We start from the raw sequence: 56,844 nt of genomic DNA on the forward strand, positions 1-56,844 counted from the left end.
AAGGCGGCCGCCACACCCCCTTCTTCAACAACTACCGCCCCCAGTTCTACTTCCGTACCACCGACGTGACTGGCGCCATCGAACTGCCCGAAGGCAAAGAAATGGTGATGCCTGGTGACAACGTGTCAATCACGGTCAAGCTGATCAACCCCATCGCTATGGAAGAAGGTCTGCGCTTCGCTATCCGCGAAGGCGGTCGTACCGTCGGCGCTGGCGTGGTTGCCAAGATCCTCGCCTAATTTTCAGCTAAAAGGGGTATAGCTCAATTGGCAGAGCGTCGGTCTCCAAAACCGAAGGTTGTAGGTTCGATTCCTACTGCCCCTGCCATCTAATCATGGCAAAAGTTAAGCCCGCCAGTCTCTGGCGGGCTTCGCCGTCTGCAATGGCGTGGCGATACAGGAAAGCAGAGAATGACTACTTCGCAGGTTGAGACAGTAAATACTGGTGCAGACAAGGCAAAATTGGCTGCTGTGGCTGTGCTGGTGATTGCTGCCGTGGCTGCTTTTTATGCCTTCGGCAAACAAGGCCCAATAGTGCAGTGGGCGGCTTTGTTGGTTGGGTTGGTTGCTGCAGTGGCCGTTTTTCTCATTTCTGAACCTGGACGTCAATTTACTGCATTCGGTCGAGATGCCTGGCGCGAAGCTAAGAAGGTGGTCTGGCCCTCCCGTAAAGAGGCCGTGCAGATGACCCTCTATGTTTTTGGTTTTGTAGTGGTCATGGCACTGTTTCTTTGGATCACGGATAAAACATTGGAATGGGTGTTTTATGACCTTATTCTTGGTTGGAGAAAATAAATGACAGCTACCGTTGAAGTGGATGCCTCTGCGTCGGCTGCCAACTCAGCCCAGAATCCTGATCTGCGCTGGTACATCGTCCATGCTTACTCAGGCATGGAAAAGGCGGTGGAGCGCAATATTGCAGAGCGTGTAGTGCGTTCTGGTATGACCGCCAAATTCGGTCGTGTGTTGGTGCCGACCGAAGAAGTGGTCGAGATGAAAAACGGCCAGCGCAAAACCACTGAGCGCCGTTTATTTCCAGGTTACGTCTTTGTCGAGATGGTCATGGACGACGAGACTTGGCATTTGGTCAAGCACACCAGCAAAGTGACTGGCTTTGTGGGTGGCGCCAAAAATCGTCCAGCGCCTATCTCTGAAGACGAGGTGCAAAAGATCGTTAGCCAGATGCAAGAAGGCACCGATAAGCCTCGCCATAAGGTGGAGTTCATGGTGGGCGAGATGGTGCGCGTCAAAGAAGGCCCGTTCACCGATTTCAATGGCTCGGTGGAAGATGTCAATTACGAGAAAAATCGTGTCCGCGTTTCGGTCATGATTTTTGGCCGCTCCACACCTGTGGAGCTTGAATTTAGCCAAGTAGAAAAGACCTGATCTTTTTTTCTGGCATGGTTGATGGCACTTCCCGACTCAGTGCCTGGTTGATAAATCGAGTCGTTAACCCCGGGGAGCCTGTGCTGTGTCGCAGGCGTTGACCCGCAAGGAGTAAGTCATGGCGAAGAAAATCGTCGGCTTCATCAAGCTGCAAGTGCCAGCTGGTAAGGCCAACCCCTCACCACCCATTGGTCCCGCGCTGGGTCAACGTGGTCTCAACATCATGGAATTCTGCAAGGCATTTAATGCCCAGACCCAAGGTGTTGAACCCGGTCTGCCATTGCCTGTGGTGATTACCGCATTTGCAGACAAGAGCTTCACATTCGTCATCAAGACGCCTCCAGCCACTGTGCTGATCAAGAAAGCCATCAAGCTCGACAAAGGTTCTTCGAACCCCCTGAGCTCGAAGGTGGGCAAGATCACCCGCGAACAGCTGGAAGAAATTGCCAAGACCAAGATGAAAGACATGAACGCTGCCAGCTTGGATGCTGCTGTGCGTACGATCGCTGGTTCTGCCCGTTCCATGGGTGTGGCTGTGGAGGGTGTGTAAATGGCCAAGCTGACCAAGAAACAAAAAGCCCTGCAAGGCAAGGTCGAAACCACCAAGCTGTATCCTATCGCTGAGGCGCTGGTAATCGTTAAAGAGGCAGCTACTGCCAAGTTTGACGAGTCCATCGACGTGGCGGTGCAGTTGGGCGTAGATGCCAAGAAGTCGGATCAAGTGGTGCGTGGCGCTGTGGTGCTGCCCAATGGTACTGGCAAGACCACCCGTGTTGCTGTGTTTGCACAAGGTGCCAAAGCTGAGGAAGCTAAGGCAGCCGGTGCTGACATTGTGGGCATGGACGACTTGGCCGCTATGGTCAAGGCTGGCGATATGCCCTTTGACGTGGTGATCGCTGCGCCTGACGCTATGCGTGTGGTGGGTACTTTGGGTCAAATCTTGGGCCCCCGTGGTCTGATGCCTAACCCTAAAGTGGGCACTGTGACGCCTGATGTGGCTACGGCAGTGAAGAACGCCAAGGCTGGTCAGGTGCAGTTCCGTGTGGACAAGGCCGGTATCATCCACAGCACCATCGGTCGTCGTTCATTTGGCGATGATAAGTTGCAAGGCAACTTGGCTGCACTGATTGACGCCCTGAACAAGGCCAAGCCTGCTACCAGCAAGGGCTTGTATCTGCGTAAGGTGGCGGTTTCTTCCACCATGGGCCTGGGCGTCCGTGTGGATACGCAATCCATCGCAGCGTAATTGCAAAAAATCTTCGGGCTATCTGAAACGGTGGCCTGATGTGGTGGGCTGTAGTTCGTCAAAAAGCTACAGGCTATCCAAGACCGTTGGTGTGCCCGTCAAAAGGCACTTAAATACCTAAGCCAACGCAGATGGCGATCCCGCTGCAGATGGAATCTTTCCAAAACAGTTGGTCGCTGCAACAAGAGCGTGGGTTAGGGCTGCTGCCTGCACCCCACAATTTAAGGAGTAGACCTTGAGTCTTAATCGCAGTGAGAAAGAAGCGGTCATCAATGAAGTGACCAGCCTCGCCGCTAAAGCTCAAACGCTGGTGATTGCGGAATACCGTGGCATCACGGTGGCTGACATGACCAAACTGCGTGTCGATGCCCGCAGCAAGGGTGTGACCCTGAGTGTTCTGAAAAACACTTTGGCACGCCGTGCTGTGGCCGGTACCGGTTTTGACGTGGTGGCTGACCAGATGACTGGCCCGCTGATCTATGGCTTCTCTGAAGACGCAGTGGCTGCCGCTAAGGTGGTGGCCGACTTCGCGAAAACCAATGACAAGTTGGTGATTCGCGGTGGCGCGTTTGCAGGCAAGGCCTTGGATGTCGACGGTGTAAAGCAGTTGGCCAACATCCCTTCCAAGGAAGTGTTGCTGGCTCAGTTGCTGGGCTTGATGCAATCCCCCATCTCCCGTACGGCCCGCGTGTTGGCCGCACTGGCAGAGCAACGTGGCGCTGGCGCAGCAGAAGCTGCACCCGCAGAGGCTGTGGCAGCGTAATTGCGGCCCACCTGTAGTAACCAATATTGTTAGGAAATTCAAATGGCATTCGATAAAGACGCATTTTTGGCCGCGCTGGACAGCATGACGGTTCTGGAACTCAATGACCTGGTCAAGGCCATTGAAGAGAAGTTTGGCGTGAGCGCCGCCGCTATGGCTGCTCCTGCTGCCGCTGGTGCCGGTGCCGGCGCTGCTGCTGCTGAAGAGCAAACCGAGTTCAACGTCATCCTGACCGATGCCGGCGCCAACAAGGTGTCCGTGATCAAGGCTGTGCGTGAAATCACTGGCCTGGGCCTGAAGGAAGCCAAGGACGTCGTGGACGGCGCTCCTAAGGCTGTGAAGGAAGGCCTGTCCAAGGCTGACGCTGAAGCCGCTAAGAAGAAGCTGGAAGATGCTGGCGCCAAGGTCGAACTGAAGTAATCAGTTTTTCGATTAGGCTGGGGTCTCGGAAAAGAGACCCCAGCCTTTGGCGCTTATGGAGCTTTCTTCAGAGTGCACCAGAAAGCAGCAAAAATTGTTGTTTCCTAGTGTCTTCTGACCACCCGACAGCAGAAGATGCCTTGGTTCGGGCGATGTGCAAGGCATCGCCGTCCGCCATGGTTGGTAGTGGCCAACCGCCAAGCCCGCAGGGTGTGTTGCCCACGGGTCCGTCGTCGCAGACCCTGGACTCAAGTCTTTTCCCGGAGATCTCATGGCCTATTCCTACACCGAACGCAAGCGAATTCGCAAAAGTTTCGGCAGCCGCGACAGCGTGCTGGAGGTTCCTTATCTGCTGCAGATGCAGAAAGATGCATACACTGCCTTCCTGCAAGCGGACGTACCGCCTAAGAAGCGTACCAATGAAGGATTGCAGGCAGCGTTTAATGCCGCTTTCCCGATTGTGTCGCACAACGGTTTTGTCGAGATGAAGTTTCTCGAATACAACTTGGCCAAGCCTGCTTTTGATGTGCGCGAATGCCAGACCCGTGGTTTGACTTTTGCTTCGGCGGTGCGCGCCAAGGTGCAGCTCATCATTTATGACCGCGAGTCTTCCACATCACAATCCAAAGTGGTCAAGGAAGTGAAAGAGCAAGAAGTGTACATGGGCGAAGTACCGCTCATGACCACTAAAGGCTCGTTCATCATCAATGGTACTGAGCGCGTGATTGTGTCGCAGTTGCACCGTTCCCCAGGCGTGTTCTTTGAACACGACAAGGGCAAGACGCACAGCTCGGGCAAGTTGTTGTTTTCGGCTCGTATCATTCCTTACCGTGGTTCGTGGCTCGATTTCGAGTTTGATCCCAAGGATGTTTTGTATTTCCGTGTCGACCGTCGTCGCAAGATGCCGGTCACGATTTTGCTCAAGGCGATTGGTCTGAATCCCGAATCGATCTTGGCCAACTTCTTTGTCAATGACAATTTCCGTCTGATGGACAACGGTGCCCAGATGGAATACGTGGCCGAACGTCTGCGCGGTGAAGTGGCCCGTTTTGATATCACGGACAAGTCTGGCAAAGTCGTGGTGGCCAAAGACAAGCGCGTGACGGCTCGCCACACGCGCGATTTGGAGCAATCCGGCACGACCCACATCACGGTGCCCGAGGATTTCTTGTTGGGCCGTGTGGTGGCTCGTGCGGTGGTCGATCCCGATACGGGCGAAATTTTGGCCAAGGCCAACGAAGAGCTGACCGAAGCGTTGTTGAAGAAGCTGCGTTCGGCGGGCGTGCGTGATTTGCAGTGCATCTATACCAATGAGCTCGATCAAGGCGCTTATATCAGCCAGACCTTGCGCATTGACGAAACCACCGACGAATTCCAAGCCCGTGTTGCCATCTACCGCATGATGCGCCCCGGCGAGCCGCCCACTGAGGATGCTGTGCAGGCGTTGTTCCAGCGGCTGTTCTACAACCCCGATACCTACGATCTGTCGCGCGTGGGCCGGATGAAGTTCAATGCCAAGGTGGGTACAGATGGGGCTACTGGCCCGATGGTGCTGACCAATGAAGACATCTTGGCTGTGGTCAAGATCTTGGTGGACTTGCGCAACGGTAAGGGCGAAGTGGACGACATTGACCACTTGGGCAACCGTCGTGTGCGCTGCGTGGGCGAATTGGCCGAAAACCAGTACCGTACCGGTTTGGCTCGGATTGAAAAGGCGGTGAAAGAGCGTTTGGGTCAGGCTGAGCAAGACCCGCTGATGCCGCACGATCTGATCAACTCCAAGCCGATTTCTGCTGCACTGAAAGGGTTCTTTGGTGCTTCGCAGTTGTCGCAGTTTATGGATCAAACCAACCCGCTGGCCGAAATTACGCACAAGCGTCGCGTTTCGGCCCTGGGCCCTGGTGGTTTGACGCGTGAGCGTGCTGGCTTTGAAGTGCGTGACGTGCACGTAACCCACTATGGTCGGGTGTGCCCTATCGAAACGCCTGAAGGCCCGAACATTGGTCTGATCAATTCGCTGGCTCTGTATGCGCGCCTGAATGAGTACGGTTTCATCGAAACCCCTTATCGCCGCGTGGCCGACGGCAAGGTCACGAACGAGATTGATTATTTGTCCGCCATTGAGGAAGGCAAATACATCATCGCGCAGGCCAATGCGGTGCTGGACGCTGAAGGCCGCCTGACGGGTGATTTGGTTTCGGCCCGTGAGAAGGGTGAGTCGGTGCTGGTGAGTGCTGAACGTATCCAGTACATGGATGTGTCGCCTGCACAGATCGTGTCGGTGGCCGCATCGCTGGTGCCGTTCTTGGAGCACGATGACGCCAACCGCGCGCTGATGGGCGCCAACATGTCACGTCAGGCTGTGCCTGTGCTGCGTCCAGAAAAACCGATGGTCGGTACTGGTATTGAGCGTGTGGCCGCTGTCGACTCGGGCACCGTGGTGACGGCCAGCCGGGGCGGTGTGGTGGATTATGTGGATGCCACCCGCATCGTGATCCGCGTCAATGATGCGGAGGCCGTGGCTGGTGAAGTGGGTGTAGACATCTACAACCTCATCAAATACCAACGCTCCAACCAGAACACCAACATCCACCAGCGTCCTATCGTCAAGCGTGGCGATAAGCTGGCCAAGGGCGATGTGATTGCCGACGGTGCTTCTACCGATTTGGGCGAAATCGCCATCGGTCAGAATATGCTGATCGCCTTCATGCCTTGGAATGGCTACAACTTCGAGGACTCGATTTTGATCTCGGAGCGTGTGGTGGCTGAAGACCGCTACACCTCGATCCATATCGAAGAACTGGTGGTCATGGCCCGCGATACCAAGTTGGGCGCAGAAGAAATCACCCGCGATATTCCCAACCTGTCGGAGCAGCAACTCAACCGTCTGGATGAGTCTGGCATCATCTACGTGGGTGCCGAAGTGCAGCCCGGTGATACGCTGGTCGGTAAGGTGACGCCCAAGGGCGAAACCACGCTCACGCCCGAAGAAAAGCTGTTGCGCGCCATTTTTGGCGAGAAGGCTTCGGACGTGAAGGATACCTCGCTGCGCGTTTCGCAAGGTTCGCAAGGCGTGGTGATCGATGTGCAGGTCTTTACCCGCGAAGGCATTCAGCGCGATAAGCGCGCCCAGCAGATCATCGATGATGAACCCAAACGCTATCGCCTGGATTTGAACGACCAGTTGCGCATTGTGGAGGCCGATGCCTTTGATCGTATCGAGAAGCTGCTCGATGGCAAGGTAGCCAACGGTGGCCCACAAAAGTTGCTCAAGGGTACGAAGATCGACAAGGCCTATCTGAACTCGGTGGAGAAATTCCACTGGTTTGATATTCGGCCTGCGGATGAGGTGGTGGCTGCACAACTCGAAAGCATCAAAAATGCTTTGGAGCAAACGCGCCACAGCTTTGACTTGTCGTTTGAAGAAAAGCGCAAAAAGCTCACCCAAGGCGATGAGCTGCCCGCTGGTGTGCTCAAGATGGTCAAGGTCTATCTGGCTGTGAAGCGCCGCTTGCAGCCCGGTGACAAGATGGCCGGTCGCCACGGTAACAAGGGTGTGGTCTCGAAGATCGTGCCCGTGGAAGATATGCCCCACATGGCCGATGGCACGCCTGCCGATATCGTGCTCAACCCGCTGGGTGTGCCCTCGCGGATGAACATTGGGCAGGTGCTGGAAGTGCATTTGGGCTGGGCTGGTAAGGGCATTGGTCAGCGCATTGACGAAATGCTGCGCCAAGAAGTCAAGGTGGCCGAGCTGCGCAAATTCTTGGAAGAGGTGTACAACTCGCGTGGCCGCCAAGAAGACCTGTCGCAACTGAGCGATGCAGATATCTTGGCGATGGCGCAGAACCTGACCAGCGGCGTGCCTTATGCCACGCCGGTGTTTGATGGTGCTTCGGAACAAGAAATCAAGGATATGCTCAAGTTGGCCTATCCAGACGATATTGCTGCCAAGAAGGGTTTGACCCCCACCCGCACCCAAGCCTATTTGTACGATGGCCGCACAGGTGAGCGTTTTGAGTGTCCCACCACCATCGGCTATATGCATTACCTCAAGCTGCACCACTTGGTTGATGACAAGATGCACGCCCGCTCTACCGGCCCATACTCGCTGGTTACACAGCAGCCGCTGGGTGGTAAGGCACAGTTTGGTGGTCAGCGTTTCGGTGAAATGGAAGTGTGGGCGCTGGAAGCCTATGGTGCTTCTTACGTGCTGCAAGAAATGCTCACCGTCAAATCCGATGACGTGGTGGGCCGCACCAAGGTGTACGAAAGCATCGTCAAGGGCGAACACGCCATCGAAGCTGGTATGCCCGAATCGTTCAATGTGCTGGTCAAGGAAATTCGCTCCTTGGGCTTGGACATCGAACTGGAACGCTCCTAATTTGAAAGGGAAAGAGTCTTATGAAATCGTTACTCGACCTGTTCAAGCAATTTACGCCCGATGAGCATTTCGATGCCATTCGCATCGGCATGGCCTCGCCTGAGAAGATCCGTTCTTGGTCTTTTGGCGAGGTGAAAAAGCCCGAAACCATCAACTACCGCACTTTCAAGCCCGAGCGTGATGGTTTGTTTTGCGCCAAAATTTTTGGCCCCATCAAAGACTACGAATGCCTGTGCGGCAAGTACAAACGCCTGAAGCACCGTGGCGTGATCTGCGAAAAGTGCGGCGTAGAAGTGACGCAGACCAAGGTGCGCCGCGAGCGCATGGGCCATATCGACTTGGCCGCGCCTTGCGCCCATATCTGGTTCCTCAAGTCCTTGCCTTCGCGTTTGGGCATGGTGCTGGACATGACCCTGCGCGACATTGAGCGTGTGCTGTACTTTGAAGCTTATGTCATCACCGACCCCGGCATGACGCCGCTGAAGAAGTTCAGCATCATGTCGGAAGACGACTACGATGCCAAGGTGAAAGAGTATGGCGATGAGTTTGTTGCCAAGATGGGTGCCGAAGGCATCAAGGATCTGCTCGAAAGCATTGACATTGAGAGCGAAATTGAGCGCCTGCGTGGTGACTTGACCGGCTCTGAAGTCAAGGTCAAAAAGAATGCCAAGCGCCTGAAGGTGCTCGAAGCGTTCAAGAAGTCGGGCATCAAGCCCGAATGGATGGTGCTGGAAGTGCTGCCTGTGTTGCCACCGGATTTGCGTCCGCTGGTGCCACTGGACGGTGGCCGTTTTGCTACCTCCGACCTGAACGATCTGTACCGCCGGGTTATCAACCGTAACAGCCGTCTGCGCCGTTTGCTGGAACTGAAGGCTCCAGAAATCATTGCCCGCAACGAAAAGCGGATGCTGCAAGAAGCCGTGGACAGCCTGCTGGACAATGGCCGCCGTGGCAAGGCCATGACGGGCGCCAACAAGCGCGCCCTCAAGTCCTTGGCCGACATGATCAAGGGTAAGAGCGGCCGTTTCCGCCAGAACTTGCTGGGTAAGCGCGTCGACTACTCGGGCCGTTCCGTCATTACCGTGGGCCCAACCCTCAAGTTGCACCAGTGCGGCCTGCCCAAGCTGATGGCGCTGGAACTGTTCAAGCCCTTCATTTTTGCCCAGTTGGAACAGCGTGGCATTGCCACCACCATCAAAGCGGCCAAAAAAGAAGTGGAATCTGGCACCCCGGTGGTGTGGGACATTTTGGAAGAGGTGATCAAAGAGCATCCCGTGATGCTCAACCGTGCGCCTACGCTGCACCGTTTGGGTATCCAAGCGTTTGAGCCGATTCTGATCGAAGGCAAGGCGATTCAACTGCACCCACTGGTTTGCGCGGCCTTTAACGCCGACTTTGACGGTGACCAGATGGCTGTGCACGTTCCGCTGTCGGTGGAAGCACAAATGGAAGCCCGCACTTTGATGCTGGCCTCCAACAATGTGCTGTTCCCAGCCTCGGGCGAGCCCTCGATTGTGCCCTCGCAAGACGTGGTGCTGGGCCTGTACCACGCTACCCGTGACAAGATCAATGGCAAGGGTGAAGGTCTGGTGTTTGCTGACACCGGCGAGGTGCAACGTGCGCTCGATGGTGGTGAGGTGGAACTCAACGCCAAAATCACCGTGCGCCTGACCCAGTGGACTAAGGACAAGGTCACGGGCGAGTTTGTGCCTTCTACCGCGCTGGTGCCAACCACTGCAGGCCGTGCTCTGTTGTCGGAAATCCTGCCCAAGGGGCTGCCGTTTGAGAATATCAACAAGGCGCTGAAGAAGAAGGAAATTTCCAAACTCATCAACGTCTCGTTCCGCAAGTGCGGTTTGAAGGAAACCGTAGTCTTTGCCGACAAGCTGCTGCAAAACGGCTTCCGTTTGGCGACACGTGCTGGTATCTCCATTGCGGTGGACGATATGCTGGTGCCCAAGGAAAAGCAGGGCATCTTGGAGCGTGCCGAGAAGGAAGTCAAAGAGATCGAGCAGCAATATGTCTCGGGTCTGGTGACTTCTGGTGAACGCTACAACAAGGTGGTGGATATCTGGGGCAAGGCCGGTGACGAGGTCTCTAAGGTCATGATGGCCCAATTGGCCAAGCAAAAGACTACCGACCGCCACGGCAAGGAAGTGGAGCAAGAGTCGTTTAACGCCATCTACATGATGGCCGACTCGGGTGCTCGGGGTTCTGCCGCTCAGATTCGTCAGTTGGCTGGTATGCGTGGCCTGATGGCCAAGCCCGATGGCTCCATCATCGAGACCCCTATCACGGCCAACTTCCGTGAAGGTCTGAACGTGTTGCAGTACTTTATCTCCACCCACGGTGCCCGTAAGGGTCTGGCGGATACGGCGCTGAAGACGGCCAACTCGGGTTACCTGACCCGCCGTTTGGTCGATGTGACGCAGGATTTGGTCGTGACCGAAGAGGATTGCGGCACAGCCAATGGCGCTTTGATGCGTGCCATCGTTGAAGGCGGTGAAGTGATCGAATCGCTGCGCGAGCGTATTTTGGGTCGTACTGCTGCTGAAGAAGTGCTGCACCCAGAAACACGGGCTGTGCTGGTGCAACCGGGTCAGATGCTGGAAGAAGACCTGATCGAAGAACTGGAACAGGCCGGTGTGGATGAAGTGCGCGTGCGTACCGCCCTGACCTGCGAAACCCGCTTTGGTTTGTGTGCTCGCTGCTATGGCCGCGATTTGGGCCGTGGTGGTTTGATCAACCTGGGCGAAGCTGTGGGTGTGATTGCGGCCCAGTCCATCGGTGAGCCCGGCACACAGCTGACCATGCGTACCTTCCACATTGGTGGTGCGGCATCGCGTGCGGCTATTGCCTCCAGCGTGGAAGCCAAGTCCAACGGTATCATTGGCTTCAATGCCACGATGCGTTATGTGACCAACACCAAGGGTGAGCTGGTGGTGATTTCCCGCTCTGGTGAAATCGTCATTCAGGACGAGCATGGTCGCGAGCGTGAGCGTCACAAGGTGCCTTATGGCGCTATCTTGACCATCAAACCCGACCAAACCATCAAGGCGGGCACGATTTTGGCCAACTGGGACCCGCTGACCCGCCCCATCATTACCGAATTTGCCGGTCAGGCCAAGTTCGAGAACGTGGAAGAAGGTTTGACGGTAGCCAAGCAGGTCGATGAAGTGACCGGCTTGTCAACGCTGGTGGTCATCGATCCCAAGCGCCGTGGCTCCACCAAGGTGGTCAAGCCACAAGTCAAGCTGATCGATGCCAACGGCAACGAAGTCAAGATTCCGGGTACCGACCATTCGGTGACGATTGGCTTCCAAGTGGGTGCGCTGATTCAGGTGCGCGATGGTCAGGATGTCGGCCCCGGCGAAGTGCTGGCCCGTATCCCAATCGAAGGTCAAAAGACCCGCGACATTACCGGCGGTTTGCCCCGTGTGGCCGAACTGTTTGAAGCCCGTACTCCCAAGGACAAGGGCACATTGGCTGAAGCCACGGGTACTATTTCCTTCGGCAAAGAGACCAAAGGCAAGGTGCGTTTGCAAATCACCGACCCCGATGGCAAGGTGTGGGAAGAACTGATCCCCAAGGAAAAGAACATCTTGGTGCACGAAGGCCAGGTGGTCAACAAGGGCGAACTGATTGTGGACGGCCCGGCCGATCCGCAAGATATTTTGCGTCTGTTGGGTATGGAAGAACTCTCGCGCTACATCGTGGATGAAGTGCAGGATGTGTACCGCTTGCAGGGCGTGAAGATCAATGACAAGCACATTGAAGTGATCGTGCGCCAGATGCTGCGCCGCGTGGTGGTGGAGAACCCAGGCGATTCCACCTACATTGCTGGTGAGCAGGTCGAACGTTCTGAAATTCTCAACACTAATGATGCTTTGCAGGGCGAGGACAAGATCCCAGCTACCTACAGCAACTTGTTGTTGGGTATTACCAAGGCGTCGTTGTCTACCGATTCGTTCATCTCGGCTGCTTCGTTCCAAGAAACGACCCGTGTGCTGACCGAAGCAGCCATCATGGGCAAGAAGGACGAGCTGCGTGGTCTGAAAGAAAACGTGATCGTTGGCCGCTTGATTCCTGCGGGCACTGGTATGGCCTACCATCAGGCCCGCAAAGCCAAAGAGGCGATGGACGATGCCGAGCGTCGCGCCATTGCCGAGGCTGAAGCGGCTGAAATGGCCAGTATCGATCTGTCTGACACAGAGGCAGACACACACGACGCCGCTGCTGATTGATCACCGGCTGTAGCGTGTAACTGCTGGCTCCCGGTCTGTTGCGGAAGCAACAGGCCGGGAGTTTTTTCTGGTGCCAACCGTTCGGTGGGCCATGCCTGCACCGCATGGGGCATGGGAAAAGAAAGTGTATGTTGTCTTCGTCTGTTTTTTGGGGTGTTCTTGCCATCATGGTGTTTTGGGCGGTGGGGGCTTACCACCGCATCGTGCGCTTGCGTTCAGCAGCATTGCAGGCTTTTGGTGGTCTAGATGCCCATTGGGTACGCATGTTGGCGATGTTGGGCGAATGTGATGCCGCACAGGTGACGGCAGGGCGGGTGATTGTGTCGGGGCGGCCAGAATGGCTGGCCGCCATGAATCGCTTTGCTGCTTGCCTAGCGGTAGCCCGTGCGCGGCCTTTGCAGTCGGAGGTGGCTGCGGAGTTGGTGGCAGCCCGTCAGGCGTTGGATGGGGCTTGGGCTGCATTGCTGGCTGGCCCCGATGTTTCTGCTGAAATATGGGCCCCTTGGGCGCAGCGTTGGGAGCAACATCAACTGCAAAATACATTGGCTATAGAGCAGTTCAACCATGCTGTAGTGCAGTACAACGAGGCAATTGCCCAGTTTCCTGCGTTGGTGTTGGCCCGTTTTTTTGGTTTTAAGGCAGCAATTCCTCTATGAAAAGACCCGCCTCTCGCTCCATTTCGGGTATGCAGTCCGCAGTCTCAGTGGTTGCTGATGCTGCAGTGCCGGCCCAAGGCGTGGCATTGTCCCGGCAGTTGCGTGCAGTAGCGCAGGCGTTGCACGCTGTTCGCCAAGGCCGCTCAGGGACTGCGGTGTTGGAATCTGTGGCACCTGCCTTGCGGCCGGGGGTGCAGGCATTGTTGTTCCAGGTGTTGCGCCATCTGGGGTGTGCCCAGGCTTTGGGTCGGGTGTTGGCCCCACGCAAGCCCGCACCCGCTGTGGATGCGCTGCTGTGTGTGGCACTGGCCCTGTGCTGTGATCAGGAACAGGCGCTGTATGAGCCTTTCACATTGGTCAATCAGACGGTGGAGGCTGCTAAGCAGGAGGCAGGCACCCGCGCGCAGGCAGGATTTTTGAATGCTTGCTTACGCCGTTTTTTGCGTGAATCTGCCAGCCTGTTGCAAGCGGTGAGCAATGATGTCCAGGCCCAATGGAACCATCCAGATTGGTGGGTGCAGCGACTGCGCCAAGACCATCCGCAGCATTGGCAACAGGTATTGCAGGCCAACCGTCGGCAAGCACCGATGGTGCTGCGTGTGAATTTGCAGAAAAATACGTTACTTCAGTACCACCAGGCGCTAGAGGTTGCAGGGATTGGCGCTGTAGCGGTGGGGGAGGCTGGTCTGATATTGCAACAGGCGGTGCCTGTGCAAACGCTACCGGGCTTTGCCCAAGGTTGGGTCTCGGTGCAGGATGCCGCAGCACAGCAGGCAGCACCGTTGCTGCTCGCGGGCATGGATTTGTCGCAACCCCTGCGGGTGTTGGATGCCTGTGCTGCTCCGGGCGGTAAAACCGCCCATTTGCTGGAGTATGCGGGTGTTGGGGCTCCACTACAGGTGACGGCGTTGGAAATTGACTCCCAACGTGCCCAGCGTATTCATGAGACGTTAGAGCGTTTGGGGCTGCATGCCCAGGTCTTGGTGGCTGATGCCAGCCGACCGCAAGATTGGTGGCAGCAGCAGTGTGGTGGTGCCTTGTTTGATGCCATTTTGTTGGATGCGCCTTGCACGGCATCGGGTATTGTGCGCCGCCATCCCGATGTGCCTTGGCTGCGCCGTGAAAGCGATATTGCCCAACTGGCCTTCATCCAGGCCCGTTTACTCGACACCCTCTGGCCGTTGCTACAACCGGGTGGCCGCTTGTTGTATTGCACTTGTTCTGTTTTCCGGGCAGAGGGATCTGCGCAGGTACAGGCGTTTCTTGCACGCAACACTACGGCACGCCATTTGTCATCGCCTGGACATTTGTTGCCTGGCGTAGATGTTGCAGGGCGCATCGTCCCGGACAATCCAGAGGGTGAACACGACGGATTTTTCTACGCCCTGCTGCAAAAAGACCTTGCCTGAACGCACACTACGGCGGCGCTGGGGTATTTGGTGGCTATGGGGATGGCTGTGTTGTGGTTTGGTGTTGTGGTCGCCCTTGTTGGGTGCGCAGCCCACAACAGATGCACTGGAGTTGCGTGTATATAGCAGCCCTGAGGGCTTGCATTTGAGCACGGAGCTTCCTGTAGAGTTGCCCAAAGCGATTGAGGATGCCTTACAGCAGGGCATCCCCTTGTTTTTTGTGGCAGAGGCGCAGGTGCTGCGTCAACGGTGGTACTGGTCTGCGCAAACCGTGGCCCAGACGGTACGCTATATGCGTTTGAGCTATCAGCCTTTGACGCGCCGTTGGCGTTTGGTGGTGTCTCCGTCTCCAATTGACCGCAGCGGTTTGGGCGTAGTGCCCGGAAACAACCACGATAGTTTGGCGGAGGCTTTGGCTGCCATGAAGCGGATTGCCCGTTGGAAGATTGCCGATGCACCCGCCTTGGAGGCTGGGGGGCAGTACGTTGTGCAATTGCGTTTTCGCCTCGATACGTCCCAACTACCCCGAACCTTGCAGGTGGGCATGTTGGGGCGCTCCAGTTGGAATTTGGTTTTGCAGGGCAGTCAGCCGGTGCTGTGGGAGCTTGCGCCATGACCGTACCCTTTCCTATCGACTTGAATACCAAGTCCCGTGCTGTGCGTTGGGTGTTGGGTATAGGCACCACGGTGATGGTGGTAATTGGTTTGCTGTTGCTGTTTCTGTTGCTGCTGGCCACCAATAATCGGATGCTGTACGAGCACAACTACGCTTGGCTGTTTGCTACCAACGTGGCTGTGGCCTTGTTCCTATTGGGTTTGTTGGTGTGGGTGGTGTGGCGTTTGGTGGCTCGACTGCGGCGGGGACGTTTTGGCAGCCGTTTGTTGGTGAAGCTGGCCGCTATTTTTGCTTTGGTGGGGCTGGCACCGGGGGCGTTGATTTATGTGGTGTCGTACCAGTTTGTCTCACGTTCGATTGAGAGTTGGTTCGATGTCAAGGTGGAAGGTGCGTTGGTCGCTGGCGTGAGCTTGGCTAGGGCTACATTGGACACCCAGGTGAGTGAAGCTGCAGCCAGGGTGCGCAATGCCAGCACTCAGGTGGCTCAGGTCTCTCCAGCGGCGGCTGGGCTGGCGCTGGAGCGGATTCGGGATGAGCTGGGGGCTACGGATGTGCTGCTGTGGAGCGGTTCGGGGCAGTTGTTAGCCAGTGCCGGGCCGACGAGCTTTCAGCTCCATCCAGAGCGGCTATCGGCACAGCAATTGCGTACTGTGCGTGAGCAGCGGGCAGTGGCACAGATTGAGGGGCTGGACGATTTGCCCAATCTGGCCTCCCGACGTGAAGTGCGTATCAAGGCCATCGCGTTGGTGAATAGCTCCAGCGTGGGGCTGTTGGCTGAACAGCGTTTTTTGCAGGTCACTGTGCCACTGGCACCGGTGCTGCTGGCCAACGCCTTGGCCGTGCAAGAGGCCAACCGTGAATACCAGGAGCGGGCACTGGCCCGGGAGGGGCTGCGCCGCATGTACATCGGCACCCTGACCCTGAGTCTGTTTTTGGCAGTCTTCACAGCCTTGTTGCTGGCAATTTTGTTAGGCAATCAATTGGCACGACCGCTGCTTGTGCTGGCCGAAGGGGTGAGAGAAGTGGCTGCAGGCAATCTGCGCCCCAAGGTGGTGCTGCAAGGCCATGATGAGCTCGATGGCTTGACCCGCTCATTTGCTTTGATGACGCAGCAACTGGCCGACGCCCGCGAGACCGCCGAGCGCAGTATGGGGGCGCTGGATACGGCCCGTGCGCGGTTGCAGACGATTTTGGACAACCTGACAGCGGGGGTGGTGGTGTTGGATGCACAGGGCTGCATTCGTTCTTCTAACCCCAGTGCAACCCGCATTTTGCGTGCTCCATTGGCTGCCTACTGGGAGCGGCCTTTGGCCCAAGTGCCGGGACTGGAAGGTTTTGCCGTGGAGGTGCAACAGCAATTTGCTGCTTTTGTGGAGCACCGCGATGAGCACGGCCCTGACCATTGGGAACATGCCTTTGAATTACACGCTTCCCCCAGTGGAGCGGGTCACCATGCCACCAGCTTGGTAGCCCGTGGTGCCGAATTGCCTGATGCAGCCCGTCTGCTGGTGTTTGACGATATTTCTGAGATTGTGTCGGCCCAACGCGTACAGGCGTGGGGTGACGTGGCCCGGCGTCTGGCCCACGAGATTAAGAACCCGCTGACACCTATCCAACTGTCGGCTGAACGGTTGGAGATGAAGCTCTCGGGCAAATTGCCCGCTACTGAGCAAGCATTGCTCACCAAGTCGGTGCGCACTATCGTGCAGCAGGTCGATGCCATGTTGCGGCTGGTCAATGAGTTTCGTGACTACGCCCGCCTGCCTGCGGCTGAATTGCAGCCTTTGCAGCTCAATGCACTGGTCACAGATGTGTTGCATCTGTACGAATCCGACCATGCCAGGGTGCCAGTGCAGGTGCAACTCGATCCACAATGTCCACCGATTGCAGGTGATGCCCAGCAGTTGCGCCAAGTGATCCACAATCTACTCCAGAATGCGCAGGATGCCACGGAGCAGGCACGCACCGACCCACAGCTGCCTTTGCCAGCGGTGTGCATCAGCACCCATTGGAGCCGCACAGCCAGACGAGTACGGTTGCTGGTCAGTGACCGTGGTGGTGGGTTTCCGACGCATATTTTGCAGCGTGCTTTTGAGCCTTATGTCACGACCAAAGCCAGGGGGACTGGCTTGGGGTTGGCGGTGGTGAAGAAGATTGCCGATGAACACGGCGCCCGTATTGAGCTGGCCAACCGTCTGGAAGATGGCATCGTGTTGGGGGCGCAAGTATCGCTATCATTCGTCCCTGAGCATGCGGTCGCCTCGTGAGGGCGCTGCGTGTACTGCAGTTGGAAGGCACTTCACATACATGGCAAACATTTTGGTGGTCGATGATGAGCACGGCATCCGTGATCTGCTGTCAGAAATCCTCAACGACGAGGGACACAGCGTGGATCTGGCCGAGAATGCCACCCAGGCCCGTGCGGCACGGGCTGCGGCACCATACGATCTAGTCCTGCTGGATATCTGGATGCCAGACACCGATGGCGTGACTCTGCTGAAAGAGTGGGCCGCTGGCGGTTTGTTGAACATGCCCGTCATCATGATGAGTGGTCATGCCACTATCGACACGGCAGTAGAAGCTACCCGCATCGGTGCATTTTCGTTTTTGGAAAAGCCAATTACCTTACAAAAGCTGCTCAAAGCAGTAGAGGCCGGGTTGGCGCGCAGCCAAGCGCGTGTGGCGCCTTTGGCGGCTGCGGCATTGGCTGCCTCGGTGCCAGGACAGGCTCCGGTTGTCACCGCTGCCTACTCTGGTTCTGGGGGGGCAGAGGTGGTCTCTGTATCGCTGTCGCCGTACCAAGATTTTGATTTGGATCGCCCGTTACGGGAGGCCCGCGACGGTTTTGAAAAAGCCTATTTTGAGTTCCATTTGGCCCGTGAGGGCGGCTCCATGACCAGAGTGGCGGAGAAGACCGGGTTGGAGCGCACCCATCTCTACCGCAAGCTGCGTCAGTTGGGGGTGGATCTGGGGCGTGGTAAGCGCAATGGATAAATTGCACTGAATTTGCACAAGGCTTGTTTTTTCCACTATAATTCAAGGCTTAGGCCCGGTAGCTCAGTCGGTAGAGCAGAGGATTGAAAATCCTTGTGTCGGCGGTTCGATTCCGTCCCAGGCCACCAATCAAAACAACAACTTAGCCACTTCTTACCAAAGTGGCTTTTTTGTTTCTAAAGCCCATGTAGCCACCAGTACATGGTTTTGGTACTTTGGGGCCACCAGCACATGGGCAGACTAGACGATGGCGCGGCCTACGCCATTGTCGTAACGGGTGTCGGAAATCGGGATAGCCCAAAACTGGGCCATCTATCGATAGCTTGGCGATAACGAAACTTTTGTAATTGGTCGGGGTGTAAACCATCGCAGTGGAATGGTTTGCCTACGATGGTGGTTCTACAAAAGTTTTGTAGGAGTGTCGCTAGTGTCAATGCACGAAGCCATCTTTGGTAGGGGTAGAACAGTAGTCGTGTCACCAACCGCCATCGGGTTTGAAGGTGGCCGCAGCACCAATGAGCGTGCTTACGTTTTCAGGTGGTGTGTCACAAAACAGGTGTTTTCCGTCTATCGCCACGTAAGGCCTCAAACGCCTCAGAAAACAGGGTCAAAACAGTACGTCAAACCGTGTCGGATTGCTCCGATAGACTGAAACTCAGTCCAAACCCTTTTCCGACATCGAAATGGCGGCTGGTGAAACGACTGTTGGTTCTCCCCCTTGCTGCACGCTTCCTAATTGCAAGGCTCCCAATGCCACGACATAGGCACGGTTCTGTAACAGTGGATCATCTATTGAATCCAGAGTACGCCCAAGCTCTACCGCTATTGGTGAAAGACGCTCAATGCAGGTAGCTGCTGGATCGAAGTCTGGACGCAGCAAATCCCAAGGAGCCACACCAAAGGTTGCTGCGAGCTTATCGAGCTTATCGAGCCCGATGCTGGTTTCATCGGATCGAAGCCGGGCCACCGTGCCCAGACCAACACCTGACTCCCTAGATAGGCGGTTGAGGTTCACGCCCCCATAGTGGCGCTGCATCAGCAGTTCTAGTGAGCGCCAAAGGTTCTGCTTGGTGTTCTGGGGTGTATTCATTTTTGAAATATTACATTCTGTCTTCAAGGGGTGGGGTTGCCAGAGTCAATGCGCGATGCCACCTTTGGTGCGAACGCTCACCAACCAAAGTACGCACCTTCAAAAGCGCCAAAACCATGCGTACCGGGTGCGTACCGCCATCTTGCGTACCAGTCGGCAACGGTCTATTTCATGGATACCAGCGTGGATACCGGCCTTGAATACCGCTGCTCCAAATGCAGTTTTCCGTGGAAACTTGGCTGGAAACCGCTATCTTGGAAACGCCGTCCTTGCTGGTAACCACCGTGGTAACCAGTGCCTTGGTAACCAAACAGCCAATTGCGTGGTTACACCGTGGTTACACCATCCTTGGAAACACCGTCTTGCGCCGCACGCACAGCTTGGCGGATTACCTTCAATCCGGCCTCAATCTCAGCCAGCATGGGCGTTATCAGCGTCTCGAATGCTGTCTCTACAACTTCGGTGGCCGTGCCGTGCATCAATGATGCCAGCGCCCGATCTTCTGTTGGGGTCAACGTGATGACATCGTCTCCGATGTCGTACTTCACATAGCGATTGGGAAGAATGGTTTTGCTGATGATGCGTGGGGCCGGGTACACCTCCACCAGCTCGTACACACCACGGATCAGGCGCTTGAGGCGGCCATTGTCCACCAGTGCACCAAGGCGGTCATCCACGATGGATAGCTTGAGGCCAGTCAGGGCGGCCACAGTCTCACGGGTTGCGATCTGATCGGCTGCACGTAGCTCTTGGACAGCTTGGTACACACGCTCAGTGCTGGGGATATGGGTGTTCGTGGCATTGGTCATAGCCTGATTCTTTGGTAGCCCACCTCAATGCCGAAACCCTAAACAGGGGTGGTTTTAGGGGAGTGCTAGCAAAAAGCAAAACCCGGTGCATTACCATGCCGTCACGGGTTTAAGCCAATACAGGGGCCAAACAGGAGAACGAAAATGCTGGGAATGCAGTACACGGGGCTGGCACTTCGCCACTGGCAGGAGTGGCTACCCAAAATGACCCAAGAGCTACGCGATCAGGGGCAACTGAACCACGCGGCGCAGATGGCCAGCAAACGGGCAGCCGAGCAGGTCGCCAAGCTGATGGAGCAGGGGATGCAACAGCACGAAGCGGAGGAGATGGTGCTGCCACAGGAGATTCTGTTCAAGCCGGAGGAATCGGACGAGGACGAACAGGAGTAAGTAATAAAGGGTGCAGCAAAAAGCAAAACCCGGCGCATAGCCGGGCTGTCTGGTTAAAGGGGGCGGTGTTTTGCTCCCATTGCATGATGGTGGAGTCGCTATCTGCTGCCCCGTGCGTTGAAACCGTGAGTTTCAGAACGGCATCTCGCCATCCATCGGGTCGTGGTGCTGTGGTGCTGCAAATCCGCGTGCAGCATCATCATCCCGTGGGCGGCGCTGCTGCTGGCCTTCCCCTTGAGTGGCGTTGCGCTTATGGCGCACTTGGTACACGGTCATTACCTGCTGGGCCACCACATCCAAGGCTGGGCGGTGATTGCCATCCTTGTCCTGCCATGTCCCCACCTTGAGCGGGCCGGTCACTGCCACGCTATCGCCCTCCTTCAGTCCCAGTAAGGCGGCCACCGGGCCATCATCAAAGGCAATCACGCTCACAAACTGCACTTCGCCGTCCGTACTGGTGGCGCGCAGCTTGGCTAGGGCAAAGGGTTTGCTGTTCTTGCCGGTGCGTTGGGTGGGTGTGCCATGTACCTTGCCTGCAATCAGTGCGTCAATCATTGGGTAGTCCTTTCTTTAGCTTTTTGGATGGCAGCCGCCGCATGGATGGATGCCCAAATAGCCGGGCGGTTTGCCTCTATGTAGGCGGTTTGGGCTGCATCTTCCTCCGTGGTCTGGTGACAGTCACAACAGAACTTAGCCTCTATACGTTCCCATTGGCCGGTAGCAATATTCCGGAAGGAAGTTGCGTCCCAACAGATAGGGCCGCCATCAGTGTCGCCGTGAGGATCAAAAGAAGCGCAGTTGCCACAGGTGCGGGCGCTGGGCGTGGGTGTCATGTGGATTCTTTCTGGCTTTGGGCCTGTTCATAGAGGTTGTAGAGGTGCTGGCCCGTGGAGCAGCGGTCAGAGTGGCCATTGCTTCGGGCATGGGCCTTGCAGGTGTCACAGCCCCAATGGTGTGCCAGATATGCCTTGTCTGCCTCATGCCACGGCTGGGCACTGTGGAACTGGGGTAGCGGTTTGGCGGGGTCAGGCTGGACACCAATGAACCGCTCACGGGTGGCCACCTCGATATAGGTGTCATGTAGTTGCTGGCCGGTCGTGCAGCGGGTGCCCATTCCGGTCTTCACCACGGCCAAGCACTGAGGGCAGTCCCAGTAATGTGCTTGGTCAGACTTATCGGCATCGCGCCATGTGGTGGGGGCTGGCGCTGGTGGTATCGCCTTGGATGGCATGGCCGGGGCCACGGGTGCCCGCTTCGCCAGTTGTCCCCAAAGGTAGGCGGCCAGTCCATCATAGTCGCCGTGCGGGGTGGATTGAATGTCACTGTGCCAGTCTGCGCGTGCCTTTGGGCTTGCACCCGTGTGGTCACAGTAGGCCATTGCCAGCGCCAGCAGTTGGGATAGACCGGGGGTAAGTGGCGCCTTTTGCACTTGGTCTATGGGCTGTTGGGACAGCAGTTGCAGCAGTTCGACACGGTGCTGGCGCAGGACTGGCAGCAGGGCCACGATGCCTTCTTTGTTGCCCGATGCCTTCACCTCATTACCCAAAAGGTACAGATTGACCCCAACATCTTGGGCGCGTTCTAGGATGGTTGCGGCACTCATACTGTGATCTCCATCCATTCATCACCCCCAGAATTTGCCGAAGGGAGCGCCGAAGAGTGCGAAGGGAGCGTATTTCTAAATGTGCGCTCTTCGCTCCCTTCGTGCTCCCTTTGGGGGTGGCTTGGCAATCTCCACAGCCACCCACCACCCATACCCTCCTTCGTTTTTTCTATACCCAATTTGAGGGATGCCCGTTTAATTTGGTCGCGGGAGTAGCCAGCACCGTCCGCATCTTTGTAGATGGCTTTGGCCGATAACGGGCCATCGGACAGCAAACCACGCAAGAATCCAGCAACGTTCATCGCCTCGTTTGCGGTTTGGTCTTCGGGGTCGGTCAGTAGCTCACGGGCGCTGCCCTCTACCGCCTTGCCCCATGCGATGCGCGAGGCTTGGATGCCGGGTATCGGCTCGGCCTGCTCTAGGTGGTATTCAAAGCCACCATCATCCGGGCCGATGTTGCTTTTGCCACGGGCCAAGATGCGCGCGTCTTCCCCGTCCTTGCCCTTCACCTTCGCTGCCACCAGCACGACACGGGCCACAGCAGTAAAGGCCACGCTGCCCACTACCCGCTGTGCAGGGTCAGTCCCTTGTCCGCCTTTGGCAAAGTGGGTAATGCCCAACACAGCACAGCCACAGGCGGCCCCCATATCTACCAAGGGTTGCAAGGCGCGGCGCACTTCGGTGTTCTTGTGGCTATCGCCCGTCACAGCACTGACAACGGGGTCAACAATCAGCAGCTTGATACCGCCGATTTGTTCAATCGCCGCTTGCAATTGGGGCAAGTCACGCGCCGGGTCAAAGGGCACTACGTCACCATCGCGCCGGGTAGCCTCGATAAAGTAGCAGCGGCTTTTGTCAGCGCCAGCGGCCAACAGGCGCGGCAGCAGGGTATCGGCGGGATCGTCTTCACCACTCCAAATGAGCACGTTGCCAGCTTCGCAGCGGCTGCCATCGGGCCACTTACCCCCAATGGTGACAGTTGCGGCAGCGGCCATTGCAATCGTGGTCTTGCCTTGTCCGGGGGCACCAGCCAAGATGTGTAGTTTGCCGATAGCAAGCCAGTATTTCCATAGCCAGACAACCGGAACAGACTCCATATCAGCACCACAGCGCAACACCACACCATCGTTAGCGTTGCGTTGCACAGCGGGTGTCGTGGGCGTGGCCTGTGGGGTTGGCACGGCCTCCCATTCGCTAGGCTCCAGCGGCGCGAAGGTTTGCGCGTACTCTGGCACCTCGGGTGCAGCAGGCAACTGGGCTGGGGGCTTGGGCATGTGGCGTGGCAAAACATGCTGGTCTGCCAAAGCGCCCAACGCTTGAATGCGTTCGATGTCGTGTGTCATTGGAAAAAGTCCTGCATCATTTGGATACGGCCAGCGGCTTGCTGCATGCGGCAGCGGTCTTCGTCACTCAGTTGCACCCCGTAGGCGATGTTTCCGGCGGCGATGGCGACAAGGTGGGCTTCAAAGGCCAGCAGCTCTAAGGCGGCGCGTGCTGGTAGTGGTGCTGCACGCACATGGCCGGGCGGGGTGGTGCCATCGTCCACCCATGCTCCCAAGTCTTTGCACGCTTGCACAAAGCCGGTGCCGGTAGATGCCATGTGGTAGCCGATAACGTCTCCACCCCTAGCGCCGCAACCGGCCATGCAAACGAAAGCGCCGGTCTCGGTGTTGATTCGCATGGAGTCGCTGCCGTCGTGGAATTCGCAACGAGCAGTCTTCCATTTGGCGCGGCGTGGGCCTGTGAGGTGCAAGCCTTGGGTCTCGTAGTAGCTGGCCGGGTCTGGCAGACGGGATTTATCCAGCGGCATGGGGAGCCTTCATCCACAGGCCGGGCACACCGGCGGCGCAGCTTGATGCTGCATTCAGCGAGATAGGCATGGTTTACCCCTTGGCTGTGTGGGTGCTGGATGTCAGCGGTTGCAGGGCTTGTAGTGCTTGACGCAACTTGCGTCGGGCTTGAGCCACGTTGTCGCGGCGCAGATAGAACCCGGCCAGACTGATGCTGGTGATGGCTTCGCTATGCAAGGCTACCGGGTCAAAGAGGTGGGAATGCTTGCCCGTGCTGGGCGCAATACGGCCCTTGGGCATGAGGGTGTTAGCCATGAATGGCTCCTTTGTGAACAGGTTTGAAACCTGCCGCCCCAGCGGCCAAGCAAGGGTGGCAGGCCGTGCAGGGTTGGCCGACCGGCACAAAGGAACCGGCACACCCTCGCGGGTGTCCCCACACGGCCCACCAAAACGGGATAGCTGTGCGTGCCATGCGCAGCACATGGACGTAAAAAGAGCCGCTGTCCAATGTGGGCGCGGCTGCTGCACCTTTGTGTGATACCGGGCGGCCAAGCCCGTGATGCTTTTGGGCATCGGTGGTAACTGTAGCACGGCCAGCCACAGCCACAGCCAAGCAAGTGCAAGCCAGCCCAGCACATTGACAGCTTGCGTCTTGCTGGGCAGTGGTGGGCAGAATCCCGCTTGATGTTGCTACGCTTTCCATTGCCTTCGGGTGGTGGGGGGCGTTTTGCTTTGTGGGCATCTTTACACCCCAAGAAGTGCGCGAATATCTGCCGTCTTCCACGCCAAACGGCCATTGATGCGAATCGGACGCAGTGGGCCTTGCTCGGTGCAGGCCCATGAGCGCATTGTCTGCGGGCGGCGTGCCAAGTAGTACGCGGCCTGCTCTGTCGGTACAGTAGGGCGGGTTTCCAGCTCCAGCGGTGGGAAGTTGGGGACAGTGGCTACGCGGCGGATAGCGGCGTTGTGATGGATGTCGTTTTGCAAAGTTCACCTTTCAAACACGTTGATTTGTGTTCTGGAATGAACTGTGCCCAGCCAAAAGGGGAAGAAATAGCCCTCCTCCCAATTGATTCCGACCTATTTTTCTCGTTGGGCTGGCTGGGGGTGGGCACCAAGCATCTTCAACCCCTCCTCAATAGCCAGATTGAAAGCGGCTTCCTCTTTCTTTACCAAAGCCTTGGAGGTATCAAACAATTTCCGCATGGCCGAATCGGTTAGACCTTTAGTTTTCTTCGCCCATGCCGGGCTACGTTGAACCTTGCGCAGCACCTCGGAAAAACGAAGTTCTTGATGCTCGTGGACAAGGTATTCAACATGAAAAAAGAGAGACCTTCTTTCTTCCGTAGTCCATTTGGTAGGCCGTCCTGCTCGATCGGATAGCTGGAGTCCCGGCACATACGTATGCGCAAGCAGGCGTGCCAGTTGTTCATGGTGGCCTGCCTTTATTTCCAAGTGCTCGAATGCGGGTAGATGCCGTCTTGCAAGAGTGTTTGCCATCTGTGGCCAGTCCCCTTCCTCAATCTTGAGAAACTGAAAGAGTAGTTGCATCTTTCTGTCAATTTTTCGCGCGCAGTCATTGCGCACCCGCTCATCGTCCGATTCTTTCGGGCGTGCTATTGGGTGACTAAGTTCTTTTGGGTATCCCATTGTCATCATCCTGCAACCCGCAATAGGAGCCACCAGCAAACCAGCGGGTCTGGCGGTTCGGTTGGATTGCAGTCCTTCCTAGCTGGCAGCAGAAAAGATCAGGTGTAGGCCAGTGCTTTGCGTACAGTATCAGAGGGCACCTTGGGCAGGGGCACTTCAGTGGCTAGAACCATGCTGATCTGGATAACCGTATTCATCATGCACTAGCAGCCTTGGTAGGGTGATAACGCTCCAGCACACTGCCATCCAATGGTGCGCCTTCCAAGAAAACCTGTTTAACTGCCTCTGTAATGGCCTCCCAAATACCAGATCGGGTCAGTACAGGAATTTCCTTGGCCAGCACACCACTCAACACCCCATTGGTTTGCTCAATGGAACGCAATATCCGGTCTGCTTGGTGATCCGGCATTTCAACAATTTCTTTAATAGCTTGGCGAGCACGCAGGTGGCTGCGCAGGTAACGTGACTCATGGCGCATTTGCTCAGTGATGGTTCTTGCAATGATGTTGGCCATAAACACCACATGAGGGACTAAATCCGGGTATCGCCACAAAGGTCGCGCTTGCTCTGGGGCGTGGAATACGAAGTTCGAGACCACTCCATCAGGGTAGGCAGTACGTGTACTGCCGAACTCAAATTGATCGCTGACCCTTTGCATGAGGGGTTTGGATACCCGATCCAGCACTTGGTCATAAGTACGTCGTTCACTGCTATCACTGATAACGGCAGAGATAGGCAGAATCATCGGTTCTGGCATTACGCCATCCCGACGCAAAATGTCATTGACCAAGAAACGATGCACTCGTCCATTGCCATCGGCCAGAGGGTGGATGTAAACGAAACTGAACGCGGCTACCGCACTGCGCATTACTGGGGATTGCCCTTTGGTGCGTTGCAAAAATGTCCGTAAACCATCCAGCATTGGCCCTAAATCATTCTCTGGTGGGGCAATATAGTGAACGATTTCTTGATAGCGCAGTGTTTCGCCCACAAAGACCGGCGATTCTCGTACGCCAAGCCGTTGAAGTGATGTGACATCCCCCAGAATTTCCCGCTGTAGTTCTGCCAGTGCCTTGTCGCTGAGTGGTAAATCGCCTTGGCCGGTACGTCGCGCCATCACATCAGCAAACCGTTGGATACGGGTTGTCCGTTCTGCTTCGCCTTCGATCAAGAAGCTGGCCTTGCTTTCGCGCAAAGTCATCCAAGCGGCAGCCCGTAGCAGCAAGTCGTCGCCAAACTCTGTGGTCAGCTCTTCCAGTAAAACCGCCACATTAACTGCTGATGCCTTCTTCAAGCCATCCGTCTTCACCACATACGGGCAAAATTCTCGGGTGCCGGGCAAGTTGTCGTTGACCCGCCAGCGAGGTACCTTGACCACTTGGTCAGGCGAGGCAGTGACCAACTTGTCGCTATCAAGGGCATCAATGTAGTTGCCACCCAAACGGGCGGGTGGTACCAGCATGGAGCCTGTCAACCATTCGTACAGGAAGGCCGCTCGGCGTGCGTATTGGCCTGTCGGCTCTGCATCTACCCATGACTGAATGTCGCAGGCTCCTGTCTTGGTAAACAGACGGGCCAAAAATTCAAGGTGCGGTACCTCATGACGCAGATGGAAGTGCAGGTGTGCTGCCAGCTTGTTGTCTGGACGCATCGACTCTTGGAATGTCTCCTGCCGAAAGCCTTCTTGAATTTGTGTCTCACGTCTGCTACCAATCTGACTGACCACTGGCAATCGCGCCATTGGCATTACATCAAATGTTTGTGCAAGCCACGCAGCACCGATAGGGTCAGGGATGTCATTCAAGGGCATCTCCAATCAGCAGAATGAATTTTAGGAAGCTATTTTCCGGAAAATTCGATTGTTTTTGCAATGATTCAATTACAAACAGCTTTATTTGCATAAAAACAATTATCGAGCATGGGAGGCTGGGCTGCCTGATTAGGCGTTAGCCCCTCAACTGGAGGTGATCTAGTTCGCCACCATGCGCAACCTACTGGGCTGGACTTGGGCATCAAACGGTACCCGAGCCTGTTCCAAAATCCAAGCCTCTATGCGCTCGTGGTGAACGCGCAGCAGGTCGAGTGGGCGGCGGATGTAGTTCTGCTCACGCACGCCTTGGGGGGCATGGCCTTGGATTTGGGCACTGATGCCGCCGGGGATGTCTAACCACTCGCACAAGCTGGCGAAGGAGCGGCGCAGTCCGTGCAAGGTCAGTTTGTCCAAGCCAGCGGCTCTACAGGCTTGGCGGTGGGCAATGCTGGGTTCTTGTAAGCGGCCCGATGCGCTGGTCGGGCTGGAAAATACCCATTCATTGCGGCGCGGTAGGGTGCTGAGTAGCTGTGCTACATAGGGTGTAAGAGGTACGGCGCGGCGGCCTTCTGCCTTGTCCTTCATATCAATACCACGCCACTGAAAATTTACGTCGTCCCACTTCAGTTCCGCCAATTCTTCACGGCGGGCACCCGTCAATAACAGCACTTGTAGATAGGCGCTTATGACTGGGTTCTGTAGCTGGCATACATGCTGGAACCATGCGGGCAATTGTTCGCGTTGCAGGTAGTCGTTCTTGGTCTGCGCTTTGCCTGCGATCTCGCGCGTTTTCTTGGCGCTGGCAGCGTTGGGGTCTGCCTTGCCGCCTAGGTCGGGTTCTGTTTGTGTCCAGCGTAAAAAGGCTTTCAGCAGGCGCAGCGCCAGCCGTAACCGTGCTGGCCGAAGCTGGGCTTCTTTGTTCGCCCACATTTCTATCACTGGCGCGGTCAGTTCGACTAGGCGTAGCGGCAAGAACTCAACCAAGGGGCCGGGCATGGTCTTGGTACCGGGTAGGCGTGCACGCTCTTGTCCGCCGGGTTGCACCATTTGTAGGTGATCGCGGTAGTTCAGTTCACCCCAGAACGGACGGCGCTGCTCTAAGTAGCGTGTCCATGCTTGGCCCATCGTGACGGCATCAGCAGCAGCGGCAGCTTTGGTTGCTTCACGCTCGGCTTGCTGCTGGCGTTCTATTTCTCTGGGGTCTTGCCCGTTATCAAGCAACACCCCCAGCCGCCGGGCTTCGGCGCGTGCCTGCTCAATACTCCAATCGCGCACATCACCTATGGTGCGGCGGATAGTTTGCCTGTGCAGTTTGCGCTCAAACACATAGGACTTGGCACCGGCTGCCGTCACACGCACCCGTAAGCCGGGCGCTTTGCTGTCGCGCAGAAACACCTGCTGCTTATCGGAAGGGCAGCTCAATCGTTCAATGGCCCCAGCGGTCAACTCGATGGATTGGGTAGTGTCTAGCGTGTCGGCTTTTTTGGGGCGGGCCATCGTAGGTTCCTTGCGCTGTTTGGCTACACGGACAGTCCATGTAGCCACCATGTAGCCACTTTTTGGCTATTCTGGCGAATATCAATCAACAATTGGCACGCTTTACCACCGGGCAAAATCGTATAAAGCATTGATTTATATGGATTCTATCTACTCATATCAACACTGGCAAACACTAAAACATGAGGATTGAAAATCCTTGTGTCGGCGGTTCGATTCCGTCCCAGGCCACCAAATAGAAAAACCCGCTAGCCAATGGTTAGCGGGTTTTTTGTTGCTGGTGTTGGCCCATGTGGGCCTTGTCAATCCAGCTCAGAACGGTATCTCACCATCCATGCTGCCATGATCGTGCGGGGGGCGAGCTGGTGTCGGGCGTGGTGCGACCGGGGCCTCCCCTTGGGTCGTGGCACGTTTGTGGCGCACGGCATACAGGCTCAACACTTGGTGGGCCACCAAATCCAATGACGGGCGGTGGGCACCCTCTCGGTCTTGCCAAGTGCCTACCTTGAGCGTGCCAGCTACCGCCACGGCATCCCCATCGCCAAACCCCAGCAGGGCAGTGACTGGCGCATCATCAAAGGCAATGACACTGACAAATTGGGATTCCCCGTCGGTGGTTGGGGTGCGCACCTTGGCCAGCGTGAAGGGTTTACCGTTTTTGCCATTGCGCTGCGTGGGTTGGCCGTGGATACGGCCTTGGATCAAAGCATCAATCATCGGTGATTGGGTTCAAGGCTTGCGCCGTGGTAGCAGGGTAAAGCCGTCAGCGCCGGGCTTAAAGCCCACGCGTTCCATGTGATCTTCGGCGGCGGAAGCAATTTGCGTGCTTAACTCCAGCCCAAATTCATTCAGCATATTGGCCATCATGTTGCAACGCACCACCAACAGGCCGCGCAACTCTTCTAGGCTGTGGCGTTCGCGCCCGTGGTCGTCGGCAAGGGGCACATTGGGGTTGTGCTGGTAGCGTTGGAACAGCGGGTGGCTGCGGTCGATTACCTGTTGCATCACACTTTCACTTTCCAGCGAGAGATCCAGAAACAGCGCCAGCCGTGCAATGCGGGCGTCCAGATCGGCCAGAGAGCGGGTGATGCGCCGTGACCATTGAAACAGGGGATCGTCTTTTCCGGGGAGTCCGTTGGGCATAGGGTTCTTTCACTGCTGCGTTGCACAAACAGTGTAGTACCCGTTGCGGTGGCCATGAAAAAAAGCGGCACCCAAAGGTACCGCTTTTCTGGCTCCAAGGCTATGGTCAGGCGTTAGGCACCGCGTTGTGCCGCTTTGACCTTCAAACGCCAAGCGTGCAGCAGCGGCTCGGTGTAGCCACTGGGTTGCTCTTTGCCCTTGAACACCAAATCCAGCGCCGCTTGGTAGGCCATGGAGGTATCAAAGTGACCGGCCATTGGCTGGTACAGCGCATCACCCGCGTTTTGCTTGTCCACCTTGGCGGCCATGCGCTCAAAGGTGGCGCGCACTTGTTCTTCGGTGACGATGCCGTGGTGCAGCCAGTTGGCCACGTGTTGGCTGGAAATGCGCAGCGTGGCACGGTCTTCCATCAGGCCAATGTCGTTGATGTCGGGCACTTTGGAGCAGCCCACACCTTGGTCTACCCAGCGCACCACATAGCCCAAAATACCTTGGATGTTGTTGTCCAGCTCTTGCTGCTTTTCGGTGTCAGACCAGTGGGGGTTGCTGCTGACCGGAATGGTGAGCAGGCCGGTCAACAGATCGTCGCGCACGGCATCGGCACTGGTCTTTTCCAATTCCACTTGAATGTCGGCCACCTTGACTTGGTGGTAGTGCATTGCGTGCAGGGTTGCGCCCGTGGGGCTGGGCACCCAAGCGGTGTTGGCTCCGGCCTTGGGGTGGACAATTTTTTGCTCTAGCATGGCGGCCATCAGGTCGGGCATGGCCCACATTCCCTTGCCAATTTGGGCCTTGCCACGCAGGCCCATCGTCAGGCCGACCAATACGTTGCTGCGCTCGTAAGACTGAATCCAGGCACTGGTCTTCATGTCGCCCTTGCGAATCATGGGGCCAGCCAGCATGGCGGTGTGCATTTCGTCGCCGGTGCGGTCTAAGAAGCCGGTATTGATAAAGGCGATACGGCTGGCTGCCGCCGCGATACAGGCCTTCAGATTGACGCTGGTGCGGCGCTCTTCGTCCATGATGCCCAGCTTGACGGTGCTGTCGGGCAGGCCCAGCAGTTGCTCGACACGGCTGAACAAATCGGCCGCAAAAGCCACTTCGGCTGGGCCATGCATTTTGGGCTTGACGATATAGACGCTGCCCTTGCGGCTGTTGCGGATACCGTTGGCCCCGTGGCCTTGCAGGTCGTGCAGGGCAATGGCGGTGGTGACCACGGCATCCATGATGCCTTCGGGAATTTCTTTCACGCTGCCATCGGTAGCGGTGTAGAGGATGGCCGGATTAGTCATCAGGTGGCCGACATTGCGCACAAACATCAAGGAGCGGCCATGCAGGCGCACTTCGCCGCCGTGGGGCGCGGTATAGATGCGGTCGGCATTCAGGCCACGGGTCAGGGTCTTGCCACCCTTGTCAAACGATTCGACCAACGTACCCTTGAGGATGCCCAGCCAGTTGCTGTAGCCCAGCACCTTGTCGTCCGCATCCACAGCGGCCACGGAGTCTTCCAAGTCCATGATGGTAGACAGTGCGGCTTCCAGCACCACATCGGCCACGCCAGCCGCATCAGACTGCCCAATGGGGGTAGAGCGGTTGATGATGATATCGATGTGCAGGCCGTTGTGTACCAGCAGCACCGAGCGCGGTGCATTGGCATCACCTTGAAAGCCCACCAGTTGGGCGGCGTCTTTCAGGCCGGTGCGATCGCCCCCTTGCAGCGTGACCACCAGTGCGCCGCCTTCAATGCTGTAGCCTGTGGATTGTTGGTGTGAACCGTGGGCCAGTGGTGCTGCTTGGTCGAGGAAGTTGCGGGCAAAGGCAATGACCTTCGCGCCACGTACAGGGTTGTAGCCTTGGCCCTTGTCTGCGCCATCTGCTTCGGAGATGGCATCGGTGCCATACAAGGCATCGTACAGGCTGCCCCAGCGCGCGTTGGCCGCATTGAGGGCATAGCGGGCATTGAGCACTGGCACCACCAGCTGGGGGCCAGCCTGAACGGCCAGTTCGTCATCCACATTGCTGGTTGTGGCTTGGGCATTGGCAGGTTGGGGAACCAAGTAGCCAATCGTTTCCAAGAACTGACGGTAGGCTGCCATGTCTGTGATGGGGCCTGGGTGGGCCGTGTGCCACTTGTCCAGCTCGGCTTGCAGGCGGTCGCGCTCGGCCAGCAAGGCAATGTTGCGCGGGGCCAAATCGGCCACGATGGCGTCAAAACCTTGCCAGAAGGCGGCAATGTCTACGCCTGTGCCGGACAGCACCTGCTCGTTGATAAAGCGGTGCAGGCTGTCGGCCACTTGCAGACGGTGGAGGGTGGTGCGTGCGGTCATGCGGAAAGCCTTCAAAAATAAAACAGGAGGAAACGAAATCTGTGTTGATAGACACTGTATTCGAATTGTTTGCCAACATAAATGACGCAAAAAATCAAAAACCTGTGACTTTTACGCAAAAATCCAATGCAGTATGGACAAGCTCAAAGCCTTTGAATCTTTTGTCTCGGTCGCCACCCGTGGCAGCCTGACGGCAGCAGCCCGTGCCGAAGGTGTCGCCCCAGCCATCATGGGGCGCAGGTTGGACGCGCTAGAGGCGCATTTGGGTGTCAAGTTGTTGGTACGCACCACCCGCCGCCTGAGCCTGACTACGGAGGGCAGTGCCTTTTTGGAAGATTGCCAGCGCCTATTGGCCGAAGTGGCCCATGCCGAGGCCAGTGTGTCTGCCGGTGGCATTCAGGCCAGCGGGCATTTGCGCATCACAGCACCGGCAGGCTTTGGCCGCCGCCATGTAGCGCCACTGGTGCCGCGCTTTCATGCCGAGCACCCAGAGGTGCGCATTTCGTTGAATTTGAGCGACCGCGTGGTAGATCTGGCTGCTGAAGGCTTTGACTGTGCTGTGCGTGTGGGGGATTTGCCCGATTCTTCTTTGGTCAGTGTGCGCATTGCCGACAACCGGCGGTTGTGTGTGGCGGCACCTTCTTATCTGGAACGCCGGGGAACCCCCCAACACCCCAGCGAATTGGCCGGGCATGATTGCTTAGTTCTCTCCAGTGGTGCCTCGCAAACGCGAGGTTGGGCCTTTCGTCTGCCTGCTGAAGAAGGTGGAGCACAGGTGGTGCATGTGCGCCCTGCTGGCCCGTTGGATTGTTCTGACGGACAGGTGCTCTATGACTGGTGCTTGGCCGGTTATGGCATTGCTTGGCGCAGCACTTGGGAGGTGCAGGCCGAAATTGCCTCCGGCCAGTTGTTGCCAGTGCTAGAGGGTTTTGCAGCGCCGCCCAATGGTATTTATGCTGTGTTTCCACATGCCAAGCATTTGCCTTTGCGGGTGCGCTTGTGGATTGACTACCTCAAGCACCATTACAGCCAGCCAAGTTTTTGGCAGACTGGTGTGGGGCGTTTGTTTTCCTGATCTGCACAAAGGTATCCGCCATGACCCTCGAAGCCTTGCTGGCCAGTTTGCATTTGTTGGCCGTTCTGACCTTGGTGGTTTTTTTATCGAGTCAGGCCGCCTTGTGTCGGGCAGAGTGGCTCAATGCTGCGGTAATTGAACGCTTGGTGCGCCTAGACCAAATTTGCCGTGTGGTCATGTTGGCGGTGTTGGTGACGGGCTTGGTGCGGGTGTTTTGGGGCATCAAGGGGCAATCGTGGTACGCCAGCCAACCGCTGCTGCACCTGAAGGGCACCTTGTGGGTGGCTGTATGGCTGCTGTCGGTGCCTTCAGCACGGGCGTTTCGGCGTTGGCGCGGGCAGTGGCAACAGTGCAGTGTCTTGCCCCCGGCAGCCGAAATACAAAAGGCCCGCTGGTGGGTGATGGTGCAAGCACATCTGCTGCCCATCGTCGCTGTGTTGGCCGTGTTTTGGGCGCGTGGCTGGTAACAGATTTGGCACCAATGGGGTAAAAATATCAATTTCGATACCTTGATTCGGTCAAAATCCTCTCTTTTTGTATCGTTTATATCAAATAATCGTGGGTTAATAAGGGTAACTACGTAATGTTGATGACAGGGAGTCCGTAGACCATCGGGCGCCCATGTGCCCAGATGTTGTTGAAGGGCCGGGCTAGTGCAGACCCTTCAAAGACCCCCATGAATCGATTTCATATTTCTACCCGCCTGACCTTGTTGGTGGCTGTGCTGGCCTCTTTGCTGGTATTGATTGGCAGTATTGGCCTGTTGGGCATGACCAAGAACAATCAGGCGCTCGATACGGTCTATAAAGACCGTGCGGTGCCGCTAAGCCAGTTGGGTGCGATTCAGTATCTGATGATTCGCAACAGAATGCTGATTGCCAATGCCTTGGTGGTGCAGACCCCCGAGTCTGTGCAGCAAAATGCCCAAGAGATACAGCAAAACATCGACCGGATCTCGGCCATCTGGAAAGATTACATGCAGACGTATCTGACGCCAGAAGAAACCCAGATTGCCAGCCGCTTTGCCCAAGCTCGCCAGAAGTTTGTGCAAGAGGGATTGCTGCCCTCTATGGCGGCGCTGCGCAGTGCAGACTTTGACACTGCCAAACGGATTGCGCTGGAGCAGAACGTGCCGTTGTTCAATGCGGCGCAGCAACAGTCCGATGCACTGATCCGTTTGCAAGTGGACGAGGTGAAAAAAGAATATGACGCAGGCACCGCCCGTTTTCACACCATCCGGGCGGTGTCGGTGGTTTCCATTGTGTTGGGGCTGGCATTTGCTCTGTGGTTTGGTTGGTCATTGATGCGCGGCATTACGGTGCCATTGCAACAGGCCGTGCAGATTGCCGAAGCCGTGGCCCAAGGTAATTTGGGTCAGCGTATCCAAAGTGAAGGCCAAGACGAAATTGCTGCGTTAATGCAGTCTTTGGCCCGTATGCAGGCCCGTTTGGCAGCAGTAGTGACCCATGTGCGTCAAGGATCAGAAAGTATCTCTCTGGCCAGTGCCGAAATTGCCCAAGGCAACCAAGATTTGTCTGCCCGCACCGAGGCCCAAGCCACTGCGCTTGAAGAGACGGCCAGCTCTATGGAGCACCTGCGCTCCACGGTTCAGCAAAATGCTGACAGCGCCCAACAGGCCAACCAACTGGCCGTCAATGCCAGTGCCGTGGCCGTACAAGGTGGCGAGGTGGTGGCCCAGGTGGTAGACACCATGAAGGGCATCAACGAGTCTTCACGCAAGATATCCGACATCATTGGCGTGATTGATGGTATTGCTTTTCAGACCAACATCTTGGCGCTCAATGCAGCGGTAGAGGCGGCTCGTGCTGGAGAGCAGGGCCGTGGCTTTGCGGTGGTGGCGAGCGAGGTGCGCAGTCTGGCCGGGCGTTCTGCCGAGGCGGCCAAAGAAATCAAAGCCCTGATCCATGCCAGCGTGAACCGGGTGGAGCAAGGTGCAGAGTTGGTGGATCAGGCCGGCACCACCATGACCCAGGTGGTTGGCAGCATCCGCCACGCTACATCGCTCATGGGTGAGATCAGTACCGCCAGCCATGAGCAGGCAGCCGGAGTGGCCCAGGTAGGAGCGGCTGTGGCGCAAATAGACCAAGTAACGCAACAGAATGCTTCGTTGGTGGAAGAGATGGCCGCCGCCGCCCGTGGTTTGGAGGCTCAGGCGCAGTCTTTGGTGCAAGTGGTGGCCGTCTTTAGGATCTGAAGCCAATTGACTGTGGGGGGCGTACCGAGCGCCCCCGTAAAATCACCCCATGCTCTCTGCCAAACAAGAATTGCTGGCCGCTCTGGCGGCTGAACTGGAAAAACTCTCCCCCGGTGCGGGCGTCAAAGCTGCCTTTGAATCGCCCAAGATGGCGGCACACGGTGATTTTGCCTGCACGGCGGCCATGCAGCTGGCCAAGCCGCTCAAGCAAAACCCGCGCGCGTTGGGCGAACAGCTCAAAGCAGCGTTGGAGGCCACCGCTGCTTTCCAACGCTGGGTGGTGGCGATTGAAATTGCTGGCCCCGGCTTTTTGAACATCCGCCTGCACCCCAGCGCCAAGCAGCAAGTGGTGCAAGAAGTGCTGGCCCAAGGGCCAGAGTTTGGCTACCAGCCCACACGTGGCGAAAAAATCTTGGTCGAGTTTGTTTCGGCCAACCCTACTGGCCCGTTGCATGTGGGGCATGGCCGCCAAGCCGCTTTGGGCGATGCCATTTGCAACCTATACGCCAGCCAAGGTTGGAGCGTACACCGCGAGTTTTATTACAACGATGCGGGCGTGCAAATTGACACCCTGACCAAAAGCACCCAACTGCGGGCCAAGGGTTTTAAACCGGGGGATGACTGCTGGCCCACTGACCCGGATAACCCCGCCGCCAAGAATTTCTACAACGGCGACTACATCGCCGACATTGCCCAGGCTTTCTTGCGCCAAGAAACCGTCAAGGCCGATGACCGTGAGTTCACAGCCAATGGCGATGTGCAAGACTACGACAACATCCGCCAATTTGCCGTAGCCTACCTGCGCAACGAGCAAGACAAAGACTTGCAAGCCTTTCAGCTGCGCTTTGACGAGTATTACCTCGAATCGAGCCTCTACACCAACGGCCATGTCGAGGCCACGGTGCAGCGCCTGATTGCCAATGGCAAAACCTATGAGCAAGAGGGTGCGCTGTGGCTTAAATCGACCGATTACGGCGACGACAAAGACCGCGTCATGCGCAAGCAAGACGGCAACTACACCTACTTTGTGCCCGATGTGGCCTACCACATCCAAAAATTCAAGCGCGGGTTTGTCAAGGTGGTCAACATCCAAGGCACCGACCACCACGGCACGATTGCCCGTGTGCGGGCCGGTTTACAGGCCGCCGATGTGGGCATTCCACAAGGCTACCCCGACTATGTGCTGCACACCATGGTGCGTGTGGTCAAGGGTGGTGAAGAGGTCAAAATCAGCAAGCGTGCCGGTAGTTATGTGACGCTGCGCGACCTGATTGAATGGACGAGCAAAGACGCAGTGCGCTTCTTTTTGCTGAGCCGCAAGCCCGATACCGAATACACCTTTGATGTGGATTTGGCCGTGGCACAAAACAACGACAACCCGGTCTATTACGTGCAGTATGCCCATGCACGCATTTGCTCGGTGTTGCGGGCATGGCAAGAGCAAGGCGGGGCGGGGGTGGCTGCCCTGCGCAACGTCGATTTGTCGGCGTTGCAAGGCCCACAAGCCCAAGCCTTGATGCTGCTGTTGGCCAAATACCCCGAAATGCTCACGGCAGCGGCGGCAGACAACGCGCCACACGACGTCACCTTCTATCTGCGTGAGCTGGCCGCCAGCTACCACAGCTACTATGACGCCGAGCGCATTTTGGTGGAAGACGAAGCCGTGAAGCTGGCCCGGTTGGCGCTGGTGGCGGCCACCGCCCAAGTGCTGGCCAATGGCTTGGCGGTATTAGGTGTTTCGGCCCCTGATCGTATGTAAATTCGGCACAAAAGCATGGCCATGAAACAACAGCAACAAGGCGGCACCATTCTGGGCTTTATTTTGGGCCTGGTGGTGGGTCTGGGGGCCGCTTTTGCGGTGGCCGTCTATGTCACCAAAGTGCCGGTGCCTTTTTTGAACAAAGGCGCGGTTCGGGGCACTGAACAAGACGCCGCCGAAAATGAGAAAAATAAAGACTGGGATCCAAACGCCCCACTTTACGGCAAGAATCCGGCCCGTCCAGCCGTGGTGGAGTCTGCGCCTGTGGTGGCACCGCCATCGGCCGCCGAGCCTGTGGCCAAACCCAGTGCGACCGAGTCTAAGCCCACCCCTGAGGGGGCAGCCGATTCCAAGACGGCCCCCAAGCCCGAGACTAAAGCCGACAGTAAGGCCGAGGCTAAGCCCGATGCCAAGGCCAACACCAGTGCCAGTGCCGACCCGTTGGGCGACTTGGCCAAGAGCAGAGCCAACGCCACGGCCAACGCCACCAGCACGGCAGATGACGCTTTTACCTACTTCCTCCAGACAGGGGCATTTGGCAGCCAAACTGATGCAGAAGCACAGCGCGCCAAGCTGGCCATGATGGGCTGGGAGGCTCGCGTCAGTGAGCGTGAACAGAATGGCCGCACGGTGTTTCGCGTACGGGTGGGCCCATTTGGCAAACGTGGTGATGCAGAGCAGCTCAAAGAAAAATTGGATGGTGCTGGCGTGGATTCGGCCTTGGTGCGTGTGCAACGCTGAACTTTTGTAGGCAGATACTGCTCAGACCCTCCACCGCAATAAGGAGTACCTTTTGATGAAACGCCGTGATTTTTCCCTGACTGCTGCCCTGGCGCTGGCTGCACCTTTGCTGCCGCTGTCGGCCCAAGCGCAGGGGGCTGCGCCCAAAGAAGGCAAGGATTACAACAAACTGGCCAAACCAGTGGCTTCTGATGTACCTGCAGGCAAGGTGGAGGTGTTGGAGTTCTTCTGGTACAGCTGCGGTCATTGCCACACCTTTGAACCCATGTTTCATAACTGGATCAAGGCAGCGCCAGCCAATTTGGTGGTGCGCCGCGTGCCGGTGGCCTTCAATGCCAGCTTTGTGCCAGCGCAAAAGTTGTATTACACCTTGGAAGGCCTGGGCAAAGTCGAGGCTCTGCATGCCCGTGCGTTTCGCGCCATTCATGTGGAAAAGCAGAAGCTGGCCAAGGACGACGACATCATGGCCTGGGCTGCCAAGCAGCCCGAATTGGACATGGCCAAATTCAAAGAGATGTACCAGTCCTTCAGCGTGGCTAACCAAGTGCGCCGCGCCACGCAATTGCAAGAAGCCTATGGGGTTGAAGGCACGCCATCTATGGGGGTGGCAGGCCGCTACTACACCGATGGCACGATGGCCGGTGGCTTGCAAGCCATGTTGCAGGTGGTCAACCACCTGACAACGGTCAAGGGTTGAGCCATCCCCCTTTCGTCTGCAACCACGGCCCGCTTTGGCGGGCTTTTTTGTGGCTGGCAGGCATCGCTACAATCGCCGCAAGATTCGTGCCTTTTTTGATGAACCGCCTCTTCACGCTCCCCCTGCTCGCCTGTTTGGCTGCTGCCCCGTTCACGCTGGCGCACGCTGAAAAGGCCGACCGCCATCAGCCCATGAACATTGAGGCCGATGCCCTGCGCCATGACGAATTGCAGCAAACCAGCGTGTTTACGGGCCGTGTGGTTCTGACCAAAGGTACCATCGTGCTGCGGGGTGAGCGTCTGGAAGTGCGCCAAGATGCCGATGGTTATCAGTCTGGTACCGTCACGGCGGCAGCAGGCCAACGGGCGTTCTTCCGACAAAAGCGTGATACCGCACCCGGCGCCCCTGAAGAATTTGTCGAGGGCGAAGGCGAACGCATTGAATACAACGGCCACAACGACACCGTGCGCCTATTGCGCCGTGCCGAGTTGCGCCGTTACCAAGGGGCCAAGTTACAAGATGAACTCACGGGGGCGGTGATCGTTTACAACAACCTGACGGATGTGTTCAGTGTGGATGGTCAGCAGCGCAGCCCTGAGGGGGCGTCAGCAACGTCGGGCGGACGTGTGCGTGCCATACTGGCTCCAAAGGCGACTACAGCTCCGGCCTCTCCTGTGGCACCTGCTTCTGCTCTGCCTTTGCGCCCCAGTTCTGCACTGGGTACTGACAAGCCATGAGTGCCGCACCCGCGCATGCCACCACCGAGGCAGCTACGGATAGCCGATTGGAGGTGCTGCATTTAGCCAAGTCTTATGGCAGCCGCCAGGTGGTCAAGGACGTATCGCTGGTTGTGCAAAAAGGCGAGGTAGTCGGTCTGCTGGGCCCCAATGGTGCAGGCAAGACCACTTCGTTTTATATGATCGTTGGTTTGTTGCCCAGCGATGGGGGTGATATTCGCATTGATGGGCAGTCGGTGGTGCGTATGCCTATCCATAAGCGTTCACGTCTGGGGTTGTCTTACCTACCGCAGGAAGCGTCTATCTTTCGCAAACTCACGGTACAAGAAAACGTGCGTGCCGTACTGGAGTTGCAACAAAATGCCGCGGGTCAGTCTTTGAGCAAGGCCGAAGTTGAGCAGCGTTTGCAGTCTTTGTTGGAAGAGCTGCGTGTCGACCATCTGCGAGACTCTCCTGCGCTTGCATTGTCTGGCGGCGAGCGGCGCCGGGTCGAGATTGCCCGTGCCTTGGCCACGCAGCCGCGTTTTATCCTGTTGGATGAGCCTTTTGCAGGCATCGACCCGATTGCCGTGATTGAAATTCAGCGCATCATCGGTTTTTTGAAAGCGCGCGGCATTGGCGTGCTCATTACCGACCACAACGTGCGCGAAACGCTGGGCATTTGTGACCACGCCTGCATCATCAGTGATGGTCGGGTGTTGGCACAGGGGACGCCTTCCGAGATTGTCAACAACGCCGAGGTGCGTCGGGTGTACCTGGGCGAACATTTCCGTATGTGAGCCGATGAAACCTGGCCTGTCTCTGCGTGTATCGCAGCACCTGACCCTGACGCCGCAGTTGCAGCAGTCTATTCGGCTGTTGCGGCTCTCGACGTTGGAGTTGGGCCAGGAAGTCGAGCAGATGCTGGCGGACAACCCCTTTTTGGAGCGCAACCCCGACGAAGCCTCGCGCGAGGAGTTTGGTTTGGCGCAGGCCGACACGCCCCCGCCAGAGGAGCCATATGCCGACTGGGCAGCCCCTGTGAGCAGCACCAGCAGTGCAGACAGCAGTCAGGCCACATTGACAGAGGCAGAGCAGGGCAACAGTGACAGCAGCAGCACCGAAGTGCTGGACTGGGAGGGCGATGGCAGTGTGGACATGGCCCCGGACGATAGTGAATGGGGTGGCGATGCCCCGGCCTGCAGCCGTGGCACTGACGAAGAAATGGATGTCAGTGCCACAGATTTGGCACATGGTCATGAATCACTGGCGGCATTCTTGCACCGACAAACGGTGGGTTTGCGCTTGTCTCCAGAGGATAAAGCCGCACTGTATTTTCTGATCGAATCACTCAACGAAGACGGTTATCTGGAGGATTCGCTGGAATCTTTGGCTCAAGGGTTGGCGGGTGAAGAGCACAGCGATGACATAGAGGAGCTGCTGCACCATTTCACGGTGGCCTTGCACTTGCTGCAAACGCTGGAGCCAACTGGTGTGGGGGCTCGCCACTTGGCTGAATGCTTGACACTGCAACTGGCAGCATTGGCCGCACATCCTGCGCCTGCCATCCCGCCTGAGACCATTGCATTGGCGCTGCGCATTTGCCAGCAGCCGCTGGAAGGGCTGGCCCGCCGCGATGTGCGCCGCTTGGCCCAAACCTGTGGGGCCACCGAGGAGCAAACCCGTGCAGCAATGGCCTTGATTGCCCGGCTGGAGCCGCGTCCGGGGCGGCCCTTTATCTCGGTAGAGCGCAACGCCATCATCCCAGACGTGCTGGTGCGCCGCATGGGGCATGGTCAGGCGGGGCACCAGTTCAGTGTGCAACTCAACCCCGAAGTGATGCCACGCCTGCGCATCCACGACATTTATGCGGGTGCCTTGCGTGGCCGTCGCCAAGACGAAGGCCATCAGGCTTTGCAACAGCGTTTACAAGAGGCCCGCTGGTTTATCAAAAACATTCAGCAGCGGTTTGACACTATCTTGCGGGTGTCACAAGCCATTGTGGAGCGCCAAAAGAATTTCTTTGTGCATGGCGAGTTGGCCATGCGTCCGCTGGTGCTGCGCGACATTGCCGACGAGCTGGGCCTGCACGAGTCCACAATCTCGCGGGTGATCACAGCCAAATACATGGCTACCCCCCAGGGTACTTACGAGCTGAAATACTTTTTTGGCTCGGGCTTGGGCACTGACAGTGGTGGCAATGCCTCCAGCACGGCTGTGCGCGCGTTGATCAAGCAGTTTATTGCTGCCGAGAACCCCGCCAAGCCCTTGTCGGACAACCAATTGGCTGAAATGCTCAAAGAGCAGGGCATTGAGTGTGCCCGTCGCACGGTGGCTAAATACCGTGAAGGATTAAAAATCCCCACGGCCACGCTGCGCAAAACGCTGTAGCGAGGCGGTGGGGGTTAATCGTTGGCGTCGGCCTGCAGTTCGGGAAACAGCACTTCGGTAAAGCCGAGCTGGCGCAAATCAGACATCCGTTGCGGATACAGGGTGCCTATCAGGTGGTCACACTCATGTTGCACCACTCTGGCGTGAAAGCCTTCGGCGATGCGCTCTATGGGCTGGCCCAGCACGTCCATGCCGGTGTAACGGATGCGGCTCCAGCGGGGCACCCGGCCCCGCAGCCCTGGCACCGACAGGCAGCCCTCCCAGTCCTCGGCTTGGGCGGCATCCAGCGGGGTAATCACGGGGTTGATCAACACAGTGGGGGGCACCAAGGGGCGATCTGGGTAACGCGGATTGGGCAAGTGCGAGCCAAAGACCACCACCTGCAAATGGACGCCAATTTGTGGCGCTGCCAACCCGGCACCATTGGCCGCCTGCATGGTGTCGTGCAAGTCCGTTACCAACTGGTGCAGCACTGGGGTGTTGAAGGCCGTAACAGGCTGGGCCGTGCGCCACAGGCGCGGGTCGCCCATTTTCAAGATGGTGTGGATGGTCATGGTCGATGCCGGTATGGGCTGTTAGCGTAGCAAGGCTGCAGGGCGTGCAGCCCGTGCTGCGGGTGTTGTGGCGTGCTGGTGATCGAGCTTGAACTCTGCCACCACATCGGCCAATTGTGTGGCTTGCTGTTGCAGGGCGTGGGCTGCCGCTGTGGCTTGTTCTACCAAGGCCGCATTTTGTTGTGTGCCTTGGTCCATCTGGTTGATAGAGGTACCAATGGCAGCAATGCCGCTGCTTTGTTCTTGGCTGGCGTGGCTGATTTCGGCGACGAGGGTGGTCATGCGGCGCACGCTGTCTACCACTTGTTCAATGGTGGTGCCTGCATCACGCACCAACTGACTGCCCGCATTGACTTGGGTAACGGAGTCATCAATCAGTGCCTTGATTTCTTTGGCCGCTGTGGCGCTGCGTTGGGCCAAAGTGCGCACTTCAGAAGCCACTACGGCAAAGCCCCGGCCTTGCTCGCCAGCCCGGGCTGCTTCCACGGCGGCATTCAATGCCAAGATGTTGGTTTGGAAAGCGATGGCATCGATTACGCCAATGATGTCCACAATCTTGCGGGCAGAGTTTTCTATGCCCCCCATCGTTTGCACCACCTGCCCCACCACTGTGCCGCCACGGGTGGCTACCTGCGAGGTTTCGGTGGCCAGCAGATTGGCCTGGCGGGCATTCTCGGCGTTTTGCAGTACGGTGGCGGTGAGCTCCTCCATGGCCGCAGCGGTCTGCCCCAGTGAGGAGGCTTGCTGTTCGGTGCGGGAGGACAGGTCTTGGTTGCCGCTGGCAATTTCTCGGGTGGCTTGGCGCACCGACTCGGAGGATTGGCGGATGCGCACCAAGACCCCAGCAATTTTGCCGACAAAGTCGTTGAAGGCTTGGGCAATGTGCGTCAGTTCGTCGTTGCCTTGGGTGTCGAGGCGGCGTGTTAGATCACCTTCTCCTGAGGCGATATCGGCCAGTGCATCGCGCACTACGGCCAGTCGGCGCAATTGGTGGCTCACTGCGATGGACACCAGCACCACCGCGACCACGATACAGAGCAGGGTGATGCTGGCAGCCACCTGCAGCAGGTTGCGCACGCTGGCAGTGGCTTGTGCGCGGTCAATGGCGACCGCCAGCAACCAAGGGGTGCCCTCGACTTTGGCTGCATAGAGCAGTCGGTCGGTGCCATCGATGGCCATGCCAGCGCGACCGCCTTGGTCGGCCAATTGGCGCAGCAGTGTCATGTCCAGTTGGGGCGCAATGGTAGAGATGGGTTTGAGGGCGTATTCTGCTTTGGCATGGGCCAAGAACTTGCCCTCACCATCCACCAAGAAGGCAAAGCTTTGCGACATGGGGCGGATGGCGCTGACTTTTTGTGCAATGGTGTCCAAGTGCATATCGGTGCCGACCACCGCAATGGGTTGGCCTCGTGGGCCTACCGGCTCGACAAAACTGATGGTGAGCTTGCCCGTACTGACATCCACATAGGCGGGGGTCAGGGCTGGCCCGCCCACCTGGACTGCCTGTTGATACCACGGGCGGCCCGTGCCGCTATAGCCCTCTGGCATGGGGTGCGTAAAGATGGCCCGGTTGTCGGCATAGACAAAATAGGCATCATCAAAGGCACCTGCTTGCTTGGCGGCCTCCAATAAGGGCACTGGCTCTGGTTTGCCCACCGCCAGTTTGAGGGCGCTGGTGATGCGTTGTTTCTCTTTGACCCATTCGGTCAATTCATTGGCATGGTTGCGTGTCAACTGGCCCATGCGCTCGTCCATTGCGTCAAGGGTGTTGTTGCGCACGACAACAAAAGTGGCCAAAGCCAATGCAAACAGTGCCGCCACGGTAATGGCAACGCAAATCCCGATCAGTCGGACTCGTAGGGTATGGAGCATAGAAGCCTCTGGACGGGTATGAGTGATGCGAGAAGAAGTAAGAGACCGTGTTATCGGTGACAGAACGTCAGAAATCAATAGGTGTTTGCTGCTTGGTGAATTCTGAGCTAAAGCGCATGGCTTAGCAGAGAGTGGCTGCGTTGTGCGACCATCGCGCTTTGTTTTTGCTCAGGAGTGGCGTCACATGGCCCGCGTTGTTTTTGAACTGCCATCGCAGTTCACTTTTTCTACCGAACTGCCCATTTACATCGGCCATATCAACCACGGCCAGCACTTGGACAACGCCCAGTTGCTGGCGCTGGTGGGCGAGGCCCGCACCCGCTTTTTTACTTCGTTGGGCTATACCGACCGCGATGCCGAAGGGCTGGCGCTGGTGGTGGGTGATGTGGTGGTGCAATACCAGTCTGAAGCCCTGTATGGCGAGACCTTGCGCATCGAGATGGCCCCGGCAGATTTCAACAAATACGGCTTTGATTTGGTGTTTCGTATCACCGAAGCCAGCCAAGGCCGTGCCGTCGCCAAGGGCAAGCAAGGGCTGGTGTTTACCGACCCACAAGACCACAAAGTGCGTGTGCTGCCTGCGGCTTTGCTAGCCAAGTTGGGGCAAGCATGAACCAACTGCAAATTTTTCTGCCCTGTGCGGCGGGCGTTGAGGGTTTTTTGGCCGATGAGGTACACCAACTCACCGGCCTGACCGGCCACGACCTGCTCACAGGCCGGGGCGGCGTGTTGCTGCGCGCCTCTTGGCGTGATGCACTGCTGCTCAACCTGCATTGCCGCCTGGCACAGCGCGTGTTGGTGCAATTGGCGCACCGTCCGTACCGCTCTGAAAACGATTTGTACGAGATGGCCTCCAGCGTGGCTTGGGAGATTTGGTTCACGCCACGCCAGAGTTTCAAAATCGAGGTGACGGCCCAACACAGCCCCCTGACCAGCCTGAACTTTGCTGCCTTGCGCATCAAAGATGCGGTGGCTGACCGCTTTCGCGCCAAAACGGGTGTGCGCCCCGATGTGAATACCCAATGGCCCGATGTGCGTATCCACCTGCACCTGACCACCGACCAAGCCACCGTTTATATCGATACCTCGGGCGAGCCGTTGTTCAAACGTGGCTGGCGCGAAGACAAAGGCGATGCGCCGTTGAAAGAAACTTTGGCCGCCGCCATGATTGCCGCCACCGGCTGGAACCCAGAGGGCGAGACCCCCTTGCCCCTGTATGACCCCTGCTGCGGCAGTGGCACGGTGCTGATCGAGGCTGCCCAAATCGCCTGCCGCATTGCCCCCGGTATGCGCCGCCGCTTTGCCTTTGAAAAACTCCTGCCCTTCCAAGCCCATGTTTGGAACGCCCTGAAGAACGAAGCCGCTAGTGCCGAACAAGCCAGCCCAGTGCCCATTTTTGGCAGCGATGTCTCGCACCGTATGGTCGATTTTGCCCAGCGCAATGCCGAGCGGGCAGGCGTGGCCGCTGCCGTGCAATTGCGCGGTGGCGATGCCTTGCAGCGGATGCCCCCCTGCGCACAGCCCGGCCTGATGTTGCTCAACCCCCCCTATGGCGAACGGATTGCCGCCGCTGGCAGTGCCGGGCGCAATGCCCACGACCGGGCCGCTGAACGCGCTGGGGGGGCGGCTGTGGGCCGCGAAGTGGCACAGACGGAAGATGGCGGCGAGTTTTTCCTGCAACTGGCTGCCCATTGGAAGAAAAACTATACCGGCTGGCAAGCATGGATGCTCACCCCCGACCTGAAACTGCCCGGCAAAATGCGCCTGAAAGAATCGCGCCGCGTGCCCATGTGGAACGGCCCGATTGAATGCCGCCTGTTCCGCTTTGATTTGGTGCAAGGCTCGACCAAGCCACGCCGCCAGCCGGTTGCAGCAGCAGGGGCACCCCAGCATGCGGGTTGAACTGCGTTGGCCTTTGGTGGTGGAGGGCACAGCAGCACCGCTACCGCGCGCCTTGGTGCTCGACACCAATATCGTGCTCGATCTGTTGGTATTCAACGATCCGGCCATGATCCCGGTGCGCCAGTGCTTGCGAGAGGGCAGTCTGCGCTGGGTGGCTACCCGTCCTATGCACGATGAACTGGAGCGCGTGTTGGCCTATCCGCAAATTGCCAAGCGGGTGGCGTTTTATGACCTCACGCAGGCACAGGTGCTACAAGCCTATGCACAGCAGGTGCAATGGCAGGAGGTGCCAGCCCGTGTGCCAGCGGTGTGCAAAGACCCCGACGACCAGAAGTTCATCGATTTGGCCGCTACCTGTCAAGCGGTGCTGTTGAGCAAAGACAAAGCCGTGCTGTGTATGCGCAAACGGCTGCTATTGCGCCACGATGCCCATGTTGCCACCACACTGGTGGTTGCCCCGATGGTGGCGCCATGAGCGGTGGCCGCAGACTACACTTTCCTGATTCTCTACCCTGCGATTGCAGTACCCCAAGGATTTTTGATGAACAGCCCTATTTCTGCCCAGCCCGCTGAACCCCCTGCAGCCCGTGGCCTGACCCCTGACGAACTCGACGAGCTAGATGCTTTGCTGGAGGATTTGCGCACCCGTGCCGAAGAAATCCCGCAATGGGAGTTTTGTGATGGCTTTCTGACGGCGCTGGTGTGTAGCCGCCGTCTGATTGGCCCGAATGAATACTTGCCCATGCTGTTGGGTGATGGCGAGGTGCTGGAGGTGGCCCCAGACCAGCCCTTGCCGCAGTTGCCAGTCTTTGCCAACGCAGAGCAACAGGCCCGTTTTCTGGAGTTGTTTGGCCGGCGCTGGCAGGCCGTGCAGGAATCGCTGGATTTGCCAGTGGAGCAGCGCACCGAAGATAACGCCTTTCACCCCGAAGTGGAAGATGTGCGTGCCGTGGTGGCCAGCCTGCCCGAGGCAGAGCGTGCCGAGATTGAGGCCCACGATATTCCCTCGTTGGGCCAAGTGTGGGCCTTGGGTTTTATGTTTGCGGTAGAAAATTGGCCCGAGGAGTGGGCTGCACCGCGCGACAAAGAGGCTGCACAGTGGCTCAACGACGCTTTGGATGGCATCGTTGCCCTGACCGAGGACGACACAGGCAAACCCAGTGTGAACCTGTACGATGAGAACGGCCCTGCCACCATCAGTGATCGGCGTTTGGATGACTTCAGTGATGCGTTGGCTGCGGTGTATGACCTGCGCCAGCTGTGGCAAAGCATGGGGCCACGGGTGGAGAGCGTTCGCAAAGCCCCCGAGCCAGGCCGCAATGATCCTTGCACCTGTGGCAGCGGCAAGAAATACAAGAAGTGCTGTGGCGCTTGAGCCACTGCCGCTGCGCAGCCGCTGAGGCTCAGAGTTTGCGCAGGCGCTGGACGTCGATCTCTATCGATGTCCAGTGCTTGTCCACCTCGCCCGAGATTTCTACCTTGTCTTGTGGTGACACGCTCTGGCCGCTCCAGTGGCGCGCATCAATTTCTACCTCTATGGTGCCGGTGGCGTCACGAAAGAGGTAGTTCTCTCCCCCCAGGTGGCGCTCAATCTGGCCGCGCAAGGTCACTGGGGTATCGTCGGCCAAAGACTTGGTGTGCTCTGCCGTGACCACGGTGGCGGGGCCAGTAAAACCGCCTGCAGCGGTTTGGGCCAATGCGCTGGCACACAAAAGCAGGGTAGCGGTCAAGGTGGCAAGGGTCTTGGCGGGCATGGTAAGGTTCCTGTGAATGCTGTCGATAGCCGCATTGTGTGGGCCTTGTCTGATCGCCGCATTAACGGTGTGGTGGCCCGTTGTGGTCAGCCCATCGGAGGCCGGGGCCGATTTTTGTTGAAAAGAAAAAGGTGCGCTGTACGCGCGCCGGATAAATCGCATGACGATTCCTGTATTAGGCCGCTGGCGCTCTGAATGGGCGCCTACTGGCATTACGCGCGAGTTGCTGGCTGGGGCTGTAGCCACCTTTGCCTTGATTCCTGAGGTCATTGCCTTCTCGTTTGTGGCGGGGGTCGATCCGTCTGTAGGCTTATTTGCCTCTTTTGTCATTAGCATCGTCATCGCCTTTGCTGGGGGCCGCCCGGCGATGGTGTCAGCCGCAGCAGGATCGGTGGCACTGGTGGCCGCACCGTTGATGCAGTCGCATGGCCTAGGCTATTTGTTGGCCGCTGGGTTGCTGGCTGGGTTGGTGCAAGTGTTGTTTGGCTTGCTGCGGTTGGGCGTGCTGATGCGCTTTGTCTCCAGCTCGGTGCGGACGGGTTTTGTCAATGCGCTGGCGGTGTTGATTTTTGCTGCACAGTGGCCGCATTTGGGCGGTGCCAATGCTGCCACGCTGGCTATGTTGGCATTGGGCCTGCTGCTGATTTATGGCCTGCCCCGTTGCGGGGCACTGTTGGGCTGGCGGGCCTTGACGGCCATTCCGCCGCCTTTGGTGTGCGTGTTATTGCTCACACTGTTGTCCAGCCTGTTGGGCTTGCCCTTGGCAACCGTGGCCGATTTGGGCCAGTTGCCCGAAGCCCTGCCATTGTGGGCGTTTCCTGAGGTGCCTTGGGACTGGCAAACCTTGCGCATCATTGCCTTGCCTGCTTTGGCGATAGCCTTTGTGGGTCTGCTCGAATCGGTGCTCACGGCTGCTGTGGTGGATGAGTTGACCGACACCCCTAGCAACAAAAATCGAGAATGCACCGGCTTGGGGCTGGCCAACATCGCCGCCAGTTGTTTTGGCGGCATTGCCGGGTGCGGCATGATTGGTCAAGCCGTGGGCAACGTCAAGTATGGTGGGCGTGGGCGCCTCTCTACCTTGTTTGCGGGTGTGTTTTTGTTGATTTTGATGGTGCTGCTCAAGCCTTGGGTGTCGCAGGTGCCGGTGATTGCACTGGTCGCCATCATGGTGATGGTGTCGGTAGAAACGTTCGACTGGAAGTCTTTGCGCACGCTGTGGCACCATCCACGCCTGTCCAGTGCGGTGATGCTAGCGACGGTGGTGGTCACTATTGCCACACACAATTTGGCCGCTGGCGTTACGGTGGGTGTGGTGCTCAGTGGGGTGTTCTTTGCCTTTAAGGTGTCGCGGATGTTGCAAGTGCACAGCACAGACGATGCCACCACGGGCCTGCGCACTTGGCGGGTAACGGGGCAAGTGTTCTTTGCCTCTGCTGATGCGTTTGTTGAGGCGTTTGATGTGCGCAGTGCCGAGCAGCGCCCAGTGTGCATTGATGTCTCGCAAGCCCATTTTTGGGACATCACCTCGGTGGCGGCACTGGATAAGGTGATTGCACGCCTGCGCCACCACGGTTGCACCGTCCATGTGGTTGGTTTGAACGAGGCCAGTGCCGTGCTGATCGATCTGCAACGTCCCGAGCGCCCAGACTCCCACACCGCCCCTTGAGCCAAACGGTCTCAGTGCAGCCCTGTGGGCGTGGTGGCAGTGTGAGAGACGAGGCGATAGATGGTGGGCTGTTCGGTCACCAGCGTTCCTGTAATACCATGCAGCGATTCGGAGTGCCCCACAATCAGGTGTCCATCGCGTTTGAGGTAGGGCAGCAGGTTGGCAATGACTTTTTGTTTGGTCTCGTGGTTGAAATAGATCAGCACATTGCGCAGAAAAATCACATCAAAACTGCCAGGCACATGCTGTGGCTCTAGCAGGTTGCAGTACATGAACTGGGTGCGCTCGCGCAATTGGCGGCAGATCAGCAACATGCCCTGCTGATCCATGATGCCCTTGAGACAGTATCTTTTCAGCAACGCCTTGGGGATGCCGCTGGTGCGCTCGAGCGAATACAGCCCCCGGCGGGCAGCCGATAGCACCTTGGTGCTGATGTCCGTGCCCACAATCTCCCAGGCTTGCGTGCCCAAAGTGTCGGCCAGTACCATGGCCACGCTGTAGGCCTCCTCGCCGCTGGAGGAGGCAGCACTCCAGACACGAAACGTGCCCCGCGCCCCGCAGCGCGCAGCCTTGGCACGTAGAAAATCAAAATGCTGTGGTTCCCGGAAAAAATAGGTCTCGTTGGTGGTGATCAGATTCACCATTGTCTGGCGCTCTTGGGCTTGGGCCGCTTGGCTCAGGTGCTGAAAATAGTCACCAAAGCTGTGCAGTCCCAATGCACGCAGCCGCTTGGCCAAGCGCCCAACCAGCAAGACCTTTTTGGCCTCGGACAGGCTGATACCTGCCATATCGAAAATCAGCTTTTGGAACTGAGAGAACTCCCGGCTGGAGATGGAGTCCTCACCATACAGCAGAAAGTCTCCCATAGCATGGCCTTACTCAGATCGAAGTGCCGAACGCACGGCAATTTCTTGCAGTGACAAGATGCGGTCTATATCAATCAACACCACAAATTGTTGGTTGATGTTGGCCATGCCCCTGATGAAATCGGTGCGCAAACGGGTGCCAAACTCGGGCGCTGGCTCAATGGCTTGGGGAGGAATTTCCAGTACCTCTGAGACAGCATCCACCACCATGCCCATTTTGTGCTGGCTGGCACTGTCTGAGGTGTTGTCATCGCTAGCGGTTTCTACAATCACAATGCAGGTGCGCTTGCTCACCGGGTGGGGGGTGCGCCCAAAGCGCACGGCCAAGTCCACCACAGGCACCACGCTGCCACGCAAATTGATCACCCCCCGAATCAACGAGGGCACCAGTGGAACCTCGGTCAGTGCGTGGTACTCGATGATTTCCCGAATCGCCAGAATGCTCATCGCAAACATCTCCGCCCCCAGATGGAAGGTGAGGTACTGCTGCGGGTCGGTGCCCGCAGCGAGTACGGCATCCTGGGCCAGTGCGGACGAAGATGCAAGGCTTGGCAGTGTCTGGCTGGTCATGGCCGCCTCCGCTGGGGTGGACTAAAAACGCACGAAATGCGATTCGTCGGGACTGCTGGTGTCTGCCAAAGCGTTCGACCGGGCCGAGGCAATGTGGGCCACGGCTGTGCGTTGTGCGCTGGCAGTGCCGGGTTTCTTGCCCGCCTTCCATGCGGTGGGCTTGGGGGTGATGGAGGAGTGCCCGCCCACTTGGAAGAAAGACATGATTTCTTGCAGGTTGATGGCTTGCGTTGACATCTCTTCTGCCGTGGCGGCCAGTTCTTCGGAGGCGCTGGCGTTTTGCTGTGTGATCTGGCTCAACTGGCTCATGGCCGTGTTGATCTGGTTCACACCCACGGTTTGCTCTTGGGATGCTGCGGTGATCTCCTGCACCACATCGGCTGTCTTTTGCGTAGCGGGCACGATCTCATCGAGCAATTTGCCAGCCTTTTCGGCCATGCCCACGCTATTGACAGCCAGTTGGCCGATTTCTTGTGCCGCCACTTGGCTGCGTTCGGCCAGCTTGCGCACCTCTGCGGCCACCACGGCAAAGCCCTTGCCATGCTCGCCCGCCCGTGCTGCCTCAATGGCCGCGTTCAGGGCCAGCAGGTTGGTTTGGTAGGCAATGTCGTCGATGATGCCGATCTTTTTGGCAATTTGCTTCATGGCCACCACGGTGTCGTTGACTGCCCGGCCCCCTTCAGCCGCTTTGGTGCTGCCTTCGGCAGACATGCTGTCTGCAATCTTGGCGTTGTCGGTGTTTTGTTGGATGGAAGATGCCATCTCATTGATGGAGGCGGAGGTCTCTTCTACAGAGGCGGCTTGCTCACTGGCAGCCTGTGACAGGGCTTGCGATGTGGAGGACACTTGGACGGTGGCAGAGGCCAAGGTTTCTGCCGTGGTGTTGACCTCGGTGATGGTTTGTGCCAGCTTGGTCACCATGTTGTTGACACTGTCTTGGACGTTCTTGATCTCGCCTTTGTAGTGCCCTTGCACTGTTCGGGTCAGGTCGCCACGCTCCATGTCGCCAATCACGGCAATCACCTTGTCGATGGGTTCAGTGATGCCGTCCAAGGTTTGGTTGATGCCATCCACCAGCTTCTTGAAATCTCCTTGGTGTTTGCTGGCATCGGCACGCACATGCAAGCGCCCATCGGCACCCGATTGAATCAAGACATTGGTATCGTTCAGTACGGCCTGAATCGACTGTGTCATGCCTTGCATAGCGGCCAGCAGGCTGGTGCTGTCACCGTGCCTGAGCGCGATCTTGCTGCTCAAATCACCCACCGCAATGCGGTTGGCGATGTGGGCGGCCTCGTCAGGCTCGCCACCGAGCTGGCGCAGCACGGAGCGGGTGACCACCCAACTGATCATGCCCACCGTGAGCAGCGTCAGAGCGGCAATCAGCAGTGAGAGGGTCAGGGCACGCTCTTTGGTGGCTACAGCATCGGCAATGCCTTTCTTGCCCATCGTGACGTTGTAGCCAAAGTGCTCTTCCAGGGCACTTTCGAGCCGTGTGCCGATCAGACCGGCCTGCATCGTGAAGGCCTTGGCTTTTTCGATGCCTTCTGGGCCATTGTGAACTTCTTGGGTAACGTTGAGCAGCAACGGCTCATACTCTGCATAGATTTTGCTCACTTGCAGAAAGAGGGACTTGTCTTTCTCATCGGCAATGGTCTTTTCGTAATCCTTGAGCCCTTGCAGAATGCCTTCACGGTCTTTGCGGATGTTGTTCTCCAACTCCATCCGATCGGACTCTTTGTTAACGATGATGAGCCGGTTGGCACTGACTCGTAAATTGAGAAAATGCTTTTGCACATCTGCCAAGATGACCAATGCTGGCACGGTGTTGTCGCTGGTGAAGTTGGCTGCCTCGAAGACGCGATCCATATTGTGCTGAGCCATGGCGGTCAGCATCGCAATGCCAATCAGTGCCGATCCAGCCAGCAGGCCCATCTTTTTGGTGATGGTGAATTTCATTGTGGAACACCTTTTCCTTGTGCAATGGGCAAAGAATAACTGTGATTCTGTATGGCAAATCGTTGGGTGCTCAGGTGCTACTCCGATATTGGTGGGCATCCCGGTGGGTGACATAGCGCACCAGACTGGGCACGTCCATGATCAATGCCACGCGGCCCGAACCCAGAATGGTGAAGCCACTGATGCCAGCAATTCCTTGAAAAACGGCTCCTAGTGGGCGGATCACGGTTTGGTGTTCACCTTGCAAGGTGTCTACCACCAGCCCCGCCCGGTGGCCTGCATAGCTGACCACTACCACGTTTTCTCGCACCACGGGTTGCAACAAAAAGGCCAGTTCTGGGTCTGTCGTGGCGGTGTTGGCCTCCTCGTGCGCTGGTGCTGGTGCTGGCGCATCGGCTATGGCAAACAATTCTTTGAGTCGGATAAAGGGCAAGACTTCGCCACGCAGGTTGAGTTGGTCGCGGCCTTGGGCGGCCTGCATCTCTTGGGCAGTGAGTTCGACACATTCTTCCAGCATGTCCAGCGGAATGACGAAGGAGGAGTGACCCACTCCCACCAAAAAACCGTCGATGATGGCCAGGGTCAAGGGCAGGCGAATGCGGATGGTGGTGCCTACGCCCTCGGTGCTCTCGATTTCGGTGCTTCCGCGCAGGGCCATGATGTTGCGGCGCACGACATCCATGCCCACACCCCGCCCCGACAGGTTGTTGATTTTTTCGGCGGTAGAAAACCCCGGCTCAAAAATGAGGTTGTGAATTTCACTGTCGGACAGTGGCTGTTCGGGCTTGACCAGCCCCCGCTCAATGGCCTTGGCCAAGATGCGCTCTTTGGGCAGCCCTCCGCCGTCGTCAGAGACCTCAATCACGATGCTGCCCGAATCGTGGTAGGCGTGCAGTCGCAAGGTGCCCTGGGCTGGTTTGCCTCTGGCCAAGCGCACTTCGGCTGGTTCAATGCCGTGGTCCATCGAGTTGCGCACCAGATGGGTGAGGGGGTCGCTGATTTTTTCGACCACGGTTTTGTCCAGCTCGGTCTCGGCCCCACTGACTTCTAGTGCGATGTCTTTGCCGATTTCTTTAGAGACATCGCGCACCACACGCTGAAACTTGTTAAAGGTGGCACCAATTTGCACCATGCGCAGTTGCAAGGCCGAATCGCGCACCTCCTCCACCAAGCGGTTCATCACGGAGGCGGCCTCCAGCAGCTCGGGTGCGCCGCTTTTGAAGGCACATAGGCTAATGCTGGCGCTGGCAATGATGAGCTCTCCGACCAGGTTGATGTGCTCGTCCAGAGTTTGTGCATTGACGCGGATCAGCCCTGCATCTGTGCTTTTGTTTTCTTTGGGCCGTGGTGGCGCTGTGATGGCCGTGCTGGTGCTGCTGGCAGGCGCTGGGGCCGGTGCCGCTACCGGGGCCGCAGTGGGTGGGGGTGGGGTTTCGGGGCGGTGCAAGAAGGCTTGGGCCTCGGCACGGGTGAGGCTGGCACATTGCACGAGGCATTCGCTTTGTCGCAACAGGTCTGCGGGCGAGTCATCATGGCCGGTAAAGTAATCGGGCAGTGGGCTGTGCGGGGGCAGGATGCGAATTTGGGCCTCGTCACGCACAAATTCGAAGACGTTTTCAATCGCGGCCTGTTCTGCCTGGCTGTCATAGCAGATTTCGAACCCAAGGTAGCAGTCCTCTGGGTTCATGTCGTCGGCGGCAGGAATGGCGTCGCTCAGGGTGACGATGTGAATGATTTGGCCCAAAGTGCCCAAATATTGCAGAAAGGCCACCGGGTCCATGCCATTGCGCAACACATCGCGGCCAAAGCGCAGGGAGATATGCCAATGGCTGGTGGTAGCGTAGTCTCCCACTGTGGCATCAGGTGCGGGGCTGGCGTGGGTCAAAGTAGCCATCGGTGCCGGTGCAGAAGACGCCTCTGGTGGTGCAGTGGCTTGGGCGTGGTGGCTGTTTTGGTCGCTGGCCTTGAGCTGCTCTACCAAGGCTTGGCTGTGTTGGTGGATTTCGGAGCTGGGGGGTTGGTTGCTGGCGACTAAATCAATCAGGGTGCCGATATGGTCACAGACTTCTAACAGCAAAGCCACCAATTCTCGGCTGATGGGCAACTCGCCAGCACGCACCTTGTCGAGTACGTTTTCGGCATGGTGGGTGAAGGCCACCAGATGGTCGATTCCAAACAACCCTGCCGAACCTTTAATGGTGTGCGCTGCCCGGAAAATTGCATTGATCAAATCGTTGTCACCGGGGGTCTGCTCAATGCGCAGCAGCGCCTCCTCCATGTTTTCCAGCAGTTCACGGCTTTCGCCGATGAAGGTTTGGAGAGCGTCGTCCAGATTCATGTGCAACGTCCCTCAAAGTGGATGGGTCGGTTTATGTTACTGCACGTATCCGTGTCAGGCCAGATGCAGGAATCCATAGACAATAGCTATTGTCTATAAAAACCACGTTGGCTGTAGCCACAGTGCAGGACATGATCCATGCTATGAATTGTGTGCAGTGCTGAATATCCGTTACTTGCTGATTTGCGCTTCAGTGGATACTGATTCATCATCAGGTAATACTGAGCTGGTAAGGAGCCTATATCTTGAAAGGGAGTAGCAGGATGCACCCTGTCCATGTCGTTCTGACCGATGATCACCAGCTTGTGCGCAGCGGTTTGCGCCAGCTTTTGCTGGAAGCGGGCAATATCGTTGTGGTGGCAGAGGCCGCAGATGGTCAAGAACTACTGGAGTTGTTGCCGGGTTGCACCGTAGATGTGTTGGTGTTGGATTTGTCCATGCCCGGCTTGAGTGGTGTGGAGTTGCTCAAGCGGTTGCAACTGTTTTATCCGCAGTTGCCGGTGTTGGTGCTGTCGATGCATGCCGACCCCGATGTGGTGGCCCGTGTGTTGCGTGCTGGGGCGGCGGGGTATCTGAGCAAGAATTGCGCCCCTGCGGTGCTGGTGGAGGCCGTTCATAAAATTGCGGCCAAGGGGCACTTTATTGATCCGGCACTGGTCGATGCGGTGGTGTTCCGCTATGGCGGCAAGATGGAGGCTGAGAGCGCACCAGGACGGCTGTCGCCACGGGAGTTGCAAGTGCTCGAGCGCATTGCCGCCGGTCTGTCGCTGGGGGAGATTGCCCAAGAGTTGCACCTGAGCCCCAAGACGGTGAGCACCCACAAGATGCACTTGATGAAAAAGCTAGACTTGCGCAATAGCGTTGATTTGCTCAAATATGCGGTGCGCCACGGTATGACAGTGAGCTAAGTGCTGCTGCATCACGCGGCGGTGGCCTGCACCAAGGTCTGCAGCACATGCAGTGCGTGGGCCACGGTGGCTGCGCGCACATCGTGGCGCTCACCAAGAAACTGTTGCCGCTGGCTGTGGGTGCGTCCGGCAACACACCATGCAAACCAGACGGTGCCGACTGGCTTGTCGGCACTGCCGCCGCTGGGGCCAGCCACGCCGGTGACGGCCAAGCTGACTTGGGCGCTAGAGTGGGCCAATGCCCCCTCGGCCATGGCCCGTGCAACGGCCTCACTGACAGCGCCGTGGGTGGCGAGCACATCGGCGGGCACGTCCAGCAGTTCTGTTTTGGCCGCATTGGAGTAGCTGACCCAGCCGCGCTCAAACCAGAGACTAGAGCCTGCCAGATCGGTGCAGGCTGCGGCAATCAAGCCGCCCGTGCAACTCTCGGCGGTGGCCAGTGTCCACTGGCGGGCCTGCAATGCCGTGGCGATGGAGGCCAGCACATGGGCCAGTGTGCTGGCATCGGTGCCTGTGAAGGTGGGAAGGGTCATGTAAAAAAGCGCCAAAGCGCGATCACGAGCAAAGTGCAAAAGGCGGCGACAAAGTCATCGAACAGAATGCCCCAGCCCCCGCGCCAGCCAAAGCCCTTG

Annotated in this window: 53 protein-coding genes and 2 tRNA genes (1 of these 55 only partly in view); 32 read left to right on the forward strand and 23 right to left on the reverse strand. The window is 57.5% G+C overall.

What is annotated here, in order from left to right; all coding sequences use genetic code 11:
- The 16 genes from ACFO6X_RS14930 to ACFO6X_RS15005 all read left to right on the forward strand — a co-directional run.
- On the forward strand, positions 1-239 hold a 239-nt coding region (locus tag ACFO6X_RS14930), incomplete at its 5' end, for an EF-Tu C-terminal domain-related protein (protein WP_465253855.1).
- A 12-nt stretch (positions 240-251) separates the two neighbouring features.
- Positions 252-327, forward strand: a tRNA-Trp gene (locus ACFO6X_RS14935).
- Positions 328-410: 83 nt separating this feature from the next.
- A complete protein-coding gene (gene secE / locus ACFO6X_RS14940) occupies positions 411-794 on the forward strand; it encodes a preprotein translocase subunit SecE (RefSeq protein ID WP_382434591.1) in 384 nt (127 codons plus the stop codon).
- The gene (nusG, locus tag ACFO6X_RS14945; RefSeq protein ID WP_382434594.1) at positions 795-1,385 is read left to right on the forward strand and encodes a transcription termination/antitermination protein NusG; all 591 of its coding nucleotides are present in this window, start codon (positions 795-797) and stop codon (positions 1,383-1,385) included.
- Positions 1,386-1,503: 118 nt separating this feature from the next.
- On the forward strand, positions 1,504-1,935 hold the full coding sequence (gene rplK, locus ACFO6X_RS14950) for a 50S ribosomal protein L11 (RefSeq protein WP_382434596.1): 432 nt from the start codon (positions 1,504-1,506) through the stop codon (positions 1,933-1,935).
- On the forward strand, positions 1,936-2,631 hold the full coding sequence (rplA, locus tag ACFO6X_RS14955) for a 50S ribosomal protein L1 (RefSeq protein ID WP_382434598.1): 696 nt from the start codon (positions 1,936-1,938) through the stop codon (positions 2,629-2,631).
- A gap of 235 nt (positions 2,632-2,866) precedes the next feature.
- Positions 2,867-3,394 (forward strand): 50S ribosomal protein L10, encoded by a 528-nt coding sequence (gene rplJ, locus ACFO6X_RS14960; protein ID WP_382434599.1) that lies wholly within the window; start codon positions 2,867-2,869, stop codon positions 3,392-3,394.
- 42 nt (positions 3,395-3,436) lie between these two features.
- On the forward strand, positions 3,437-3,814 hold the full coding sequence (rplL, locus tag ACFO6X_RS14965) for a 50S ribosomal protein L7/L12 (RefSeq protein WP_382434601.1): 378 nt from the start codon (positions 3,437-3,439) through the stop codon (positions 3,812-3,814).
- Between the two features lie 271 nt (positions 3,815-4,085).
- Positions 4,086-8,198 carry a DNA-directed RNA polymerase subunit beta gene (rpoB, locus tag ACFO6X_RS14970; RefSeq protein ID WP_382434603.1) on the forward strand — a complete coding sequence of 1,371 codons (4,113 nt, stop codon included), beginning with the start codon at positions 4,086-4,088 and terminating at the stop codon, positions 8,196-8,198.
- Between the two features lie 20 nt (positions 8,199-8,218).
- Positions 8,219-12,442, forward strand: a complete 4,224-nt coding sequence (gene rpoC, locus ACFO6X_RS14975; RefSeq protein WP_382434605.1) for a DNA-directed RNA polymerase subunit beta' — start codon at positions 8,219-8,221, stop codon at positions 12,440-12,442.
- 128 nt (positions 12,443-12,570) lie between these two features.
- The gene (locus tag ACFO6X_RS14980) at positions 12,571-13,098 is read left to right on the forward strand and encodes a LemA family protein (RefSeq protein ID WP_382434607.1); all 528 of its coding nucleotides are present in this window, start codon (positions 12,571-12,573) and stop codon (positions 13,096-13,098) included.
- 29 nt (positions 13,099-13,127) lie between these two features.
- Entirely contained in the window at positions 13,128-14,507 is a 1,380-nt protein-coding gene (rsmB, locus tag ACFO6X_RS14985) for a 16S rRNA (cytosine(967)-C(5))-methyltransferase RsmB (protein WP_382434732.1), read from the forward strand.
- Entirely contained in the window at positions 14,500-15,123 is a 624-nt protein-coding gene (locus ACFO6X_RS14990) for a DUF4390 domain-containing protein (RefSeq protein WP_382434609.1), read from the forward strand. The genes rsmB and ACFO6X_RS14990 overlap by 8 nt, the downstream gene beginning before the upstream one ends.
- On the forward strand, positions 15,120-17,390 hold the full coding sequence (locus ACFO6X_RS14995; protein ID WP_382434611.1) for a sensor histidine kinase: 2,271 nt from the start codon (positions 15,120-15,122) through the stop codon (positions 17,388-17,390). The genes ACFO6X_RS14990 and ACFO6X_RS14995 overlap by 4 nt, the downstream gene beginning before the upstream one ends.
- A 40-nt stretch (positions 17,391-17,430) precedes the next feature.
- A complete protein-coding gene (locus ACFO6X_RS15000) occupies positions 17,431-18,117 on the forward strand; it encodes a response regulator (RefSeq protein WP_382434613.1) in 687 nt (228 codons plus the stop codon).
- 52 nt (positions 18,118-18,169) lie between these two features.
- Positions 18,170-18,245 (forward strand) — tRNA-Phe (locus ACFO6X_RS15005).
- A 527-nt stretch (positions 18,246-18,772) separates the two neighbouring features.
- On the opposite strand, the gene ACFO6X_RS15010 is transcribed toward ACFO6X_RS15005, so the two are convergent.
- Together ACFO6X_RS15010 and ACFO6X_RS15015 are read right to left on the reverse strand one after the other, a co-directional pair.
- Positions 18,773-19,207, reverse strand: coding sequence for a helix-turn-helix domain-containing protein (locus tag ACFO6X_RS15010; RefSeq protein WP_382434616.1), 435 nt, complete (start codon positions 19,205-19,207; stop codon positions 18,773-18,775).
- A gap of 326 nt (positions 19,208-19,533) precedes the next feature.
- Positions 19,534-20,016, reverse strand: coding sequence for a hypothetical protein (locus ACFO6X_RS15015; protein ID WP_382434618.1), 483 nt, complete (start codon positions 20,014-20,016; stop codon positions 19,534-19,536).
- Between the two features lie 144 nt (positions 20,017-20,160).
- Here ACFO6X_RS15015 and ACFO6X_RS15020 point away from each other — a divergent pair, with 144 nt between their 5' ends.
- Positions 20,161-20,406 (forward strand): hypothetical protein, encoded by a 246-nt coding sequence (locus ACFO6X_RS15020; RefSeq protein ID WP_382434620.1) that lies wholly within the window; start codon positions 20,161-20,163, stop codon positions 20,404-20,406.
- Positions 20,407-20,538: 132 nt separating this feature from the next.
- On the opposite strand, the gene ACFO6X_RS15025 is transcribed toward ACFO6X_RS15020, so the two are convergent.
- The 12 genes from ACFO6X_RS15025 to ACFO6X_RS15080 all read right to left on the reverse strand — a co-directional run bounded on the left by ACFO6X_RS15025 (position 20,539) and on the right by ACFO6X_RS15080 (position 32,226).
- Positions 20,539-20,961 carry a single-stranded DNA-binding protein gene (locus ACFO6X_RS15025; RefSeq protein WP_382434622.1) on the reverse strand — a complete coding sequence of 141 codons (423 nt, stop codon included), beginning with the start codon at positions 20,959-20,961 and terminating at the stop codon, positions 20,539-20,541.
- Positions 20,962-21,235: 274 nt separating this feature from the next.
- The gene (locus ACFO6X_RS15030; RefSeq protein ID WP_382434624.1) at positions 21,236-22,009 is read right to left on the reverse strand and encodes a hypothetical protein; all 774 of its coding nucleotides are present in this window, start codon (positions 22,007-22,009) and stop codon (positions 21,236-21,238) included.
- On the reverse strand, positions 22,006-23,352 hold the full coding sequence (locus ACFO6X_RS15035; protein ID WP_382434626.1) for an AAA family ATPase: 1,347 nt from the start codon (positions 23,350-23,352) through the stop codon (positions 22,006-22,008). The genes ACFO6X_RS15030 and ACFO6X_RS15035 overlap by 4 nt, the downstream gene beginning before the upstream one ends.
- Positions 23,349-23,819: a CHC2 zinc finger domain-containing protein gene (locus ACFO6X_RS15040; RefSeq protein ID WP_382434628.1), complete on the reverse strand. Its 471-nt coding sequence runs from the start codon at positions 23,817-23,819 to the stop codon at positions 23,349-23,351. The genes ACFO6X_RS15035 and ACFO6X_RS15040 overlap by 4 nt, the downstream gene beginning before the upstream one ends.
- A 73-nt stretch (positions 23,820-23,892) precedes the next feature.
- The gene (locus ACFO6X_RS15045) at positions 23,893-24,114 is read right to left on the reverse strand and encodes a hypothetical protein (RefSeq protein ID WP_382434630.1); all 222 of its coding nucleotides are present in this window, start codon (positions 24,112-24,114) and stop codon (positions 23,893-23,895) included.
- A gap of 429 nt (positions 24,115-24,543) precedes the next feature.
- The gene (locus tag ACFO6X_RS15050; RefSeq protein WP_382434632.1) at positions 24,544-24,786 is read right to left on the reverse strand and encodes a hypothetical protein; all 243 of its coding nucleotides are present in this window, start codon (positions 24,784-24,786) and stop codon (positions 24,544-24,546) included.
- A gap of 93 nt (positions 24,787-24,879) precedes the next feature.
- Positions 24,880-25,449 (reverse strand): hypothetical protein, encoded by a 570-nt coding sequence (locus tag ACFO6X_RS15055; RefSeq protein WP_382434634.1) that lies wholly within the window; start codon positions 25,447-25,449, stop codon positions 24,880-24,882.
- Positions 25,450-25,645: 196 nt separating this feature from the next.
- Positions 25,646-27,253: a Fic family protein gene (locus tag ACFO6X_RS15060; RefSeq protein ID WP_382434636.1), complete on the reverse strand. Its 1,608-nt coding sequence runs from the start codon at positions 27,251-27,253 to the stop codon at positions 25,646-25,648.
- A gap of 165 nt (positions 27,254-27,418) precedes the next feature.
- The gene (locus ACFO6X_RS15065; protein WP_382434638.1) at positions 27,419-28,756 is read right to left on the reverse strand and encodes a tyrosine-type recombinase/integrase; all 1,338 of its coding nucleotides are present in this window, start codon (positions 28,754-28,756) and stop codon (positions 27,419-27,421) included.
- Positions 28,757-29,068: 312 nt separating this feature from the next.
- Positions 29,069-29,473, reverse strand: a complete 405-nt coding sequence (locus ACFO6X_RS15070; RefSeq protein ID WP_382434640.1) for a single-stranded DNA-binding protein — start codon at positions 29,471-29,473, stop codon at positions 29,069-29,071.
- Between the two features lie 12 nt (positions 29,474-29,485).
- On the reverse strand, positions 29,486-29,899 hold the full coding sequence (locus ACFO6X_RS15075) for a hypothetical protein (protein ID WP_091458984.1): 414 nt from the start codon (positions 29,897-29,899) through the stop codon (positions 29,486-29,488).
- 113 nt (positions 29,900-30,012) lie between these two features.
- Positions 30,013-32,226 (reverse strand): malate synthase G, encoded by a 2,214-nt coding sequence (locus tag ACFO6X_RS15080; protein WP_382434642.1) that lies wholly within the window; start codon positions 32,224-32,226, stop codon positions 30,013-30,015.
- A 133-nt stretch (positions 32,227-32,359) separates the two neighbouring features.
- Between ACFO6X_RS15080 and ACFO6X_RS15085 the strand changes: the two genes are divergently transcribed.
- The 9 genes from ACFO6X_RS15085 to ACFO6X_RS15125 all read left to right on the forward strand — a co-directional run bounded on the left by ACFO6X_RS15085 (position 32,360) and on the right by ACFO6X_RS15125 (position 41,820).
- Positions 32,360-33,301: a LysR family transcriptional regulator gene (locus tag ACFO6X_RS15085; protein ID WP_382434644.1), complete on the forward strand. Its 942-nt coding sequence runs from the start codon at positions 32,360-32,362 to the stop codon at positions 33,299-33,301.
- A 20-nt stretch (positions 33,302-33,321) separates the two neighbouring features.
- Complete coding sequence (locus ACFO6X_RS15090) at positions 33,322-33,768, forward strand: DUF2214 family protein (RefSeq protein ID WP_382434646.1); 447 nt, start codon at positions 33,322-33,324, stop codon at positions 33,766-33,768.
- Between the two features lie 209 nt (positions 33,769-33,977).
- A complete protein-coding gene (locus ACFO6X_RS15095) occupies positions 33,978-35,516 on the forward strand; it encodes a methyl-accepting chemotaxis protein (RefSeq protein WP_382434648.1) in 1,539 nt (512 codons plus the stop codon).
- A gap of 49 nt (positions 35,517-35,565) precedes the next feature.
- Positions 35,566-37,275, forward strand: a complete 1,710-nt coding sequence (gene argS / locus ACFO6X_RS15100; RefSeq protein WP_382434650.1) for an arginine--tRNA ligase — start codon at positions 35,566-35,568, stop codon at positions 37,273-37,275.
- Between the two features lie 21 nt (positions 37,276-37,296).
- Complete coding sequence (locus tag ACFO6X_RS15105) at positions 37,297-38,016, forward strand: SPOR domain-containing protein (RefSeq protein ID WP_382434653.1); 720 nt, start codon at positions 37,297-37,299, stop codon at positions 38,014-38,016.
- Between the two features lie 55 nt (positions 38,017-38,071).
- The gene (locus ACFO6X_RS15110; protein ID WP_382434655.1) at positions 38,072-38,713 is read left to right on the forward strand and encodes a thiol:disulfide interchange protein DsbA/DsbL; all 642 of its coding nucleotides are present in this window, start codon (positions 38,072-38,074) and stop codon (positions 38,711-38,713) included.
- A gap of 98 nt (positions 38,714-38,811) precedes the next feature.
- Complete coding sequence (lptA, locus tag ACFO6X_RS15115) at positions 38,812-39,450, forward strand: lipopolysaccharide transport periplasmic protein LptA (protein ID WP_382434657.1); 639 nt, start codon at positions 38,812-38,814, stop codon at positions 39,448-39,450.
- Complete coding sequence (gene lptB / locus ACFO6X_RS15120) at positions 39,447-40,229, forward strand: LPS export ABC transporter ATP-binding protein (RefSeq protein ID WP_382434659.1); 783 nt, start codon at positions 39,447-39,449, stop codon at positions 40,227-40,229. The genes lptA and lptB overlap by 4 nt, the downstream gene beginning before the upstream one ends.
- Before the next feature lie 4 nt (positions 40,230-40,233).
- A complete protein-coding gene (locus tag ACFO6X_RS15125) occupies positions 40,234-41,820 on the forward strand; it encodes an RNA polymerase factor sigma-54 (RefSeq protein ID WP_382434661.1) in 1,587 nt (528 codons plus the stop codon).
- Positions 41,821-41,834: 14 nt separating this feature from the next.
- Here ACFO6X_RS15125 and def read toward each other — a convergent pair whose 3' ends face one another.
- Entirely contained in the window at positions 41,835-42,374 is a 540-nt protein-coding gene (gene def / locus ACFO6X_RS15130; protein ID WP_382434663.1) for a peptide deformylase, read from the reverse strand.
- 21 nt (positions 42,375-42,395) lie between these two features.
- Positions 42,396-44,246, reverse strand: a complete 1,851-nt coding sequence (locus tag ACFO6X_RS15135; RefSeq protein WP_382434665.1) for a methyl-accepting chemotaxis protein — start codon at positions 44,244-44,246, stop codon at positions 42,396-42,398.
- Positions 44,247-44,430: 184 nt separating this feature from the next.
- Here ACFO6X_RS15135 and ACFO6X_RS15140 point away from each other — a divergent pair, with 184 nt between their 5' ends.
- The 4 genes from ACFO6X_RS15140 to ACFO6X_RS15155 all read left to right on the forward strand — a co-directional run bounded on the left by ACFO6X_RS15140 (position 44,431) and on the right by ACFO6X_RS15155 (position 47,523).
- Positions 44,431-44,859 carry an acyl-CoA thioesterase gene (locus ACFO6X_RS15140; RefSeq protein ID WP_382434667.1) on the forward strand — a complete coding sequence of 143 codons (429 nt, stop codon included), beginning with the start codon at positions 44,431-44,433 and terminating at the stop codon, positions 44,857-44,859.
- Positions 44,856-46,148 carry a THUMP domain-containing class I SAM-dependent RNA methyltransferase gene (locus ACFO6X_RS15145; RefSeq protein WP_382434669.1) on the forward strand — a complete coding sequence of 431 codons (1,293 nt, stop codon included), beginning with the start codon at positions 44,856-44,858 and terminating at the stop codon, positions 46,146-46,148. The genes ACFO6X_RS15140 and ACFO6X_RS15145 overlap by 4 nt, the downstream gene beginning before the upstream one ends.
- Positions 46,138-46,623, forward strand: a complete 486-nt coding sequence (locus ACFO6X_RS15150; RefSeq protein WP_382434672.1) for a putative toxin-antitoxin system toxin component, PIN family — start codon at positions 46,138-46,140, stop codon at positions 46,621-46,623. The genes ACFO6X_RS15145 and ACFO6X_RS15150 overlap by 11 nt, the downstream gene beginning before the upstream one ends.
- 66 nt (positions 46,624-46,689) lie before the next feature.
- The gene (locus tag ACFO6X_RS15155; RefSeq protein WP_382434676.1) at positions 46,690-47,523 is read left to right on the forward strand and encodes a UPF0149 family protein; all 834 of its coding nucleotides are present in this window, start codon (positions 46,690-46,692) and stop codon (positions 47,521-47,523) included.
- A gap of 28 nt (positions 47,524-47,551) precedes the next feature.
- Here ACFO6X_RS15155 and ACFO6X_RS15160 read toward each other — a convergent pair whose 3' ends face one another.
- Positions 47,552-47,902 carry a NirD/YgiW/YdeI family stress tolerance protein gene (locus tag ACFO6X_RS15160; RefSeq protein ID WP_382434678.1) on the reverse strand — a complete coding sequence of 117 codons (351 nt, stop codon included), beginning with the start codon at positions 47,900-47,902 and terminating at the stop codon, positions 47,552-47,554.
- 160 nt (positions 47,903-48,062) lie between these two features.
- On the opposite strand from ACFO6X_RS15160, the gene ACFO6X_RS15165 reads away from it, so the two are divergent.
- Complete coding sequence (locus ACFO6X_RS15165) at positions 48,063-49,571, forward strand: SulP family inorganic anion transporter (RefSeq protein WP_382434680.1); 1,509 nt, start codon at positions 48,063-48,065, stop codon at positions 49,569-49,571.
- A gap of 11 nt (positions 49,572-49,582) precedes the next feature.
- On the opposite strand, the gene ACFO6X_RS15170 is transcribed toward ACFO6X_RS15165, so the two are convergent.
- The 4 genes from ACFO6X_RS15170 to ACFO6X_RS15185 form a co-directional block, all read right to left on the reverse strand.
- Positions 49,583-50,437: a CheR family methyltransferase gene (locus tag ACFO6X_RS15170; protein WP_382434682.1), complete on the reverse strand. Its 855-nt coding sequence runs from the start codon at positions 50,435-50,437 to the stop codon at positions 49,583-49,585.
- A 9-nt stretch (positions 50,438-50,446) separates the two neighbouring features.
- Complete coding sequence (locus ACFO6X_RS15175; protein ID WP_382434684.1) at positions 50,447-51,007, reverse strand: chemotaxis protein CheW; 561 nt, start codon at positions 51,005-51,007, stop codon at positions 50,447-50,449.
- A gap of 21 nt (positions 51,008-51,028) precedes the next feature.
- A complete protein-coding gene (locus ACFO6X_RS15180; protein ID WP_382434687.1) occupies positions 51,029-52,966 on the reverse strand; it encodes a HAMP domain-containing methyl-accepting chemotaxis protein in 1,938 nt (645 codons plus the stop codon).
- A 70-nt stretch (positions 52,967-53,036) separates the two neighbouring features.
- The gene (locus tag ACFO6X_RS15185) at positions 53,037-55,304 is read right to left on the reverse strand and encodes a chemotaxis protein CheA (protein WP_382434690.1); all 2,268 of its coding nucleotides are present in this window, start codon (positions 55,302-55,304) and stop codon (positions 53,037-53,039) included.
- 263 nt (positions 55,305-55,567) lie between these two features.
- Between ACFO6X_RS15185 and ACFO6X_RS15190 the strand changes: the two genes are divergently transcribed.
- Positions 55,568-56,212: a response regulator gene (locus tag ACFO6X_RS15190; protein ID WP_382434694.1), complete on the forward strand. Its 645-nt coding sequence runs from the start codon at positions 55,568-55,570 to the stop codon at positions 56,210-56,212.
- Between the two features lie 11 nt (positions 56,213-56,223).
- Here ACFO6X_RS15190 and ACFO6X_RS15195 read toward each other — a convergent pair whose 3' ends face one another.
- Complete coding sequence (locus ACFO6X_RS15195) at positions 56,224-56,745, reverse strand: CinA family protein (RefSeq protein WP_382434697.1); 522 nt, start codon at positions 56,743-56,745, stop codon at positions 56,224-56,226.
- Positions 56,742-56,844, reverse strand: partial view of a phosphatidylglycerophosphatase A family protein gene (locus ACFO6X_RS15200; protein WP_382434699.1) — the 3' portion only. Its footprint extends 419 nt past the window's final position; 103 of the gene's 522 nt are visible here — the last part of the coding sequence; the start codon falls outside the window, past its right edge; the stop codon is at positions 56,742-56,744. Before ACFO6X_RS15200 ends, ACFO6X_RS15195 begins: the two co-directional genes overlap by 4 nt.

Origin of the sequence: Giesbergeria sinuosa (genome assembly GCF_042652905.1) — a bacterium.
GTDB classification, from domain to species: domain Bacteria; phylum Pseudomonadota; class Gammaproteobacteria; order Burkholderiales; family Burkholderiaceae_C; genus Simplicispira; species Simplicispira sinuosa.

Bases quoted from the DNA above. Each gene is read 5' to 3' on its own strand.
- secE (WP_382434591.1), top strand. From the start codon at position 411: ATGACTACTTCGCAGGTTGAGACAGTAAATACTGGTGCAGACAAGGCA.
- nusG (WP_382434594.1), top strand. From the start codon at position 795: ATGACAGCTACCGTTGAAGTGGATGCCTCTGCGTCGGCTGCCAACTCA.
- rplK (WP_382434596.1), top strand. From the start codon at position 1,504: ATGGCGAAGAAAATCGTCGGCTTCATCAAGCTGCAAGTGCCAGCTGGT.
- rplA (WP_382434598.1), top strand. From the start codon at position 1,936: ATGGCCAAGCTGACCAAGAAACAAAAAGCCCTGCAAGGCAAGGTCGAA.
- rplL (WP_382434601.1), top strand. From the start codon at position 3,437: ATGGCATTCGATAAAGACGCATTTTTGGCCGCGCTGGACAGCATGACG.
- rpoB (WP_382434603.1), top strand. From the start codon at position 4,086: ATGGCCTATTCCTACACCGAACGCAAGCGAATTCGCAAAAGTTTCGGC.
- rpoC (WP_382434605.1), top strand. From the start codon at position 8,219: ATGAAATCGTTACTCGACCTGTTCAAGCAATTTACGCCCGATGAGCAT.
- ACFO6X_RS14980 (WP_382434607.1), top strand. From the start codon at position 12,571: ATGTTGTCTTCGTCTGTTTTTTGGGGTGTTCTTGCCATCATGGTGTTT.
- rsmB (WP_382434732.1), top strand. From the start codon at position 13,128: ATGCAGTCCGCAGTCTCAGTGGTTGCTGATGCTGCAGTGCCGGCCCAA.
- ACFO6X_RS14995 (WP_382434611.1), top strand. From the start codon at position 15,120: ATGACCGTACCCTTTCCTATCGACTTGAATACCAAGTCCCGTGCTGTG.
- ACFO6X_RS15000 (WP_382434613.1), top strand. From the start codon at position 17,431: ATGGCAAACATTTTGGTGGTCGATGATGAGCACGGCATCCGTGATCTG.
- ACFO6X_RS15010 (WP_382434616.1), bottom strand. From the start codon at position 19,207: ATGAATACACCCCAGAACACCAAGCAGAACCTTTGGCGCTCACTAGAA.
- ACFO6X_RS15015 (WP_382434618.1), bottom strand. From the start codon at position 20,016: ATGACCAATGCCACGAACACCCATATCCCCAGCACTGAGCGTGTGTAC.
- ACFO6X_RS15020 (WP_382434620.1), top strand. From the start codon at position 20,161: ATGCTGGGAATGCAGTACACGGGGCTGGCACTTCGCCACTGGCAGGAG.
- ACFO6X_RS15025 (WP_382434622.1), bottom strand. From the start codon at position 20,961: ATGATTGACGCACTGATTGCAGGCAAGGTACATGGCACACCCACCCAA.
- ACFO6X_RS15030 (WP_382434624.1), bottom strand. From the start codon at position 22,009: ATGAGTGCCGCAACCATCCTAGAACGCGCCCAAGATGTTGGGGTCAAT.
- ACFO6X_RS15035 (WP_382434626.1), bottom strand. From the start codon at position 23,352: ATGACACACGACATCGAACGCATTCAAGCGTTGGGCGCTTTGGCAGAC.
- ACFO6X_RS15040 (WP_382434628.1), bottom strand. From the start codon at position 23,819: ATGCCGCTGGATAAATCCCGTCTGCCAGACCCGGCCAGCTACTACGAG.
- ACFO6X_RS15045 (WP_382434630.1), bottom strand. From the start codon at position 24,114: ATGGCTAACACCCTCATGCCCAAGGGCCGTATTGCGCCCAGCACGGGC.
- ACFO6X_RS15055 (WP_382434634.1), bottom strand. From the start codon at position 25,449: ATGGGATACCCAAAAGAACTTAGTCACCCAATAGCACGCCCGAAAGAA.
- ACFO6X_RS15065 (WP_382434638.1), bottom strand. From the start codon at position 28,756: ATGGCCCGCCCCAAAAAAGCCGACACGCTAGACACTACCCAATCCATC.
- ACFO6X_RS15070 (WP_382434640.1), bottom strand. From the start codon at position 29,473: ATGATTGATGCTTTGATCCAAGGCCGTATCCACGGCCAACCCACGCAG.
- ACFO6X_RS15075 (WP_091458984.1), bottom strand. From the start codon at position 29,899: ATGCCCAACGGACTCCCCGGAAAAGACGATCCCCTGTTTCAATGGTCA.
- ACFO6X_RS15080 (WP_382434642.1), bottom strand. From the start codon at position 32,226: ATGACCGCACGCACCACCCTCCACCGTCTGCAAGTGGCCGACAGCCTG.
- ACFO6X_RS15085 (WP_382434644.1), top strand. From the start codon at position 32,360: ATGGACAAGCTCAAAGCCTTTGAATCTTTTGTCTCGGTCGCCACCCGT.
- ACFO6X_RS15090 (WP_382434646.1), top strand. From the start codon at position 33,322: ATGACCCTCGAAGCCTTGCTGGCCAGTTTGCATTTGTTGGCCGTTCTG.
- ACFO6X_RS15095 (WP_382434648.1), top strand. From the start codon at position 33,978: ATGAATCGATTTCATATTTCTACCCGCCTGACCTTGTTGGTGGCTGTG.
- argS (WP_382434650.1), top strand. From the start codon at position 35,566: ATGCTCTCTGCCAAACAAGAATTGCTGGCCGCTCTGGCGGCTGAACTG.
- ACFO6X_RS15105 (WP_382434653.1), top strand. From the start codon at position 37,297: ATGAAACAACAGCAACAAGGCGGCACCATTCTGGGCTTTATTTTGGGC.
- ACFO6X_RS15110 (WP_382434655.1), top strand. From the start codon at position 38,072: ATGAAACGCCGTGATTTTTCCCTGACTGCTGCCCTGGCGCTGGCTGCA.
- lptA (WP_382434657.1), top strand. From the start codon at position 38,812: ATGAACCGCCTCTTCACGCTCCCCCTGCTCGCCTGTTTGGCTGCTGCC.
- lptB (WP_382434659.1), top strand. From the start codon at position 39,447: ATGAGTGCCGCACCCGCGCATGCCACCACCGAGGCAGCTACGGATAGC.
- ACFO6X_RS15125 (WP_382434661.1), top strand. From the start codon at position 40,234: ATGAAACCTGGCCTGTCTCTGCGTGTATCGCAGCACCTGACCCTGACG.
- def (WP_382434663.1), bottom strand. From the start codon at position 42,374: ATGACCATCCACACCATCTTGAAAATGGGCGACCCGCGCCTGTGGCGC.
- ACFO6X_RS15135 (WP_382434665.1), bottom strand. From the start codon at position 44,246: ATGCTCCATACCCTACGAGTCCGACTGATCGGGATTTGCGTTGCCATT.
- ACFO6X_RS15140 (WP_382434667.1), top strand. From the start codon at position 44,431: ATGGCCCGCGTTGTTTTTGAACTGCCATCGCAGTTCACTTTTTCTACC.
- ACFO6X_RS15145 (WP_382434669.1), top strand. From the start codon at position 44,856: ATGAACCAACTGCAAATTTTTCTGCCCTGTGCGGCGGGCGTTGAGGGT.
- ACFO6X_RS15150 (WP_382434672.1), top strand. From the start codon at position 46,138: ATGCGGGTTGAACTGCGTTGGCCTTTGGTGGTGGAGGGCACAGCAGCA.
- ACFO6X_RS15155 (WP_382434676.1), top strand. From the start codon at position 46,690: ATGAACAGCCCTATTTCTGCCCAGCCCGCTGAACCCCCTGCAGCCCGT.
- ACFO6X_RS15160 (WP_382434678.1), bottom strand. From the start codon at position 47,902: ATGCCCGCCAAGACCCTTGCCACCTTGACCGCTACCCTGCTTTTGTGT.
- ACFO6X_RS15165 (WP_382434680.1), top strand. From the start codon at position 48,063: ATGACGATTCCTGTATTAGGCCGCTGGCGCTCTGAATGGGCGCCTACT.
- ACFO6X_RS15170 (WP_382434682.1), bottom strand. From the start codon at position 50,437: ATGGGAGACTTTCTGCTGTATGGTGAGGACTCCATCTCCAGCCGGGAG.
- ACFO6X_RS15175 (WP_382434684.1), bottom strand. From the start codon at position 51,007: ATGACCAGCCAGACACTGCCAAGCCTTGCATCTTCGTCCGCACTGGCC.
- ACFO6X_RS15180 (WP_382434687.1), bottom strand. From the start codon at position 52,966: ATGAAATTCACCATCACCAAAAAGATGGGCCTGCTGGCTGGATCGGCA.
- ACFO6X_RS15185 (WP_382434690.1), bottom strand. From the start codon at position 55,304: ATGAATCTGGACGACGCTCTCCAAACCTTCATCGGCGAAAGCCGTGAA.
- ACFO6X_RS15190 (WP_382434694.1), top strand. From the start codon at position 55,568: ATGCACCCTGTCCATGTCGTTCTGACCGATGATCACCAGCTTGTGCGC.
- ACFO6X_RS15195 (WP_382434697.1), bottom strand. From the start codon at position 56,745: ATGACCCTTCCCACCTTCACAGGCACCGATGCCAGCACACTGGCCCAT.